Consider the following 57,671-nt stretch of genomic DNA (forward strand, 5'->3'; position numbering starts at 1 on the left):
CGGGCGTCAACGTGTCGGACATCCAGGACCGGCAGTATTTCCACAGCATCGACTTCCGTGACCCGGACGGGCACCTGCTGGAGATCGCCACCGCTCACCCCGGATTCGCCATCGATGAGCCGCTGGAGTCGCTCGGCCAGGCGCTGAAGCTTCCGCCGTGGCTCGAGCATCGCCGCGACGAGCTGGAACGCAGGCTCCGCCCGATCGACGGGGACAACGAGTGAGCCGCCGTCAGATCCGCGCGGCGGTGATGATCGCCGGCGTCGTCCTCGCGATCATCCTGCTGGTAGTGATCGCCGCCAGCGCTTCCGGATCGACGCGCATCATTGTCCTCGCCCTGCTGGCCCCGTTGCTGACACTCACGTCGGTGGCAGTCTGGCGCAGCCTCAACAGCTGATCTCCGTCTCGTGACAGCCTGACACAGCCGTGATATGCTCTCTGTACGTACACGGTGAATGTTCAGGCAGGGGCGCCCAATGGCACAGGCACGACGAGCGACGCGGACGATGTATGGCTACACAGTAGACGAGGTGTCGCGGTTCCTGCAATACGATCCGGCAGCAATACGCTACTGGCTGCGGACCGGCCACCTGGCCGGCGCATTCGACCCGTCGATCGACGACTGGCGGGTAACCGCCAACGACCTGGTGATCTTCCTGCGGCAGTCCAGCGAGCCGATGCCGACCGGCGTCGTCGTCTGGCACGACGCACCGGCTGTGCCATCCCCCGCGCCCGTCAGCGAAGCAGCGCTCGTGATGTCGGGAGCCGACTGAGCACTACGGGCCGGGAGTCGCCCCCGATTCCCAGGCGAGCGCGTCGAGGATACCGCCAACGACTTCTCTCGCCGAGAACGACCGGTCGTAGTACGTCGCCGAGCCATCATCGCCCAGAATGAAGCGCTCAACACCCCACCAGACCGGTCCGGATGCCGTTTGCACGAGCGGCTCAAACGCCACGTCCGCTCGGTTGCTCCGAGTCGCGACAAGCCCGAGCAGGATTCGTTCGCCCACAGCCAGCAACTCGGACGGAGCGTGCACGACGGAGGAGTCGTCGACCGTCCCACCCTCGACAACGACGACGAGCCGCGTCGTGTCGACGGGGAACGCAGTTGCCCCACGGTCATCTCGCGGAATGAGGGGTCCCGTCATCTTGCGCAGGTAATCCGGCACGTCGAGCTCAAGTACAAACGGGGTGATGATGGTATATCGCTCAGGAACGTCAACGAGCAGGTCGGCCGGGCGGCTACCATCTGGTGTTGTCCAGCGCGCCGGCTGCTCCTCGACGACACGACCGATGACGAAGAGGTCGTACCCCTGAACCAGCAGATCCGGACGGAACGTCGGATCATATCATAGTGAGAACGAATCCATCAGGGTACGCGTCATCCGTCGCCGCCGGTTCAACGTGAGCGGTTGGAGACGATTCAACAGGCGTGGCGACCTCCGGGGATGCATCCGCCGCGCTCCCGGTCGGTACGACATCCGGCGCGCCACATGCGATCACCAGAAGACACACGACGACGATGAAGAGTTGGCGCGCGGGCTGTCGTGTTGCCATCGGCACAGCTCCTGTTCGATCAGGTGCGGGAACATCTTACGTCTATACAAGGGGGTGGTGTCAATACTTTCTCGTCCGATCACTCATGGTATCGAATGCAACACCATCGAGTTGCGCGATGCGAAACCATCGCACTCACTTCGTTCCCGAGTCGTTCTGAGACGATCGAGTGCAGTGATACTGTCACCCTTGGGGGCGCTACTGCCTCTGTCATTCTGAGCGGAGCGAAGAATCCGTCCCTCTCCGGCGGCAGCGAACCAGCGCGGGGAAACGGATCCTTCGGCTGCGGCCTCAGGATGACAGAGAGTCGGGAGGCTGCCGACCCGACATACTCACTGCGTTCGTCTACTGAGCTGATCGAGTGCGACGGGCAAGGCGTCGCCAAGATGACCGTGGTTGCTGACCATGGCAGCTGCAACGACACCCAGTGGACCAGGAATGAGAAGGAGAGAATGAGGCTGCGGTCACATCTGCACAGAGGATCGTCCCCCACCCATCATCCTTCATCCCGCTTGCCACCGAACGCCCCGGCCGCCTGGCGCAGTGCGGCGACGAACGCCTCGGAGACCGGCGCGAGCGACTCGTCGCGGGCGGCGCGGGCCAGCGCCAGATGGCGCTCGAAGCGTGGCGCGTCGGTGAGCTGGAGCTCGGCGAGGTAGCCCTCCAGCAGATCGTCGGCGACCAGGTCTTCGGTCAGGAAGGCGACGCCGCCGCGCCGTCGTAGCAGCCGGCGGGCGGTCGCGAACGGCGCTTCGATCACCGCGCCTGCGCCGTGCGGCGTCGCCCGGACCGCCTCGACGAACGTCGCGTCCCAGCGAATCAGCACGAACGGGTTGCCGCCGGCGATCGCCTCGGCGAACGACACCGACCCACCGCGGGCCAGCGGGTGGGCCGGCGAGGCGACAGGAACCAGCCGCTCGTGAAGCTCGACCAGCGCAATCAGCCCGGCCGGCGGCGGCGCCCAGCCAACGATGCCCAGCGTCAGTACGCCGTCGCGCAGCAGCTCGGCGATCTCGTCACTCTCGCCGGCCCGGACCTCGATCCCGACCGCCGGGTGCTCGTCGCGGAAGGCAGCGAGCGCGCGGGCCACGAACCCGCCGGCCAGCGAGTCGAGCAACCCGATCGCCAGCGCGCCCTGCTCGCCGGCTGCCGTCGCCCGCGCCGCCGCGACCCCCTCGTCCAGCACCTCCAGCGCCCGGCGGGCGTACGGCAGGAAGGCACGGCCCATCTCGCTCAGCGCGATCGTCCGCCCCATCCGGACGAACAGCTCGCCGCCGACCTCCGCCTCCAGCACCCGGATCCGCGCGCTGATCGTCCCCTGGGCGATCCCCATCTCCGCCGCCGCCCGGCTGAAGCTCCCCACCCGCGCGATCCGCTCGAACGCCAGCAGCTGGTCGCGATCCACGGCCATCACCCCCGATCGATCGAAATTGTCGATCGAGAGCATAAATCAGATCGACCTGAATGAGGACAGACATCGCAGGGGCGAACACAAGGCTCGCCCCTACAAGTCGATGAACGTCGCCTTGCGTCCCTCGAAGCGCGTGATCGCAGTGAACCCGGCGGCGTCGAGCAGCTCGCGGGCGTCGTCGAAGCGGTAGCCGATATGCTCCGGGCGGTGGGCGTCGGAGCCGACGGTGACGATCTCGCCGCCCAGCTCGCGATACCACTGCAACACCGGCAGATCGGGCGACGGCTTACCGACCGGCCGGCGGGCCGTGCCGGTGTTGATCTCGATCCCGATCCCCCGCTCGATCGCCGCGCGAAGGACGGCGCGTAGCGGCTCCTCGTAATCGTTGCTGTCGTAGCCGTTCTCGATGCTGAATCCGGCCCGCTTCGGCACGTCGATATGACCGATCACGTCGAACCCGCCGGCATCGACGACCTCCAGCAGCTCGGCGTAGTACGTCTCGTAGGCGGCTTTCGGCGTCCAGCCCTCGAAGTAGCCTGGCGTCAGCGTCAACCGGCTGGTCACCCAGTGGAGCGAGCCGATGACGAAGTCGTATGGTTGCGCGGAGAGAAGCTGCGCCGCCTCGACGCCAAACCGGTGGATCTCGCCGATCTCGACACCCGCCCGGATCGTCAGGCGATCGCCGTATCGCTCGCGGTTGGCGGCCAGCTCGGCAAAGTAGGCATCCGGGCGGTAGAAGCCCGAGCAGCTGTCCAGAGGCTCCCAGTCGGAATGATCGGTGACGCAGATCTCGCGCAGCCCCAGCGCGATCGCCGCCTCGCACTGCGCCGCCATCGTCGCCTGCGAGTCGCAGGAGAACGCCGTGTGCAGATGGTAGTCGTTCGGAACTCGACTCATCGTCCCCTCATCCTCAGTCCCAGACTATACGGCGGCCCAGCCTCCGTCGGCAGCGATGATCGCGCCGTTGATCTGGCGCGACTCGTCCGACGCGAGGAAGAGCGCGACATTGGCGATGTCCTCCGGCGCGAGGAAGGCCGGCAGGAGCGCGTGGAACTCGCCCGCCCGGGCCATGCCGACCATGTCGAGCCGGTCCTGCGGCATCGTCTCGGCGATGTTCGTCGCCGTCGCGCCGGGGCAGATCGCGTTGCAGCGGATGCCGCGCTTCGCGTACATCCAGGCCGTGTTGCGCGTCAGCCCGATCAGCGCGTGCTTGGAGGTGGTGTAGGCCGCGCCGCCCGCGCCGCCATGGAGGCCGGCGATCGAGGCGATGTTGATGATCGAGCCGCCGCCGTGCTCCAGCATGTGCGTGACCGCGCGACGGCTGGCGAACATCGGGCCATCAACGTTGATGCCGATCACCCGCCGCCAGATCTCGTCGGTGACCTCGCCGACGCCCTGCATGTAGTCGGATATGCCGGCGTTGTTGACCAGCACATCCAGCCGGCCATACGCCGCGATGGCCCGCTCGACCAGCTCGTCCGCCGTCGCCGGGTCGGCGATGTCCCCCTGCACGCCGATGGCCGCGCCGCCGTCGGCGGTCAGCGTCTTCACCGCCGCATCCAGCCGCTCGCCGTTCCAGTCGGCCGCCACGACGCTGGCTCCCTCGGCGACAAACCGCGTCGCCATCGCCAGCCCGATCCCCGACGCCGCCCCGGTGATGATCGCTACCTTGCCGCTCAGTCGCATGATCGTTCCTTTCTCATCCCTTTTGCCTCATCCCCCATCCCTCATCTCCATCCCCGCCGCGAACAGCGTGTTGAACAGCAGCCGGTAAGCGCCGCGCGCCTGGGCGCGGAACTGCGGGCGGAAGCCGAAGAGGATGACACGGCCCTTGTCGACTGGCACATCCAGCAGCGCCGCCTTGCCACGCAGGTGCTCGCCGCCGAGCATCCAGCCAGAGAGTAGCTGGTTCTGCAGCGGGTAGCGTCCGACGACAGTCGCCCCGCCGTTCGGGGAGACGACATCGAAGGCCGGCGAGCTGACAAACAGCACCGCAGCCTCCCGCTCATACCCCCAGGCAATCGGATGAGTCGGGTCGAGCAGCAGCCGTAGCAGCGAGCCGGGATTATAGAACGTCTCCGGCCGCACACCCTCCAGAACATTCGTCACAGGTAGATAGAGCTGCTTGATCGCCACCTCGCAGGCAGCATCGAGCGCGACGAGTGTGCCGCCACCTTCGACGAAGCGACGCAGATTGGTCATGCCCAGTTCGCCAATCCCGCCGGAGTACTGCTTCGGGTATTCGGATGCCGGGTTGCCCTCCAGAATGTCGCGCGCCGACTGCTGGGGCAGGACGATGGCGTCGAACCGCGCGCCGAGGCTGCCCTGACGCAGGTCGCGGTCGCGGATTGTCTCGAACCGCTGGTCGTAGCGCTCGAAGATGAAGCGCGTCCAGCCCTCGTCGATCCCATTCGGCCGCCACGAGCGATAGAGCCCCACCCGTGGCGTGGTCAGCCGCGCGATCGCGTCGCCCAGATCATTCCGCCCGGCCGCGTTTGCGACGACGTGCGTCGCCCGCGCGACCTGCTCGACCGTCGCACGCGCCAGACCCTCGACGACGAACGTGCCGATCGGGAGGCTCCCGCCCTGAGCTGCGACGCGAGAGACACGCCCGCCGGCCGCCAGCAGCTGGTTGACCGCCCGCACGCTGGCGTTCACTCGCGGGTCGAGCGTGTAGAGTTCGCCGCTCCCGTCGACCCCGCCTTCCGGCATGGCAATCCGTTCGACCGGCGTCAGCTCTGCTTCGAACGGGTGCTCCACCTGGATCGTCTCGACCCCCATCTGGATCGGCAACGAGTGGGCGGTGATGTCGTAGGGCGGCTTCGGCGGGCCGCCCGGATAGAGGCGCAGATCGGGGTAGTGTTGCGTCTGCAGCATCGTCGTGGCGAAGCGGCCGGCCGGCTGGCCGGCCAGGACGACGTGCGAGCCGGCCGGGAACTCGACGCCATCTGCCACGATCGGCTCGACTGCCTGCTGAATCTCGACCGCGCCAGTGCGCAGCACATCCAGCAGCTCGGCGGCGGTGACCGGGTCGGGCTGGCCGGCGGGGACGACGAATGCGTACGGCGCGCTGGCCTCGACAGCGTGGCGCTGGATCGCGAGGAAATTGCGCACCCAGCGGTCGCGCCAGACGGCGGCGGTGTTGAGCGCGGCCCAGGTGGCGATCGTGTTGTAGTCGACGATGTCGCGCAACGTCCAGTCGCCGCCAGTCCACGGCAGCGGGTGGTTCCATGTCGCGACTTTCGGATCGAATCCCCGCCGCTCGGGCAGCTGGGCTTCGGTGAGCACGATCGGTGTCGCGATTCGCACGCTGGCCGCCTCCGACAGGATGCGGACCCCGCCGTGGTAGTGCTGGTAGGCGCGCGAGGGGGAATAGGCGTCGAAGATGATGTTGGTCGCCACGCCGGCCTTGCCGGCCGCCGTCAGATCGGCAGCCATCGCCTGGCCCATCAACGCCACCTCGGAGCGGAGGATCGGGTCGACATTCGGGTCGTAGGGGTCGATGAACGGCGGCAGCACGTAGCGCGCGCCATCCGGCATCATCTGATGCTGGTCGAAGACGATGTGTGGGTGCCAGACGTTATGGATCTGCTCGATTGCCAGCCGCGTCTCGGCCTGGGTAAACATGAACCAGTCGCGGTTATTATCGTGACCCGTATAGGTATGGTAGAGCGTCGGCGGCTGGGAACCCTCGTGAGGAGTGCCGAGCGTCTGCTCGTACCAGTCGGCGACCAGCTCCATCCCGTCGGGATTGAGCGAGGGAACCAGCAGCAGGATCACCTCGTCGAGGATGCGCTGGACCTCGGGGTCGTCGCGCGTGGCGAGATCGTAGACAAGCTCCGGCGTCATCTGGACAGCGCCGACCTCGGTTGCATGGATCGAGCATGTCAGCAGCAGGACGGAGCGGCCTTCGATGACGAGTGACTCAGCCTCATCATCGGCCAGCCCACGCGGGTCGAACAGCTGCTGCTGGATCGCGCGATAGCGATCGAGTCGGGCGAGGTTGTCGGGAGCGGAGATTGTCAGCAGCACGAACGGCTGGCCCTCGGTTGCGATTCCGAGCTGCTCGTATCGCACGCGGTCGCTGGCGGCGGCAACCTCCTGAAAATAGGCCAACATGTCCGGCCAGCGCACCAGCTTCCGGTCGCTGCCCATCCGAAAGCCAAATCGTGCCTGAGGCTGCTGGATCATGGTCGTGTCCTTCCTCGTTGCGTCATTGCCGGCGATCGTACCCGATGACAGGCCGGCGTGGCGTCTTTACAATCCAACCCGATCGACCAGATGGCAGGGGTATCGAGTGGTTTCGAGCGCACGGAAACCAGCGCGCGGATATAGACGGGTAACGCGGGAGCTCCACCTGGCGCCCGTGCTGGTCGCGCTCGTGTTGCTGGTGGCCGGCTGCCGGATTGGATCGCCGCCGACTCCGACACCACCGATCAGCGCCAGCCCGACGGAGACGCTCACCCCGGCTGGCGATGTCCTGCGGATCAATGGTGTGCCGGTGCGGCGAATCGTGATTCCATCGGCGAGCATCGGCCCGATCTTCGCGCTCGCCGCCGACACGCTCTATCGCATGGAGAAGGGAACGTGGACGCCGATCGGCAACGATCGCCTCGGTCGTCACTACCTCGTCGACCCCGAAGATCTCGAGCGCGTCTTCCGTGGCCGGCACCGTGTCTGCGGCGGCAGCCCGCCCGAGCCGGACGTCCCGATGGAGGAATCGAAGGACGGCGGCCTGCACTGGCGGCAGCTGACACTGGGAACGAATATCGAGCCGATGCTGTTTGACCCGAACGACCACGAGGTGATCTACGGCGCGGACTGCAACAGTCTGGTCATCTCGACGAATGCGGGGAACACCTGGAGCCGGATCGACCCGCTGCCAGGCTACTCTATCGTCGATGTCCGGCTGATCGGCACGATGTTGCTGGTGCTGGGCATCAATCCGGTCGGAACGTCCGCGCTGTCCGCGGTAGATGTCACCGACCCACACACGCCAGAGGCCGGCGGAATACTACTGACCGCCAACGGCAAGGCGCGGATGGACGCCACTCGTGAGCTGATCGTCGTCGCAGGGGCAGGATCGATCCACACGTCCTCCGATGGCGGGCAGACCTGGTCCGAGACAGAGGCGCTGGTCGAGGTCGACCCCGTCCAGACTCCCCCGGCCGGCGCGACTGCGGCCGGGAATCCACTGGGGAATGTGCTGTCTCTCCGGATCGGGCCATCGAAGATCAAGCGACTCTACGCTGGCACGGCGGCCGGCCTGATCGTCTCGCAGGACGACGGGCTCACCTGGGTGCGCTACGACGGGGTCTCCGCCACCGCGATCGTCACCGAGATCCAGTTCGGCCTGGCTAACGCCGACCTCTACGTCACAACCGACCCGGGGGTGATCATGGTCCCGGCGCCGTAGTGGCGGTGATGGCGGTGAGGGTGGCGGTGAGATCACGACGACGCCGACCCATCGCACATGCTACACTGGTGCGATCGATCAATGAATGAGCGACTCCGGGCGGTTGGCAGTCAGATGGGGTGATCCAGGCCAACGTCCGTTTGTCGTACGACCGACGCAACAGGCAGCTGGTCATGCAAGTGCCTCGCCGGGGCCAATATTGGCAATTGCATGAAGCCCCGGGAGGCGAGGGAACGCTACGTGGGACGATTCATTATTGGGCGGCTACTTGCCGTTATTCCGACCCTCCTACTAGTGTACACACTCACTTTTGTTGTCATGCACGCGACACCAGGTGGGCCGTGGGATAATTCAGAGAAGCCGCTTCCGAAAGCAGTTGTGGAAGCCATTCGGGCAAAATATAACCTGGATAAGCCGCTATGGAAGCAATATCTGTATTATTTATGGGATGTACTGCACGGTGACTTCGGTCCTTCGTTCACGAATTCATCACAGTCCGCGTCGGATATCGTTCGGAACTTCCTGCCTGTATCAATTGCAGCTGGGCCTTGTAGCGATGCTGATCGGGATTCCGTTAGGTATTGGCCTGGGCCTGCTCGCGGCGCTCAAACAGAACACTGCCGCGGATTACACGGCTATGTTCGTGGCAGTCATCGGGATCTCAACACCGAGTTATGTCACCGCAACATTGCTCATCGTCGTGCTTTCGCTGAAGTTGCATCTCGTTCCGACGAGCGGATGGGGCGGCATCTTCAGTTCCCACATCGTCATCCCGGCTCTGGCGCTGTCGTTCGCGCCTGCCGCGTCACTTGCCCGATATACGCGCTCGGCGACGCTGGAGATCATGCGCCAGGATTACATCCGGACCGCCCGCGCTAAGGGACTCCACGGACGCTCGATTGTCTTACGTCACGTGCTGAAGAACGCGCTTATCCCTATCGTGACAGTCGGTGGGTTGATCTTCGCCGGCATTATCACAGGTTCATTTTTCGTCGAGACCGTCGTCGGTGTGCCGGGTATTGGTCGCTATTTCGTCACTGCCGCAACCGCTCGGGACTACCCGGTTCTCATGGCGATCACGCTGCTCTTTGCCGTCATCATCATCATGATGAATCTGCTTGTCGATGTCGCCTACGCCTTCCTGGATCCACGAATCCGATTCTGAGGCAATGCGTTCACATTGGTGAAGGGGAAGCTGTGACTACGCCGGTTGCAACAGACAACAAGGCTAACGATCGGGATCACTCCCTCGCCGGAGCCTCATTTACGAACAGCCGCCAGCGCAGCCTCACACGCGATGCCATGATTCGGCTGCGTCGCAATAAGGCGGCGGTTACCGGGCTTGCCATTATCATTATCGTTCTGCTTCTCGCGATTTTGGCCCCACTGCTCGCCCCTTATAACCCTAACAAACAGGACCTTCTCCAGACGTACGCAACACCCAGTCGGAGCCACCTGCTAGGAACAGACATCCTCGGCCGTGACATTCTCAGCCGCTTGCTGTTCGGTGCTCGTGTTTCAATGAGCGTCGCACTTGTCACAACGACCCTTGCGGTCCTGATTGGCCTACCGATCGGGCTTGCATCGGGGTTCATCGGAGGAAAGACCGACTTCATCATCATGCGGATCGTCGATGCCTTCTACGCGTTTCCTGACTTGCTCTTCATCATTATCATCTCGACATATCTGAACGCGGCCCTTCCCCATGCGACCAGTGGGTTTCTCCTCGTACTGAAGCACGTCAACGACTTCGCAGGTGGCCTGGCCGGCGTGTTCATCGCATTGGCTCTCTTTGGCTGGCTGGGATTGAGTCGGGTCGTTCGTGGTCAGGTTCTGTCGATCCGCAACCGGGAATATGTGACATCGGCTGAATCTATTGGCGCCGGGAAGCTTCGGATCATGTTTCTCCATATCCTCCCGAACTCGTTAGCGCCGATCATCATTCTAGTTGCTCTTCTGTTGCCACAGTTCATCATCGCTGAGGCTGGACTCAGCTTCATTGGGCTTGGGGTTCAGCCGCCAAACGCAAGCTGGGGAATCATGATTTCTGAGGGTGTCCCGGCCCTGCGCGCCCATCCGCACGTGATGCTGGTTCCGGGCATTACACTTTCCATCACGCTGCTAGCTTTCAACTTCTTCGGGGACGGGCTCCGCGACGCACTTGACCCATCGATGCATTGATACGGGAAGTGTGGCCGACGTGCCGTCTTTGTCATTGTCCGCCGTCGTAAGCGAGAGGAGCAGTGAGCGGACGACCTCGTAGAGCATAGAGGATGATCCCGGGGATCTGTTCACATTGTCTTTCACGAAGGAGGGGACCCGTGGGCACGGAATCAACTGTCTCGGAACTACTGGACGGCAAGAAAAAGCTCTCGCGCCGCAATGTGCTGCGGCTAGCAACGTTCGCCGCGGGCTCGGCCGTCGTTGGCACATTGCTGGCGGCGTGCGGCGGCAGCAGCAGCAACGATAAGGCAACCCAACCGGCTACCAGCGCCACGGCGCCTGCTTCTTCAACAGGTGCTGCGAGCGGCGGGGCCACTGCTCCTGCTGCGGCCACTACGGCAGGCGGCGCCAGCACACCGGCTGCGACCGTCGCACCACCACCGAGCGCTGGAAGTGGGCCTGATCCGGCCAAGATGGCCGCCGACCAGGTGATCCGCATCGCCAATCTCGAACCACAGAAGGTGGATCCGAACCTGACGGCGTCCGGCAACGAAGTCCAGGTGGTCATGCTTCTGTTCGATGGCCTGCTCGCGTTCGACCGCGACGCGAATGCGCTTCCGCTCTGTGCGGAAAAGTGGGAGATCTCAGCCGACGGGCTGGACTACACCTTCAAAATGCGATCGGGTGTGACATGGTCCGACGGCAGTAAGGTCACCGCGAAGGATTTCGAGTACTCGTTCAAGCGACTGGTTGATCCGGTGCTGGCATCGGAATACGCCCAGTCTGCGTTTCCCATCACGGGCGCTGAGGACTTCTTTAGCGGCAAGAGCACCGACGCCTCGACGATCGGTGTGTCGGCGGTCGACGAATCCACGCTTACGCTCAAGATGACAGGCCCAGCCGCGTATTTCCTTGCCGTCCTGGCTACGTGGAACTTCATGCCGATTCCGAAGGCCGCAGTCGACAAGTTCGCCGAGAAATGGGTCGAGGCCGGAAATATTGTCACAAACGGGATGTACACGATGACATCCTGGAAGCACGACCAGAGCATCGTGCTCGATATCAACAAGGACTACTGGGGTGAGAAGCCGTACCTGACGAGGGTTGAATACGTCATCACCCCCGATCCGTCCGCGACGAGCGTGGCGGCCTTCGAGAACAACGAGCTGGACGTGACCTACCCGGTGCCGGCCGGTGATGTGGACCGCATCCGTGGCGACGCGAAGCTGGGTCCACAATTCATCAAGTTCCTCGCGTCTGGGTCAACCTTCATCCTGTACGACTGTGCCAACAAGAACTCGCCGGCGAGCAACCCGGACGTCCGCAATGCCATGTATCTGGCGATCGACCGCGAGAAGTTGGTCAGCGCAGGACTGAAGAATCTCTATGACCCAGCACCGCTGATGACGCCCCCGGGCATCAAGGGTCGCAACGAAGCCGCCATCCCGAAGGGCGGACCGGACGAGGCACGAAAGCTCCTCGAAAAGGCCGGCTATCCCGGAGGCAAAGGCTTCCCCAGCATGACACTGACCTGGCCGGTAAATCCGAATTACGACCTGGCAGCCCAGATCATCCAGCAGATGTGGAAGGACGAGCTGGGGATCGATGTCACACTTCAGCGGATGGAGGCAAAGGCACACCGTGCGTTCTTCGGATCGCTGAGCGACGAAAATATCCACTACGATTTCTATATCTGGGGCTGGGGCTCTGACTACGAAGACCCGTATAACTGGTTCAATCTCCTCTGGGAGTCGAGTCAGGACTTCTATCGCACGCGCTGGAAGAACGATCAGTACGACAAGCTCGTGCAAGATGCTGCCGTCGAGCTCGACACCGACAAGCGCACCAAGCTCTATGAGCAGTCTGAAGTCATCCTGATGCAGGACATGCCAGTTGTCCCGCTCCATTACGCCGCGAACAACTTCCTGGTGCGTTCGACGGTGAAGGACATGGTATGGCGGCGCGTGGCCAACGAGCGCTTCCTGCACAAGGTTTGGATCTCCAAGGAATAAGCGATCAGAAGCTCGGTCCCCCAAGCCTGGCTTGGGGGACCGAGCCTCTGAGGAGGAGGGGTGATGACAGAGCGCATCGACCGCGTGCGCGGGTTGCTTGCCGAGCGCGGCTATGACGGGCTGATCGTCAGTAAGCCAGCCAACATCCGGTATCTTACCGGCGCAACCGGCACGGCAGCCGAACTGCTGGTAACCGCGAACGACCTGTTGTTGCTGAACAGCTTCGTGGATATCACCGAGAACGGTGAGACCGCGCCGGACGTGCCACAAGCAACCCGGACGAACTCAGCCGCGGACATGGCCACGGCGGTACATTCACGCGGACTCCAGCGGGTAGGGATCGAGACGCACCATCTGTCCCACGACACCTACATCACCTATCAGCAGTCGCTGGATGGGGTCGAGTTGTGTTCATCCGGAGGGATGGTCGAGGATCTGCGGGCCGTCAAGGATGAGGGCGAGATCGATCTGATCCAGCAGGGTATGCAGGTAAACGATCTCGGCGTTCAGTATGTCAGGGACCATGCTCGGGAAGGAATGACCGAGTTCGAGCTTGGTGTCGGGCTCGAGACTGCCATGCGTGAGGCGGGCGCCGACGGACTGGGCTTTCTCATTGTGCAGTTTGGCGAGAACGCCGCCAAGCCACACCATCGCTTCAGCCAGCGTGCGCTGAGGCAGGGCGACTTCATCCTCATCGACATCGGCGCTCTCCACCAGGGATATGGCTCTGACACAACGAGAACGCTCGTATTCGGTGAGCCGACCGAGCGCCAGCGCGCCGTCTATGAAGCGGTGCATCGCGCTCAGGCAGCAGCCCTTTCCGCTGTCCGTGCAGGAGTAACTGGCGAGAGTGTGCATCAGGCCTCGGCGGACGTGATCCGAGAGGCGGGGTACGCGGCCTACTACGGCCACGGTGTTGGCCACGCGATCAACGAGGGGCCACGCCTCGCGCCATCATCGACCGACATCCTTCGTCCGGGACACGTCGTCACGATCGAGCCGGGCATCTACATCGCCGAGTGGGGAGGGGTCCGCGTCGAAGACACGGTCGTTGTGACTGAGGGCGGATATCGAAATCTGGCGCGGTTCCCGAAGGACCTTACGATCATCTCAGCGCGATAATCCTCACACAGACCCGCTCACGTCGATTCCGTAGCAGGATCGGGGTGGGCGGGCTAGCGTGACGTGCGTAAGCAGCGCAGAGTGGATAGTGGTCTGAGATTGACGTCGGTCGCTGGGTCCCGACTGACACGACGATCCCCATCGGGGCCCAGCGACTGATGGGCGTCGCCTTGCGAACTTAGGAAGGTGGTACATCATGATTTCAGGTCGCGTTGAACGCGTAGCCAAGGAGCTTGCCCGCCGGGAGCTCGACGCCATTATCGTGACGGAGCCAACCAGCCGGTACTACCTGACGGGCTGGAAGATGGACGATACGCAGGTCGGGGAGTTGGCATACTGGGTGCTGGCCGGTCCCGATAGCCTGACGATCCTGACCGGGCAGAATAACCTGTCCGAGGCGATCGAGGCAGCGCCAGGATCGAAGATCATCGGGATCGCACCTCAGGACCGTGGCAAGAACGCATCGATGATCGCGGCGCTCATTCAGGAGGCCGGCTACAAGCGCGTCGGTATCGACGATGTGCATCTGGGCGCCAACTACTATCTCCAACTCACCGAGTCGCTTCCTCCTCACATCGAACTGACGCCAGCCGCAGATCTCATCCGCACGGTTCGAGCGGTGAAAGAGCCGGGCGAGATTGAGCTACTGCGCGAAGCGATCCGGCTGACGGACGAGGCTTACATGGCGCTGCGCGAGTGGATTACCGCGGGGACGACCGAGAAGCAGGTGGCGTGGTTCCTGGAGCGACACATGCGTGATCGCGGCGCCGACGGCATCGGCTTCGGGACGATCGTCGCGGCTGGGCCGGCCGGCGCGGTGCCACACCATGAGCCGACCGACCGGCCGATTGAGGCGGGAGAACCGGTGGTTCTCGACTTCGGAGGAACCTACGAAGGCTACACGGCCGATCTCACACGGACATTCTGTATTGGTGAGCCACGCGATCAGCAACTCATCGACATCCACACGGCGGTGCTCGCGTCACTCACCAGAGGGATGGCGGCCCTGCGCGCCGGGGATCGCTGCGACGGACCTACGGCAGTGGCCACCCATGAGGTGGAAAGTCGGGGGTTTACCGTGAGCCATCCGGGCGGGCACGGGATCGGACTTCAGATCCACGAGCTTCCCAGTGGCCCGATGGTCCTCCGGGAGAACATGGTGATGACATTCGAGCCGGCAGTCTATATTGACGGCTGGGGCGGGGTTCGGATCGAGGACAACGTCCTGATCACGGCAGATGGTCCAGTCGTTCTCACAATGAGCCCGCATGACCTCGTCATCTGAGGACTTGTACGGCAATTGAGCAAGAAAGGCTGGCTGGAGATCCGGATGAATGCCACCAAGCACACGATTGAGGCTCGCGATCTCTATCATCTCGAAATTGCCCATACGGTCGCAGTCTCACCAGATGGACAATGGGCAGCGTTCACCGTGTTGCGGCCGGACGAAGCAACTAACCGTAATCAGTACGATCTCCTGATCGTCCCAGTTGACGGCACGGGCAGCCCTCAACCGCTGGTGCAGGGTGGTTCGCACGATCCGGCGCCATCCTGGTCGCTGTGCAGCCAGCATCTCGCCTACCTTGCCGATCACGAGGGCGTGATACAGGTCTGGACCATCGAGCGAGCGAGCGGAAAGACGCGACGCGTCACTCATAGCACCGTCAATGTCAGCAATCCGCTCTGGTCACCGGATAGCGCTCACATTGCCTGGGTTGCCAGCGTCCCGTCCGTTGCTGCGCCTGCCGGCCCGACGGGTGGCAGCGACCTCGGCGGCCAGCCACGGGTGATCCTCCGTGCGCGCTACAAGTTCGACGGCATGGGCTGGTTTGGCCAGTCACGCAGCCAGCTGTTTGTCTCCACACTCGACATGCCGGAAGCCAACGCGCGACAACTGACGTACGAACCGGCTGGAATCTCTCAGCCGATCTGGGCGGCAGAACGAGGCACGTCGATCGGAGGGCCAGCATGGTCGCCGAATGGGTCGCAGCTCGCGTACACCACCAGCACGAATGAAGACGAAGAGCTGGACAGCCGGTGCGATGTCTGGACGGTCGATATCGCTACCGGTGATCGAACCAGGATCACTCCAAATGACGGCCTGTACGGATGTCCCGCCTGGTCTCCGGATGGCACGCGACTGGCGGTCGTCGGCGCACGACTGCCGAAGCGTGGAGGCTCGAACTCTCTCATATGGACCGTGCCGGCCGGCGGCGGTGAGTTGACCCTAGCGAGCCAGGCAGATATCTGCGCCGGCGCGCTTCTGTTGGCCGACGCGGGCGCGCCGACACGCGTACAGCCACAATGGATCGGCGACTGGATCTACTTCAGCGCCGGATTCGAGGGAACTGTCCAGATCTTCCGCACGCCTTCGGCCGGTGGCCAGCCGGAGATGGTAACGACCCAGCAACACGCGCTCGGGAGTTGGTCGATCGATCGAGGCGGCACAACGCTCGTGTACGCCGCGACGACAGCCTCCAGCCCCGGCCAGGTGTTCTGCCAACGGCTGGATACTCTCGAGGCGCCTCATCCATTAACGGCACTCAACTACGAGATACTGTCGACTGTGGCGCTTGCCGAGCCTGAGTCATTCTGGACAACATCAACTGATGGATCCGAAACCCGAGTTCAGGGCTGGATACTGAAGCCCCCTGACTTTGATGAGACGAAGACATATCCGCTCATCCTCCAGGTCCACGGTGGGCCACACTGCGCCTATGGCGCAAGCTGGTATCTTGAGTTTCAGTATCTCGTGGCGCACGGATACGTCATTGTCTTCTCCAACCCACGCGGGTCCAGCAACTACGGTGAGGAGTTTGCGACCAGCATCTACCTTGACTGGGGCGTCAAACCGATGGCCGACGTGCTCGCCGCGCTGGACTACGCCATTGATCATGTTGCCATCGATCCAGAGCGGATTTATGTGGCCGGCGGGTCATATGGCGGATATCTGGTCAACTGGATCGTGACTCATACCGATCGTTTCCGAGCGGCAGTGACGGGACGCTGCGTCTCCGACCTTCAGACGCTGGCGCTCGCCAGCGACAACGGGACTCTCTGGATGGCGGAGTACTTCGGCGGGATGCCCTGGGAGATGCCGGAGGTATATGAATCTGGCTCGCCAATCCGCCACATCGCCAACGCTGTGACTCCGCTCCTCATCGAGCATCAGGAGCAGGACATGCGCTGCACGATGGATCAGGCCGAGCAGATGTACAACGCGCTTCGGTTCCTGGGCGTCGAGACGGAGATGGTGATCTATCCCGGGGAATCCCACGGGATGAGCCGGGGCGGCCGGCCGAGTCACCGCGTTGATCGACTGGAACGCATCCTCGACTGGTTCGAGCGACACGGGGGATCTGGTTGATCGTGATCCCTATGCCCCACATACCGCGTCCCTCGGTTACAATGCAGACGACGCACGGCTCGGTGGTCGCGGGACGACAGGCGGAAGACAGGGGTGGGAGTCGATGGCCTATCGCTTCATGCTGGACGTGCCAGAGGCGGCACATGACGACGCCAAGACGGCGATCGAGAGTGTGCGCAACGCACAGATCCTGATCGACCGGCATCCGCGCCCACACACGCCCGACCCGGTCGTGACCGAGGCGGATGTCTTCGACAGCCGCGCCGAGCTCACCGTCGTCGCCCACACACTCGATGTCATCGACGCGCTCTACCACTGGATGGGCGAGCGGGAGATCAACACCGACGTGTACGTCGATGCCCACAAGGGCGGCAAGCTGCACCTGCCCGACTACACCGCCCCGGAGCTACGCGCGATCATTCAGGGCGACCAGTACTGGTTCGCCAATACGATGCCGAAGATCCACTATCCACCGGATGTCCTGATGGAGGGAGGGGCGCTCGTGTCTGAAGTCCCGTATGGCGGCCGCGCCGCGAGCTCTGCGATCGTGCCGGCCGAGACTCAGGTCGCGCTAGGCGGAATCGATCACGTCGCCGTCCGCGTCCGCGACATGGCCAAGGCCGAGGCGTGGTATCGCGACTTCTTCGGGATGGACATCATCTACCGCGCTCGCCGCGCGCACGACCGCTGGCAGCATCTGCCGGCCGACTATAGCTGGGACGCAGGCGTCCACAGCGGCATCGAGCCAGAGATCGTCCGACTGGAGAATGGCCCGATCGCGATTGTGCTGATCAACGCCGGCATGGGCGCAGTGATGCACGAAAACCGCGTCGCCCACCTCAGCCTGAACGCGCCAATCGAGACCGTCAACGCCGTCCGCGGACGAGCGCTCTTCGCATCCTTCACGGTTATCGAAGATACGGCGCGCTCGTTTGGCTTCGTCGATCCGTTCGGGATTACCTGGCAGTTGATCGCAAGCAGCAGCTGAGACAAACGATCTACGGGGCGGCCAGGCTGGCCGCCCCGCCCACGTCCGACTCGTAGCGAAGGCGAGATATGCTAGACGATTACCGCGAACTGATCGACCTCCTGGCACGAGCGCCGCAGCAGCTTGCAGCGGCAGCGAAGACGGCGGGCGAGCCGGCCAGCGGAGTCTGCGGCCGTCTTGTCATGTCAGAACGGCTCTATCTCGGCTGGCTCAACGAACTTTTCCAACGCACCGATCCGCTGCTACGTTCGCCAAACCTCGCCCACCTCGCCGAGCAGGAACGCCTCCAGCAACAGCCCGCAGCCGACAGTCTGGCCACATTCAGCGACTCGCGTGGCGACACAATCTCGCTGCTGATGGGCCTCTCGCTGCGCGACTGGGAGCGCACCGGTATCCTCGAGGAAGAGGGGCGTGAGGTGACACTGTCCGGGCTGGTCGAGGCATTGGTTGACCTCGACGCCGATCATCTGGCAGAGCTGCAACAACTGGCCGGCTAGCCGGCGCATCGAGATTGCTCACAACGGACCGCGGGACGGGGGAGCAGGACCAGATGGGGGGGCGGAGGCCGCGCCGACGTGCAGGACGCGCGGCCACCGCAAGAGGAGTGAGTGAGACCGGCCAACCGGGAGTGGGGCCCGGAAGGCCAGGGAAGCAGAGGCACCGTCGGGTCGAAAGGCCCGCGGCCGGCGGCAGCGTCGGTGGGGTACTCCGCTGACCGGTGGGACCCGCTATCGCGGGTCCTTTCCTTTTCCGCGCGAACAGCAGGCCGCCGCGACGATGATCTCCAGAATAGCACGCATGTTCTAGTCCGTCAACTCGCTGGCGCGGATTGTTGGCGCGTTCGTACGCTGATCCCGGGATTCCGGCGACTAGCGCACCCGATCCGCTCCGGCGCGTTACTATGCCCGGGTTCGATGCGGAGAGGGGCAGGGGAATGAACAAGGTCGTTCGGGTCGGAGTAATCGGAACCGGGTTTGGAGCGCACCACATCGAGGTGTTGCGGCAGTTGCCGGATGTCGAGGTCGTCGGGGTAGCGTCGGCCCAGCCGGCGCGAGCGGAGGCAGTGGCCGAGCGCTACGGCGTCCCGCTGGCAACCGGCGACTACCGCGAGCTGCTGCCGCGCGTGGATGCCGTCGTGATCGCGACCCCGCCGGCGCTGCATGCTCCGATGGCCATCGACGCCGCCAGCGCTGGCGTGCATATCTTCTGTGAGAAGCCAACGGCAGCGTCGCTGGCCGAGGCGCGGTCGATATACGCAGCGGTCGAGCAGGCCGGCGTTGTCGGCATGGTCAACTTCCACCAACGCTTCATGGCCCACTGGCGGCGTGCTCACGATCTCGTCACCGAGGGGGCGATCGGCAGGCTGGCGGTGGCCGATATGCGGGTGACGATGAATCCGGTCGAGTACCTCGCCTCACCGTTGTGGAGCGACTCGAAGGCCGGCTGGTTCGCCGATGCTGCTCAGTCGGGCGGGCTACTGGCCAGCTCGGTCGGGCCACACCTTGTCGACATGATGCGCTGGATCGGCGGGCCGGTCTCCGAGGTTGCGGCGCGGACAATCACGTCGAGAACCGAGATCCCGCTGACCGGTGGCGGGACACGTGGCGATGTCGATGCCGATGACGGATTCATCATCCTCGGCCGCTACGAGAGCGGGGCGCTGCTGACCATCCGTGGCGAGCCGGTGACCTACGGTGGCAACGAGTGGGACATGGCGCTCCACGGCGACGAGGGCTCACTGATCGTCGCCGGGAGCGAGCTGAGGCTGGGACGGTCCGGCGACCCGAGCCCGCTGGTCATCGACCAGCCGGCCGCCGTCAACCCCCGGCTGGCCATCGCCGGACGATTCATCGACGCTGCGCGGGCCGGCGGTCCGTCGCCCGAGCCGGACCTCGCCGATGGCGTCGCCGCCCAGGGGTTGCTCGACGCTGCCCTTCACGCCGCGCGATCCAACCAATGGGTTCGGGTCGAGGCTCGCTAGCGCAGCCGTTCGCAGTGGATACGCACCGCGCCGGCGATCAGGGTGAATCGGTCGCCATCCGCGATGAACTGGCGCGGCAGCCGCTTGCCAACGTTGGCCGGGTCGGCGTGCATCGCCGGGATGTGGAAGACGGTGTCACCCTCGACTTCGTAGTTGCCACAGTACTGGACACCGCCGGCCGAGCCGTCGGGCGCGGTGAAGGAGAACGCCTCGGCGAACCAGCCGCCAGCGTCGTAGAGCAGAAATCCGTGCGGCCCTTCGTTGCGCAGCAGCGCGCCATCCGCCCCCGGCCGCTCGATCGCCACCATGTTCCAGATTCCGACGATGCCGTTGTCTGCCATGTGTTGCCCTCCTCCGCCGCGATATGTCGATGGGGAAGTATCGCAGGCAACGAGGGGATGAGGGTGGTTCGCATACGCTCGTTGGCGCGGTCAAGCGTGGGGGTGAGGTCGCGCTGTCCGCGACGCTGCTCGATAATGAGGGTATCGATCGCCGGACGCGCGCCAACCCAGGTGTGCCTCGACCCGGGCGTGCTCACCGGCCAGCGCATCGAGCTCGGTCGGGATCAACAGGCCTGGCCAGACAGCCAGCGGTCGATCGGCACTCAATAGCCCACCCGAAACTATGGCGCTTGCGCGCCGGAAGGAGCAACCGGATGCTGGAGGACGATTACGCGCCAGCGACCCGCAGCCTCGTCCCATCATGGCTGGCGCTGGCCGCGCTGGCGGCAGTGGTGGGGTACTTCGTGATCCGGCGACGCCGAGGGTAAACGCGACTGCGGGGCCCCGGCTTTCCCGGGACCCCGCGCGCTCTTCGGCGATACAGGCTGGAGTGAGAGGAAACTGTAGATTCCGCCTAGGGAAAGCCGTGTGGCGCTGACAGCGACGGTAACTGCCTTGCGCATTCGCGAACCCGCCAGGCTCGCGTTACGATCGAGGTCGATCGATTACGGGGTGTCTAGAGGCCCCAGCCTATCGTCCAGTCGGTCTTACTTCACCCTTCGCAAGGTGTATGCCGCTATACTCAGTGCGGCCCGCCTGAGGGCGGGGCGGTGGGCATAACAGCGAATGATCTGATAGTAACGACCTGCCCTGACGCCCCCATGACGAGAAGATGAAGATCCGGTGACATTCTTGATCTCGCATATGCCGATGGAGTGATATGGGCGAGCGGGTCCTGGTCGTCGACGATGATTCCAAGATTCTCGCGATGATGCGCCGCGGGCTCATCTTCGCCGGTTACGAGGTCGACCTCGCCGAGACCGGCGAGCAGGCGCTCGACAAGACTCTCGGCGAGCTGCCCGACCTCGTCATCATCGACGTCATGCTGCCGGGCATCGACGGGCTGGAGGTCTGCAGACGGCTCCGCGCCGCCGAGCCGCGCCTGCCGATCCTGTTGCTGACAGCGCGCGACCGTGTCCCCGACCGGGTCGCCGGCCTCGACGCCGGGGCCGACGACTACCTGGTCAAGCCGTTCGCCTTCGACGAGCTGCTGGCGCGCATCCGCGCGTTGCTGCGGCGGGCCGGCGACGAGCACCAGGACGCGCTTGTCTTCGCCGACCTGCGCCTCAACTCGACCACCCACGAGGTTCTCCGCGGCGAGCGCTCGATCGACCTGACGCTGACCGAGTATCAGCTCCTCGAATACTTCATGCGTCATCCACGCCAGGTCCTCTCCCGCGATCGCATTCATGATGCCGTCTGGGGCGACAGCTTCTTTCCGGAGTCGAACGTCATCGACGTCCATATCAAGCGGCTGCGCGAGAAGCTGGAGTCGGACAGTGAGTCGCGGCTGATCCAGACAATCCGTGGCGTCGGCTACAGCCTTCGCCAGCCGAGCGACTGAGGCCGGCGGTGTCGCTGCGCGTCCGGCTGGCGCTGATCTACACCGTTGCCTTCCTGGTTGCGCTGGCGATCATCGGGAGCGCGATCTATCTCATCCTGCGTCAGGCGCTGGCGGCGGAGGTAGATAACGAGCTGATCGAGCGTGCCGCTCAGATCGATCGCGCGATGGTGATCCGTGGCGGCAACGAGCTGGACGCCCAGCATCTGCTCGACGAGATCTTCGTCCTGTCACCCCCTTCGCCCGACCAGGAGCTGCGCGCCGCGAGTATCCACATTCATATCCTCGGCGAGGATAGCCACTCGCTGGCCAGCTCATCGCTGACGGCCGAGACGGTGCCAGTCGACCGCGAGGCGGTCGCCGCCGCGGTCGCGGGTGACACAGTCCTTCGCACGTCGCGGGTCGGCCGGGTGCAGATTCGCTCGCTCTACAGCCCGCTGCGGATCAACGGAAAGATCGTGGCGGTCGCTCAGCTCTCCGAATCGCTCAGCCCGATGACGCGGACGATCGCCGAGTTCCGGACACTACTGCTGGCCGGCGGGCTGCTTGCCCTGCTGGGCGGGCTGGCCGGCACCTTGTCGCTATCTCGCCAGGCACTTCAGCCGGTGGCCGATCTGACCGACCGCGTCGCCCGGATCGCAGAGACAGGCGAGTTCGCGGAGCGCGTTCCGGAGGCGAAGTCTCCTGACGAGATCGGCCGGCTGGCGCTGACCTTCAACACGCTGCTCGACCGGATCAGCCTGATGCTCGATCGCCAGCGGACGCTTGTGGCCGACACGTCTCACGAGCTGCGCAATCCGCTGATGGTCGTCCGCGGCAATCTGGAGCTGCTGGCGGTCGGCCTCCCGCCGGAGGAGCAACGCGAGGCTGCACGCGACGCCATTGATGAGGTCGATCGAATGACGCGCCTCGTCGGCGACCTGCTGTTTCTGGCCGACGCCGACGCCGAGCGGGCGATCGAGCATCATGACGTGCCGCTGGAAGCGCTGGTCGCCAGCGTCATCGCCGACGCGCGCCGGCTGGCCAACAACCCCGACAGTCCCCGCGAGCTGGTGTTGACCGCGAACGACGCGCTGACTGTCCGCGGCGACGCTGAGCGACTGCGACAGCTGATCTGGAATCTGGTCGAGAACGCGCTGCGCTACACGCCGGCCGGCGGGACGGTGACCGTCAGCCTGCGCCGTCGCGGCCCGGTCGCCGAGCTGACCGTCGCCGACACCGGCATCGGCATCCCGCCGGAGCATCTGCCGCACCTCTTCGAGCGCTTCTACCGCGTAGACACCGGCCGCTCGCGCGCCGTCGGCGGCACCGGGCTGGGCCTGTCGATCGTGCGCCAGATCACCGAAGCGCACGGCGGCCAGGTCCGCGTCCGCTCGACGCCGGGCGTCGGCTTCGACGTTCACGGTGGCGCTGCCGGTGACGGAGGGATGAGGGTTGAGGCAAACGGGATGAGTGACGAAAGAGGGATGACAATGGCTGATTGGCCGGCGACGGCAGCAGAAATGGGGTTGATGGAGGGGTATCCGGCGCCGCCGGAGAAGCAGGTGACGCGCGAGAACCTGATGTCGGGGCCGTATAACCGCTGGGGCTTTCAGCACATGCGCGAGCTGATGGCGACGGCGGCGGTGTATCGCGGCGATGGGCCGGTGCGCGAGCTGCCGCAACGGCCGCGCGACCTGAGCGGGCTCACTTTCGCGGCGGTCGACGGGACCGAGCAGACGGTCGATGACATGCTGGCGCTCAGCTACGCCGACGCGCTGGTCGTGCTGCACGACGGGACGCTGGTCTACGAGCGATACCTGAACGGGATGGGGCCGGCCAGCCAGCATCAGATGATGTCGGTGACCAAGTCGCTGGTCGGGACGCTGGCGCTGCAACTGGCCCACGAGGGGCTGATCGACGAGTCTCGACCGGTGATTGACTATATCCCCGAGCTGGCCGGCAGTGCCTGGGAGGATGCCAGCGTCCGCCATGCGCTCGACATGACGACCGGCATCCGCTTCAGCGAGGTCTACGACTTCGAGGACGGCGATGTTGCCCGCTATGGGATCGCCGCCGGGTTCAGGAATCCGCCAGAGGGGTATCAGGGGCCGCGCACGGTGCCGGAGCTGTTCCCACAGTTTCCGAAGGCCGGCGAGCACGGCGAGGCGTTTCACTACGTCACGCCAAACACCGATGTCGTCGGCTGGATCATCGCCCGCGCCACCGGGAAGCCGTTTTCGCAGGTCTTCGGCGAGCGGGTCTGGTCGCGGCTGGGGACGGAACGAGACGCCTACATCATCCGCGACAGCATCGGGATGGAGATGGCGGGGGCCGGATTCAACGCAACCGCCCGCGACCTGGCGCGTTTCGGCCAGATGCTGCTGGACGGCGGGATCTGCGACGGGCAGCAGATCATCGCGCCGGAGGTGGTCGCGACCATCCGGGGCGGCGGCGACCGCGAGGTGTTTGCCCGTGGCGTCGAGGAATGGGGACCAGTCTGGGAAGGCTGGTCGTATCGCGCCTTCTGGTGGAACACGCACAACGCGCACGGCGCATTCACCGGCATCGGGATCAACGGCCAGTGGCTGTACGTCGACCCCGCCGCCCGTGTCGTCATCGTCCAGCAGTCGAGCTACCCAACCGCCGACCTGCCCGAGGTCGACGGCATCACCGTGCCCGGCTTCCACGCCATCGCACAGAATGTGACGGGGGGATGAGGGGGAGCGGAGGGGGCGGGACGTGCATCTGTTCCCACGACAGTAGCCAGTTACCGCAGTTGAGACCGTCGTGTAAACAGGCGTTGACAGTGGTTACGATCAGTACGATAATTTTGGTTGGATCTCCCATCGCTGTATCTATCTAACGGACACGCCGTGACCATGGTTGAACGGTTCAATCAGCCAATGAACTCCCTCAGATCGACTGGTGGCCAAACAGTTGTTTGGGCGGTGGTTAGTGGTGTAATCCTTGCGATCGTGGTTGGTGTCTGGCATCGGCTGATCTCCTCAGCATTGGTATTACCTCTCATCCTCGTCACTATCGTTTTTGTCACTGGAGTCATCGTTGGCTACTGGTTCAGGAAGCAACACAAGACACCTTCGGTGTCGTCTACCAACTACCTCACAAAGATGCTAGAAGCTGATGGTCGTTTGTTCATTGCGCTCGGGGGCCTAATATCGAATCATCATGGTTCGCACGCGTTCGATAATGCCCTCAAAGCCTGCGTATCCGCCTGCTGTGGCCTTCTTGCTGACGGTGCTCGTGGCATCATTTACCGGCCCGTCGATGGCTGTTTAGAACCTACGGCGGATCACCTTATGACCCCAAATGAACTAAAGCGAAAGTTTGCAGCAACACGAGATTATGTCACGAGCGACGTACCGTGGGGTATTGCTAGCGCTGTCTATCAGGGGAATCAACACAGAGTTGTCCCCTTCCGCGAGTATCAAGGGAAGTGGATACCGCTGGATCCGGAATACCATGTCTTCCCAGAAGACGCTACCGGGCTACCGTACCGCTCATTCATTGCTATTCCGCTGCGGGTCACGCCAGCATCTGATTGTCTCGGCGTTCTCTGCCTCGATAGTATGCGGCCAGACGCTTTCGACGACGCTGATCTGCAACAGTACCTTGTTAACCTCGGGCTTCGCATGGCAATCCCTATGCTCCTATATAATCACTCGGCGACGGCGTCGGACCCCGGTTAGTCGATTGGAGGCTATGCTATATTGACACGGTTTTAATAAGCTTCGTTATCGACACGGATCTATTCTATCCGTGTCCTTGATGCCCAGAGGAAGGGGCTATCATGTCCACGATCGAGGCCGGGGAAACGCGCGAGCAGAAAGTCATTGATGCCTTCGACGACTATCTCACCGGCAAGATCACACTTGAAGAATACGAAGCCCTCGAAAGCTTGTATCGTACCGACTATCTAGCTGTCGCCCGGGCCTTGGCGGGGCTTGGAGCCAGCCATCGGTCACGGATCTCAAATCCCGAATGCTCATCCAGCACCAACACATCGCGCGAGTGTGAGCGATAGCCCGTAACGACTAGCTGCCGAGGTGCTCGCGGAGGAAGGCGCAGGCGACGGTGAACTCGGCGTGGGCGCCGGGACCGGCAGAGCGAGCGCGCAGGAAGCCGTGGATCATCCCGCGCGCCTCGCGGTAGGTGACCGGCGTGCCGGCCAGCGCAAGGCGTGCGGCGAAAAAGCGGCTGTCGTCGCGGATGGGGTCGATGCCGGCCGCATGGACGAGCGCGGGCGGCAGGTTGGTGAAGTCGAGCGCGCGGACGGGCCGCGCGTAGGGATCGGCGCTATCGGGATCGTCCGGAAGGTAGAGCCGGTCGAACCGGTGCATGCTCGCGCTGGTCAGCCCCGGCCCATCGGCGAACTCGACGTACGACCCGGCGTCCTGCTCGAGCCCGAACCAGCCGTAGAGCAGCGCCTGAGCCGCGATCGGCGGGCCGCCACGGTCGCGCGAGGCGAGCGCCAACGCCGCGCCGAGCATGCCACCGGCGCTATCGCCCACAACAGCGATGCGGCCGGCGTCGATGCCGACCTCGTCCGGATTCGCCGCCAGCCAGGTCAAGACGCCGTAGCAGTCATCGAACGCCGCCGGGTAGGGGTGCTCGGGCGTCAGGCGGTAGTCGATGCTGACGACTGCCGCGCCGGTCTCCTGGGCGTAGCCCCAGGCGTTGCCGTCGGAGGTGTCGAGGTCGCCCAGCATGAAGCCGCCGCCGTGCATATAGAGGACGCACGGTCGCGCGCCGCTCCGGCCAGCGGGCTGGTAGACGCGCACGGGGACGCCGCCGTGGCCGGCGGGGATCGTCGCGTCGAAGACATGCATATCGGCGGGGCGAGGCTGGGGGAGGATGCTCGCGTAGACGCGCCACCAGCGGCGGGCGTCCTCGGGCGTCTCGCCTTGCGGGCCAACGAGGGCATCTGCCTGCTCGCGCGCGTCGAGCAGCGGCTGCATGTCCGGATGGATGGTCTGCGTCGCCACGTGTCCCCTCCCGATGAAGGCGCCTGCGCGCCCAACTCCGATAGACGGCGACAGTAGCATAGCGCGGAGTGGCCACCGGCATTGTGTGCTGAGTAACGGAACGAGCGGATACAGAAGACTGCAATATCGCGTCTCACCTCCCGCGTCTCGACAGTCCCGATCCCTTCACGCCTCCTTCATGCGTCTGTCATGCTGTGGGCGCATGATAGATCTAGCCGGCATCTGGATACTGGCTGGATCTGAATTTGTACCCATGGAGGGCCTCCGGCCATGACGACCGGAAACACGATCAAGACTGTTGGGCTGCTGACTACCCTGACAATGCTGCTGGTGCTGATCGGCCAGTATGTCGGCGGCGCTGGCGGCGCGGCGGTTTTCCTGCTGATCGCGCTGGTGATGAACATGGGCGCCTGGTGGTTCTCCGACAAGCTGGCGCTGCGCATGGCCGGCGCGCGCGAGGTCAGCCCGGAGGAAGCGCCCGAGCTGCACAGCATGATCGAGCATCTGGCGATGCTGGCCCGCCTGCCGAAGCCACGCGTCTACATCATCGAGAACGAGAGCCCGAACGCCTTCGCGACGGGGCGCAATCCCGAACACGCGGCTGTCGCGGTCACGACCGGTATCCAGCACCTGCTGAACAAGGACGAGCTGGCCGGCGTGCTCGCTCACGAGCTGGCCCACATCCGCAACCGTGACACCCTCATCAGCGCCGTCGTTGCGACGGTGGCCGGCGCGATCACCTGGATCGCCAGCATGCTGAAGTGGGGCGCCATCTTCGGCGGCTTCGGTCGCAATAGCGAAGAGGGCGGCAATGTCGTCGGCATGCTGGCGCTAGCAATCCTGGCCCCGATCGCGGCGATGATCATTCAGCTGGCCATCTCGCGCTCGCGCGAGTTCTCGGCCGACGCGACCGGCGCGCGGATCCTCGGCGACCCGCTGCCGCTGGCCAGCGCGCTGGAGAAGCTGCAATACGGCGTTCAGCGCCGGCCGATGGCGAAGGCCAGCCCGGCGACCCAGCACTTGTATATCGTCAATCCGGTGGCGGGGGTAAACGTCAGCAAGCTATTCAGCACGCACCCGCCGACGGAAGAGCGCGTGGCCCGGCTCCAGCAGATGGCACTCCAGCCCAGCCAGTCCGGCCTGATCCGCTAATTCCACCCCCTACCCCCTTTTCCCGGCCCCCCGTCCGACCAGGGCGGGGGGTCTGGTTCTATCGCCAGGCAGTGCGTCGCGGCCACACCATCGCGAGCGGAGGTGATATCGATGTGGAGAATCGCCGGTCTGCTGATCGTCGTCGCTACAACGCTTGCGCTGCCCGGGCAGGCGAAAGCGATCTGCCGTATTCACACGCCCGACGTAGCCTATGACAACGCCGGCGTCATCTTCAGCGGCCGCGTCATCTCGACCGACGATCTGAGCAAGCCGCCACCGTGGAACACGACGATGTCAGTTGACCGCGTCTGGAAGGGCGAAGTGCTCGCTCCCGCGCAGGTGACGGTCTCATCGGGGATCTACCCGGTCCGTTTCCAGTCGGGCATCGACTACCTCGTCTACGGCGTCCGTGTGGATGAGACCCCGCGCATCTACACCGACGCCTGCACGGGGACTGCGCCGCTCGACGAGTCGGCGGACATGCTCGCGCACCTCGACCGGACCGTCCCGAAGCGGCAGCCGTGGGTTGCGGTCGGGATTGCGCTGCTGCTGATCGGCGGGATCACGGTCGTCATCCGTGGCCGCCCGCGAGCGATCCGTGTCGGCCCGCCGGGGTCGTGAGTCCAGCAGCCAGCCTCGTTCTCCGTCATCCCGAATCGTCCGTCAGCGCGTATCTGTCCGGGCCGGCAGCCACGCCCGTGTCCTGTCATCCTGAGTGGGCTGTCAATGTCAGACTGTCCGATCGGTAGCGTGCCGTTTATCCTGTCATCTTGAGCCTCAGCGAAAGATCTCCCACCCGTTCGATGCCAGCCAACGCAGGAGAGATTCTTCGCGTGCGCGCTCAAGATGACAGGCCACGGGCGTGGCTGCCGCGCCCACGTATGTGCCACTTTGGCGTTGACAGTCCACTGAGCGGGTTGTCAACGTCAGACTGTCCGATCGGCAGCCTGCCCCTCCCTCTGGCATCTTGAGGTCGCAACCGAACGATCTCCCCCAGGCATGTGACAGTCCAACGCAGGAGAGATCTTTCGCTGCGGCTCAAGATGACAGGCCACGGGGGTGGCTGCCGCGCCCACGTATGTGCCACTTTGGCGTTGACAGCCCACTCAACATGACAGGGGGAAGGGGCAGTCTGCCGATCCCAGCCGAAGACGAAGGACGGCAGGACACGAGGCGTCGCTGCCGCAGCGCCCCGCCCGTCAGCGCTCCTCGGGAGGGCGGACGGACTTGAACATCGCCAGCAGCAGCAGGTCGTAGGTGGCCTTGAGCGAGCCGGCGATAACCAGTGGCCAGCCGAACGGCGAGATCGAAAGCAGCCAGCCGGAGATTAGCGGGCTGGCGGATGAAGCCAGGCTGCGCGGCACTGCCGTCACGCTGGCGGCTGCCGGCCGTTCGGCCGGCGTCACGACCGCCATGACGTAGGAGTTACGCGTCGGCACATCCATCTGCGACAGCAGGCTGCGGGCCAGGAGTAGCGCGATCGCCAGGCCGAGGCTGGGCATGAACGGCACGAGGATGAGGAAGATATTGGCCGGCAGATGGCTGAAGACCATCGTGTTCACCAGCCCTATCCGCCGCGAGAGCCAGGCGGCGACCGGATAGGACACCGCCGAGAACAGCCCCGTCCAGAAAAAGATCGTTGCGGTCGTCGCGATCGACAGATCGAAGCGTTGGAACAGCCAGAGCGCCAGCAGCGACTGCACAACGAAGCCGCTGCCGAAGGTGTCGAGGCTGAAGAGCGCGGCCAGGGTATAGACGATGCGCTTCGACTCGCGCAGCGGGACCGGCGGCTGATCGGCCGGCGGCTCGATCGCCGGGGAGAGATGGCGGTAGAACGCCATTGCCACGAGCGCGATGACGGCGTAGACGAGAAACATCCCCTCCAGCGCCTGACGGAGCGAGAGCGATGATTCACGCGCGATCAGCGCCGGAGTTCCGGCCGCAAGCGCACCGACCGCGCCAGCCAGCGAGGCGACCAGTCCGTAGCGGGCGAAGAGGGATGTGCGCTCGCGGTCGTCGACAGTCTGCGGCAGAAGCGTCTGCTCCAGCGGCAGGAAGACGCTGACATCGCCAGCCGAGGGGTTGAGCGTGCCGAGGAAGGCGACCAGCACAAGCGGCCAGAAGGAGTGCACCGTTGCGAAGGCAACGCCGGTGGCGGCCATCAGCATCGCCGCGCCGAGTAGCAGGCTGCGCCGGCGCAAGCGGTAGGCGACGAGCCCGATCAGCAGCGTCAGCGCCGCCGAGCCAAGCAGCGTCGCGGTCGAGATCGCGCCGACCCGAAATTCTGAGAACCCCAGCGTCAGCAGGTAGACCGGCAACAAGACGCTGATGAAGCCATCGGCGAACGCCCGCACGCCGCGCGCCAACACCAGCAGTGTCGCGTCGGACGTCGCTGATGCCGGGACAAGTCCGATGGACCGCCGCTCCAGCCGCCCTGCCACCCAGCCCCTTTCCCATCGTCCCAGTCCAGTTGGTACTGTTCCGGCATGATACAAGACCGGGAAGGGAGGAGCGAAGCGATGCGGATACGAGCATATCGATGGCCCTGGCTGGTGGCGCTCGCTGCGCTGCTGGCGATTGTCGCGCTGCCGGCCGCGACATTGGCAGCCGACTTCGGCCAGCCGGTTCCCGGGCAGCGCGTCTACGACCGGGCCGGGGCGCTGACGGCAGACGAGGTTGCGCGGATCGAGGAGCGGGCCGCCGCAGTCGAAGCCGCTGGCTCGCCGGTCGTCGTCTTCCTGCAGGCGCGCGATGCGGACTACGACAAGACCGTCGCCGACGGCCGCGATCTGATGGAAGCGTGGGACATCCAGTCCGCGCCGGACGCTCGCAACGGCATCGTCATCTTCTTCAACCTCAAGCCGGGCGACCTGCAGCATGGCGACTACGCCGTGATCGCCGGCAGGTCGCTGGTTGATGGCAATCTGCCGCGGTATGAGCTGAACCGGATCGCCGACGATATGCAGCCGGTGCTGAAAGGCGGCGACATCACCGGGGCGACCATCCTGGCGCTGGATGCGATCGAACACAACCTCTCATTCGGCCCGCCCCCGCCGCCGCCGCCCAGCGCTGCCAGGGAGTTCGCCGACGCTGTCGCCGGAGGTCCGCTAAGCATCCTGAACATCATCGGCATCGTTGCCAGCGCCGTGGCTGGCTGGTTCCTCGCGCATCGTATCCCGACGCGGCGGCTGTCGAACGCGCCGGTCGAGCCGGCAACGACACCGCCAACCGACCTGTCGCCAGCGCTGGCCGGCTCGCTGGTGGCAGGTTCGGTCTCCGACACCGCAATAGGCGCAACGCTGCTCGATCTGACCGCCCGCGGCGGACTGGCGATCGAGCCGGTGGGCAAGAAGAAGATTCAGATCCGGCTCGTCGACGAGTCGGTCATCCAGCCGGGCTACGAGCGGATGATCTGGGATGCGCTGGCCAGCCAGGCAGACCCGGCCGGCACGATCGGAACCAAGCAGCTCGGCAAAGTACGCAAGTCGTGGGGCGGCATCCGCAAGGCAATCCGCGCCGAGCTGATCGCCCGCGGCTGGTTCGCCTCGGACACCAGCGCGCAGCGCCAGCCGTTCTGGATCACCGGAACGATCCTCTATACCCTGACGCTCATTGCCGTCGTGCTTGCTATCGTCGCCGAGAGCCCCTGGGTGTTGATCGGCTTCGTCCCGCTTGGGATGATCGGGACACTCGCGCTCGTCCTCTCGGCAATCATCCCGAATACGACGCTGGAGGGGGACAAGGTGGCTGCGCCGTGGCGCGGCTACCAACGTTACCTGCGTTTGGCCGGAAAGAACCCACAGGTGGATATCGACCTCGACACTGCCGTGCCCTACGCGCTGGCGCTCAGCGCCGGGCAGTCGTTCAGCAAGCGGCTGGAGCATGCCAGCGCGGCCGGCTATCTCCCCGCATGGATGGGGGGACCAGCGGCCAGCGGCGCATACTCCAATGGCTTTTTTCCCTACTGGGTCGCCTTCAACAGCAGCGTCGCGCCGTCAGGTGGCGGGGCCGGGGCGACCGGGGCGTCGGCTGGCAGCGGCGCGGCCGGCGGCAGCTTCTAACCGTCGAGACGCGGGGAGGGGATTGCGGAGATGCCGGCCGCATAGATGAAGAAACACCGCTGCTCGCCGCGTCCTGTGTCCCTCATGAACACAATGTTGACACCTGCAACGAAAGCCTCCATACTGCGCCACAGACCCTGGAGGTCGGAGCGAACCGCGCGCCCGCGCTAAATTAGGAGGCTCCGCGGGAACTGCCATCCTCATCAACCGGGACACACCCAGATCCCGCCAACCTAGAAAGCGATGTGCGTCATGCCCGTGATCGAACGATATGCGCGCCACTGGTCCCGTCGTCCCAGATGGGTCGCGGCCTCCCTCATCGGCACTGCGCTCCTGACACTCGCAATCGCCCAACTGGCGATCCTCTCCGCGGCCGCCGACGCACCGGCGACAGCGGCGTTCCAGCGCACCTGGGCACGCACCGACCAGCCCGTTACCAGCGGTCAGGCCAACCGCACATGGATGTGGGGACCGAGCGCCAACACCGGCCCGCTCCAGGAACCCTACGCCGACGCCCCCGGTGGCGTCCGCACCGTCCAGTACTTCGATAAGTCCCGCATGGAGGACAACTCCTGGCGCGCCACTGCCCCGTGGGATGTCACCAACGGCCTCCTCGTCGTCGAGATGGTCACCGGGCAGATGCAGGTCGGCGATACCCAGTTCCAGCCCCTCGCCCCCGCCGTCGTTAACATCGCTGGCGACCCGGGCGAGCATCCCACCTACGCCGACATCAACACGTTCAACCTCCAGTCTCAGCCGGCCACTCCAGTCGGCACGGTCCTCACAACCTGGATGGACGCCACCGGCATCCTCCCCAGTGGCCCGACACCACCTTCCGCCGTCACCGCCGCCGAGCGACTGACCGTCACCGGCATCGACCACACGGTGGCCTCGGTGTTCTGGACGTTCATGAACTCCTCCGGCACGGTCTTCGAGAACGGGCAGTACGTGCAGGGGCCGCTGTTCGAGAACCCGTACTACGCCACGGGGTATCCGATCACCGAGGCGTACTGGTCGACGGTGAAGATCGGCGGGACGCCGCAGACAGTGCTCTGGCAGTGCTTCCAGCGGCGCTGCCTGACCTACAACCCGGCGAATGGCCCGGGCTGGCAGGTCGAGGCCGGCAACGTCGGCCAGCACTACTACCAGTGGCGCACCGCGTCGACCCCCATCGAGCCAACGCCAACGAGCACGACAGTTCCGGGGCAGCCGACGATGACACCGACGCCAACCAATACGGTGGCGCCGGGTCAGCCGACGAACACTGTCGCCCCAGCGACCAAGACCACAGTGCCAGCAACCAAGACTACGGCGCCAGCGACGAGCACCACAGTACCCGCGACAAGCACCACCGTGCCAGCGACGAGCACCACCGTCCCAGCCACAAGCACGACACCGCCACAGCAGAGCTATCTCAGTGTCAAGGTCGTTGATAAGGACGGCAAGAGCCAACTTCCTGCTGGCGTAGTCGTCACATCCAACACGCTCACCGCCTACCAGCAGGCTGGGGGTGACGTCGCAGGCCAGGCTTGTAACGGCACGCAAGTGGGAACGTTCACACTGAACACGACAACCTTCACAGCGTCGAAGGTGATGCCACCCGGCAACTACTGTGTCGAGCTGTCGGCCCAGGGGTACCTCGACTTCGGCGGAACGAGATACTCTGGCAGCCTGTTCTCCAGCGGCCTCGGGACAGTGACGCTGGGAAATCCAGCCGGCAACACGAATGTCACGATCAAGGTCACGATGGACAACGTCAAGGTCAATTAGTTCCCACCCCGTCCATCCAGGCGGATCACCAACGGCCCCCGCGTTGCGGGGGCCGTCCTCGTCCCTCGTCCCCCGTCCCCCGTCCCCCGTCCCCCGTCCCCCGTCCCCCGTAGAGTATCGTTATCAGTCGGGATGACGCGGCGCGAGGAGGCGGGCGAGATGCAACTGGCAGAGCGGATGAGCCGACTGGGGACGGAGAGCGCGTTCGACGTGCTGATGCGCGCGCGAGCGCTCGAGGCACAGGGTCGCGACATCGTCCACCTGGAGATCGGCGAGCCGGATTTCGACACGCCGGAGCACGTCGTCCAGGCCGGCATCGATGCCCTCCAGCGCGGTGACACGCACTACACGCCGGCGGCCGGCACGCCAGCGCTGCGGCAGGCGATCGCCGGCTACGTCGGGCAAACGCGCGGCGTGCCGGTCGTGCCAGAGCAGGTCGTGGTTACCCCCGGCGGCAAGCCGGTGATGTTCTTCGTCATCATGGCGCTGGCCGGGCCGGGCGACGAGGTCATCTGCCCCGACCCCGGCTTCCCGATTTACGCCTCGGCGGTTGCGTTCGCCGGGGCGACGCCAGTGCCGCTGACGCTACGCGAGGAGGACGGCTTCGCTGTCGACCCCGACGCACTGCGGACGCTGGTGAACGAGCGGACGAAGCTGATCATCCTCAACTCGCCGCACAACCCGACCGGCGGGGTCATCCCGAGCGCGGCGCTGGACGAGATCGCCCGGCTGGCAGTCGAGCGCGGCGTGCCGGTTCTGTCCGACGAGATCTACTCGCGAATGGTCTACGACGGCGCGTTCGAGAGCATCACCTCGCGCCCCGGCATGGCCGAGCAGACAGTCATCCTCGACGGATTCTCGAAGACCTACGCGATGACCGGCTGGCGGCTAGGCTACGGCGTGATGCCGGCCGCGCTGGCCGAGCAGGTGACGCGACTGGCGGTAAACACCCACTCCTGCGTGCCGGGATTCACCCAGGTGGCCGGGGTGGCGGCGCTGACTGGCAGCCAGGCGGCGGTGGACGCGATGGTGGCGGAGTTCCGCCAGCGACGCGATGTCGTCGTCGCCGGGCTGAACGCGATCCCCGGCGTCACCTGCCAGGTCCCGGCCGGCGCGTTCTACGCCTTCCCGAACGTCTCGCGGCTGGGCGATTCGGCGGCGATCGCCGATCGGCTACTCGACGAAGGTGGCGTCGCGGTGCTCGATGGCGGCGCGTTTGGCGCAGCGGGACGTGGCTACCTGCGGCTGTCCTACGCCAGCTCGCTCGACCGACTCGAGACGGCGCTGGCGCGGATGCGCCAGGTGCTCGCCCCGGAGTACAGATGACGACAGGCAGTTCTGTGGCAGCGCGCCGCATGCCGTCCGGAGCTACGAACGGAGACACCCGATGACGGTCAGAGCCTATGCGAGACTGGGCGTCGTGCTGGCCGGAATCGTCGGGCTGGGTATCGAGCTGGCCGCCGAACGGCTGCTGGCGCCGGCATTCGGGACGACGAATGACCTGTGGTCGATCGTGATCGGGCTGACCTTCGCCTTCCTGTCGCTCGGCTACGCCATCGGCGGCCGGCTGGCCGACCGCCACCCGACCCACCGGATCATCGCTCTCTGTCTGCTCGCGACCGGCGTCTGGACGGTTCTGCTGGCGCTGGCCGGCCGATCGGTAGTCGACCAGATCCAGCAGTGGACGTTCAACGCCGGCGGCCTACGCGCAGGTCTGTTCCTCTCGGTGTTGCTGCTGATCACCGTGCCTCCATTCCTGCTGGGGATCGTCACCCCGACAGCGATCCGGCTCGTTGTGCCGCGCGTCGGGCAGGCCGGCTCGTCGGCCGGCACGATCTACGCGCTCGGCACGATCGGATCGCTGGTCGGCACGTTCGTGCCGGTCATCGTGCTGATGCCGCGCATCGGCGTCCGGCTGACGTTCCTGTCGATGGCGGCGGTGGCGTTGCTGGGCGGCGCGATCGGGCTTACCCGACTCGTCCGCCCGCTCGGGCGCAGCACGCCTGCCCCGGTGGCCGCTGATTCACACAACGACCATCGACTGGAAGTCGCGCAGCAGGAGCTCTAGGCCGGGTTGTCCTCGGCAACGACGCCATCCACCTGCTCGAACCAGTGCAACAATGTCGCGATGCCGTTGGCGTGCTCGCCCTCGTGGTAGATGAGGATCAGCACCCGCTCCAGTAGTGTCTTCGGACCTCCACGCCGGCGGCGCATCAGCATCGCGTCGTCCTCGACCTGCCCAAGCTGCTCAAGAAAGCGATTGATCGTGATGCTAAACGCGCGGTGAATGCGGTCTGGCGTGAAGCTCGCGTCCAGCGCGACCGGGTCGGATTCGGGCTCAAACAGCCGATCCCACTCCTCGTCCATCCGACGGCCAGCGCCAAACGCGGCGTCTGTCTGAACATCCAGCTCGCGCGCCAGGTGGCTCATATGCCAGCCGATCGTGCGGTCGGTCCACTCAACGCGACGAAAGAGCCACTCATCAGGCGCCCGGGCGATCAGGTCGCGTGTCCGGCGGCGCATCTCGCGAATCTGATTTTCCAGTAGCTCGAGTGTCTCGCGTTCTTCAGCCATCCCCGTCCCTCTTTCGACACCGTCGGACGACGAACGTCCGGCTCACCTATGCCGGCCCACAGATCTATCAGACGCACGCGCGCTGTTGTGATAGCCATACGATAATCAGCGAAGGCCATCTCGCGCAACCGGCGCAAGCAACTTCGATCGGAGAGATTCGCATGGATGATCTGGTTCGCGCTCGATTTGCAGTCGTTACCGATCTGCACATCGGATCGACGACAGCGAATCGCTGGCATAACCGCTTCCTGACCGACCACCCGGAGCAGACCGCGGAGACTGTCGTCGCGGCGATCAACCGCGATGCCCCCGACTTCGTCATCGTCCTCGGCGACGTGTCCGATAACGCTCGTGAGGAGGAGCTCCGGCTGGCCCGCGCGGCGCTCGATCGGCTGGAGGCGCCCTGGGTCGTCTGCCGTGGCAACCACGACGTAACCGCTCAAGGGGACCGCGCGCCGTTCGACCGAGCCTTCGCCGGCCACGCACCCGTCGGGCTGGCCGACCGTGCGCAACTTCCATTGCCGGGCGGGCTGGCACTGGCCGTGCTGGACGCCGGGTGGGGGCAGGTCGACGGCCGCTGGTGGGTCAACGTTCCGCTAGAGCAAATCGAGGCCGTGCGGGCGGGAGTCGTCGCGACGCGGCCGGCGCTGCTCGTTGTCGCCGGCCACTTCCCCTTCGTCGACCAGGCCCCGTTCATCCGGTCGATGGCCGCCGACGGCCGTAACGCCGGGACACAGACCGACGGCGAGCGAACCATCGCGGCACTGGCCGGCCCCGGCTACCGGACGCTGCTGCTGACCGGCCACCAGCACTTCCACCACATCGTCGCCTCCAGCACGGACGAGCCGGCCTGGCTGCACGTCACGACCGCCTCACTGGCCGAGTACCCCGCCGAATACCGGATGATCACCATCGACGGCCATCGCGTCACCATCGAGACGCGCCCAGCCGCGCCCGACCTCGTCGCCGCCAACCCGCCCGAGGTGGACTGGGTGCGCGGACGCGAAGCGGACCGCGAACGCGTGTGGGGTGGTTGATAGACGAGGCGGTATCGAGTGTCATTCCGGGTGCTGTGTCTAGCATGAAGTGCCAGGTCGGCAGTCACCAGTACGCCTGTCATGTTGAGTGGATTGTCAACGTCAAAGTGGCACATATGTTGGCGCGGCAGCCACCCGATGCCTCTGTCATCCTGAGCGCGCACGCGAAGGATCTCTCCTGCGTTCGACTGCCTGCGGTGTGGGGGAGATTCTTCGGCTGCAGCCTCAGAATGACAGGCTGGCGGGGCCGGCAGCCACCCGGCGCCTCTGTCATCCTGAGCGCGCACGCGAAGGATCTCTCCCGCGTTCGACTGCCTGCGGTGTGGGGGAGATTCTTCGGCTGCAGCCTCAGAATGACAGGCTGGCGGGGCCGGCAGCCACCCGATGCCTCTGTCATCCTGAGCGCGCACGCGAAGGATCTTTCCCGCGTTCGACTGCCTGCGGTGTGGGGGAGATTCTTCGGCTGCGGCCTCAGAATGACACACTGGCGGGGCCGGCAGCCACCCGATGCCTCTGTCATCCTGAGCGCGCACGCGAAGGATCTCTCCCGCGTTCGACTGCCTGCGGTGTGGGGGAGATTCTTCGGCTGCGGCCTCAGAATGACAGCACAAGAGATCGGCTGCCGATCCGACAATCTGACATTGACAGCCTACTTAGCGTAACGAAGATGTCGACCTACTGACCGGCCCGTCCCTCCAGGTGCTCGATGTAGCGATTGGCGGAGCGGCGGACGGCGCCGAGGGCGTCCTCGCGGACAAAGCCGCCGAACGCGCCGTAGATGCGATCGAACGGACGGCGCTCGACGGCAGCGACGATGCGGCGGATGGTGGCCGGGTCGAGCGGGATATCGTTCGGGTAGCTGTACATGAAGCTGACCCAGCGCGGATCGGCGATGACCTGGATGGTGTCGCCGGTGAAGAGCGCGCCGCGCCCATCGGCCCCGGCCGGCCAGTGCAGAACGCTGGCGCCGGGGAAGTGCCCGCCGCAACGGATCATCGTCACATCTGGCAGGAGCTCTGTTTCCTCGCCCTCCCAGAAGCGGATCGCCGGGTCGGGCCGCATCACCCACTCGCGGTCGGCAGCGTGGATCCAGACCGGCGCGTCGCCAAACGCCCTGCTCCACTCCACCTGCGTTGTGTAGTAGTGGGGGTGCGAGAGCGCGATGCCGGCCAGACCGCCGCGACGCTCGACCTCAGCGATCGTCTCGTCGTCGATCAGGGCAATGCAGTCCCAGAGGATGTTGCCGGCCGGCGTCTCGATCAGGTGCGCGCGCTGGCCGATGCCGACTTTCGGCTCGGGCAGGATCGCCGTCACGCCCGGTTCGAGGGAGATGAAGCGGTTGCGATGGTCTCGCTGAATCCGCTCCAGCGTCGTCCACTGCTGGCCATTGGGGTTGACGTACTGGCGGTCGTCCAGACAGATCGGACAGCCGGCCGGCGGCTGCTCGGCCTCCGGATACTGGGTTCCACAGGTTACACAGATGTACTGCTCCATCGCCGACCTGCCCCTCGCAATCAGATCCATACGCGGATGCGGACGCGTAACCCAGTATAGGGGCGACAACGGGGTGTAATGCCCGTCGCATACGCGTAAGATCGGCGCACGCTCGACATCACTTGACGTTGGCGATTTCTTCGTGAAAGCCAGAGAATCGTTATGTCTAGACCCGTGTCTCCCCCGATGCGTGTCCTGCCGGTCGTCCTGATTGTCGTTTCAACGCTGCTGGCCGGGGTCGGAAGCCTCGCCACGCCACGAACTGCCGCGGCGGCCGGGCCGACGGTCGTCTACTTCCCGGTCACTGGCCACCATGTCGCCGACTCGTTCCTTTCGACGTGGCGCAGGCTTGGCGGGCTGGCGACGTTCGGCTATCCGCTGACTGAGGCGATGACCGACCCCGACACTGGCCTGACGGTGCAGTACTTCGAGCGCGAGCGCTTCGAGTACCACCCCGAGAATGCTGGAACCGAGTGGGAGGTGCAGTTCGCGCTGCTCGGCTCCTGGTTGGCCGAGGGCAGGACCGAGCCGGCCTTCGTCCCGATCCATGCCAATCCACCGCCGGCCGACTCGCCCTCCCGTAGCTACTTCGCGCCGACCGGCCACTATCTCGCCTACGGATTCAAGTCCTATTGGGAGAAGCAGGGCGGGCTGCGGATCTTTGGCTATCCGATCTCGGAAGAGCTCTCCGAAGTGAACGTCGATACCGGCCAGACGTATACGGTCCAGTACTTCGAACGCGCCCGCTTCGAGTACCACCCGGAGTACGCCGGGACACGCTCCGAGGTTCTGCTGGGCCGACTTGGAGCGCAGCGCGCGGCCAGGCTGGGGCTCGACACCGCGCCTGCCCCACGCAAGGAGGGCGTGCCCGACTACGATGAGTCACTCTGGGCGCCACCACCGCCGCGATCGTTCGATATCTCGGTGTTGATGTATCACCAGGTTGGCGACTCCGCCAGCCGCTACACGATCCCGCTCTGGCGCTTCGAGCAGCAGCTCGACTGGCTACGAGATAACGGCTATCACACGGTCACGATCTCCGAGGTCTACGACGCGGTCGCCGGTATCCGGACTCTGCCATCGAAGCCGGTCGCGATCACGTTCGACGATGGCTACGCAGCGCAATGGGGGGCCGCACAGGCGATGAACGCGCGCGGGATGCGCGGCACGTTCTTCATCCTCAGCGGCGCGTCGCCACTGGCCGACTGGCAGATCAGGGCGATGGCCGACGCCGGCCACGAGATCGGCAGCCACTCGATCTCCCACCCGGACCTGACGACACTCTCCGATGCCCGACTGCGGAGCGAGCTGGTCGATTCCCGCGCCCGGCTGCAGGCAGTTTCGGGCCAGCCAGTCGATATCTTCGCCTACCCGTACGGCGCGTGGAACAGTCGCGTCGCCAGCGCCGTCGAGGCGGCCGGCTATCGCGCGGCCGTCCACGCCTGGGGCGGCACCTGGTGGTCACCGGATAAATGGTGGATCGAGCCGAGGATCGAGATAGCCGGCACGCTGTCGCTGGGAGAGTTCGCGGGGTACGTGCGGTAGAGTCGCGATCTCTTCGCCAGGAGAACCCGACGCGACAGGCGCTGCCCCGGCGCGTCGGGTGTCTACGTTATGTCCGACTGGCCTCACGTTGTGGCGCCCTATGTTGCGCACCCCTGCTCGCCCGGCAGCAGTGGACGGAGGAGCAACGAGTATTCCTCGCCGCCGCTATTCCACTGCGTGAGCTGATTCGCTGTGTGAAGTTGCGTCATCAGGGTCGCAAGGTCGTCGCCCTGGACGATCGTGCAACGCATGGTCGCGGAGGTGTTGAACGGCTGACCGATCTCGGCCAGTGGAGTCGCAAGCGGCCAGTCGAGGTGCTGAACCGCGATGCCCTCCGGCGTCGCGACACTGCCGCCACCGCTAACGGGCTGCGAGACGACCTGCAGCCGGGTCACCTCATATGGATGCTGTGCGCCACTGAATGCTGTCGCTGGCAACCATTCGTGCAGATTCGCGAGCTTGTTCTGGAGCTCAACGAGCTTCTGGCGAGCGACGTCGGCCGCCGGCGTGCCGGTCGATTGCGTGGCCTCGCCCAGCGCATAGGCTTTGACCGTCGTTGTCTTCCCGCCGGCGTTGAGCGTGAAGGCCGTCGTCGTTGCGTCCGCGACATGCGGGTTGCCGTAGTCAGCGTCACCGTTCATCAGGCCGGCGAGCTTCGCAGCCTGCAGGATGCCTTGAACCCCGTACTCGGTCAGACACGTCTCCAGGAGATTGGGCAAGACCGGCCCGGGGAAGATGTCGGTATGCAGACCCTCGACAATGGCGCACCCGTTGCCGGCCAGGGTAACGAGCGGCAGCCGCGTAAGCAGCGCCGCTGGCGCGACAAAGCCGCCCTCCTGGGCGATACGCAGGATGTACTCGTCGGCGCCGGTCGGGTGCGCGATCGCCTCCGGTGTCGGGCTTGCTGTGGTCGTTGGCGTCGCGGTCGGGCTGGTCCCGCTTGCGCCACATGCGCTGATCAGCAGTGCTAGCGCTGCTACGAACGTCAGAAGCAATACAGAACGTTGGCGGCCAGTTCGTGCGCGCATCAGTTTGACTCTCTCCGGGGTCGCCAGTCGACCCCGCGACCGCGGACTACGTCGTCCGCCGAATATCTATCTAGTACTACGACGGCCGCAGAGATTCGATTGTTCCCGCGGCTCATCAGCGAGCGACCGCTGTCAGGGCGGGACTGGCGCATTCGTCCCAGATGCGGACAATGATCGCGGCTGGATTGGTACAGAACGAGGAGCGTGATGATATGACGACCGACGGGCTGGAGACGATCGTCCGCGCCGAGCAGGAGCGCTGGACTGCGCCGGGAGTCGCCTGGGGCGTGCTCCGCGACGGCGAGGAGCGGACCGGCGCGCTCGGCGTCGCCAAGCTGACGACCGGCGAGCCGATGCGGACCGATTCGCTTTGCCGGATCGCGTCGATCTCGAAGGTGTTCACCGCGACGCTAGCGACAATCCTGGCCGACGAGGGCACGCTCGACCTCGACGCGCCGGTGAGCCAGTATCTGCCGGGGGTGCGGATCTCCGCAGCGCGGGCATCGAGGATCGCATCACGCCGCGCCACCTGCTTTCGCACGGAACCGGGATGCTCGGCGACTATTTCGTCGACCAGGGGCTAGGAGAGGACGCGCTGGCAAGGGCGATCGGCGAGTTTCACACGCTGCGGCAGTATGCCGAGCCGGACGAGCTCTGGTTCTACTGCAACTCCGGCTTCCACCTGGCCGGCCGGGTGATCGAGGTCGTGGCCGGCAAGCCGTTCGATGCCATCATGCGCGAGCGCGTATTCGAGCCACTAGGGCTGGAGCGGGCCTGCTTCTTCTCCCACGAAGCGATCGTCCACCCTCACGCGATCGGACACAACCAGGTGGCCCCCGGCGCCGACGAGCACGTCCCGGCCGGGCAGTACTATCCGCGCAACCGCCTGCCGGCCGGCGGGATCTACGCGAACATCCCCGACCTGCTGCGCTTCGCCCGCTTCCACCTCGGCGATGGAACATCCAATGGCCAGCGCGTGATGAACGCCGAGGCGCTCCGTGCGATGCGCGAGCCGCAGCGCCAGGCAGCGAACTGGGCCGACCAGTGGGGCATCGGCTGGGATCTGCGCGAGATCGACGGGGTCCAGGTGATCGGTCACGGCGGCAGCATCAACGGCTTCAAGTCGCTGCTGACCGTCGTGCCGGAGCGGCAGTCGGCGCTGGTCCTGCTGACGAACAGTGGTCGCGGCGATGTCGTCAACCGCGCGGTCGAGCGCTGGTGGATCGAGCGCGAGCTGGGGCTGCGGCTGCCGGAGCGGCCGCGAGTTGCACTCGCCGACGATGCGCTGGCCCAGCTCGCCGGCCGCTATCATGGACCGGACACAACGGTCGATCTCGTGCCAGACGGCGGCAACTTGCGGCTGGAGATGACCGCGCCCGGTCCGAACGGCGGCGACCCGGTCGCCTGGCCGGCCGAGACACTGGCCCCGATCGGTGGCCGGGACTTCCTCGTCACCACCGGCCCGGGCGCGGGCGAACGGGTCGACATCGTCCCGGATCGCGACGATCGGCCACGCTATCTACGGATGCATGGCAGGCTGTACGACCGGCAAGCATGACGGTGGGACGAGGGCGGAGGATATGAGCGCGTCGCGTGCTATGGTGACGCACAACAGATACGGCAGACGAGGTGTCGAGGGGCTCATCCTGTGTGTCCCACATCCAGTGTTCAGATACGAAAGGAGCAACCGATGGTCCTGATGGATATGGAGGCCGAGGATCGCGTCCGGCAGAATGATCGGGCGCACGTCTTCCACTCGTGGTCGGCCCAGGGGCAGATCAACCCGCTGCCGGTGGCCGGCGGCGAGGGATGCGAGTTCTACGATTTCGAGGGCAAGCGCTACCTCGACTTCGCCAGCCAGCTCGTCTACACAAACCTCGGCCACCAGCACCCGAAGATCGTCGCGGCGATCAAGGAGCAGGCCGACCGGCTCTGCGTCATCCAGCCGAGCTTCGCGAACGAGCCGGCCAGCGAGCTGGCGGCGCTGCTGGCCGAGCTGGCTCCCGGTGATCTGAACATGGCCTTCTTCACCAACGGCGGGGCCGAGGCGAACGAGAACGCGATCCGGATCGCCCGGATGGCGACCGGCCGGCACAAGATCATGGCCGCCTGGCGCTCGTACCACGGCGCGACCCACGGCGCGATCGCGCTGACCGGCGACCCACGTCGCTGGGCGTCCGAGCCGGCTATCAGCGGCGTCGTCCACTTCATGGGCCCGTACACCTACCGCTCGTCGTTCCACTCCGAGAGCGAGGAGCAGGAGCGCGACCGGGCGCTGGCGCACCTGGAAGAGGTGCTGCAGTACGAGGGACCGCAGACGGTGGCCGGGATCATCCTGGAGGTGATCGTCGGCACGAACGGCATCCTCGTCCCGCCCGATGGCTACCTGCAGGGGGTCCGCGAGATCTGCGATCGCCACGGCATCGTCATGATCCTCGACGAGGTCATGACCGGCTTCGGCCGGACGGGCTACTGGTTCGGCTCGGAGGGTTTCGGTGTCGAGCCGGACCTCATCAGCTGCGCCAAGGGGATCACCTCGGGCTACGTGCCGCTCGGCGCGGTGGTGATCTCGCAGAAGATCGCCGATCAGTTCAAGGACAAGGTCTACTACGGCGGTCTGACCTACTCCGGCCACCCGCTGGCCTGCGCGGCCGGCGTCGGCGCGATCACCGCCATGAAGGAGGAGAAGGTCGTCGAGAACGCGAAGATGATCGGCGACGACGTGATCGGGCCGGCGTTGCGCGAGATGCAGAAGCGACACAAGAGCATCGGCGACGTCCGCGGCCGCGGCTGCTTCTGGGGCGTCGAGCTGGTCAAGAACCGCGAGACGCGCGAGATGCTAGTCCCGTTCAACGCCTCCGGCGCGCAGATGGGCCCGGTCGCCGCGATGGCCAGCGCCGCGATGAACCAGGGCGTCGCGCTGATGGTCCACTGGAACGTGGTCATCCTCGCCCCGCCGCTGATCATCACGCCGGCCGAGGCGAAGCGCGGCCTGTCGGTCCTCGATGAGGTGCTGGAGATCGCAGACAAGGCGGCGGATTAGGAAGAGGGCCCTCACCTGTGCCCAGTGGGCTCCCACCCCTCTCCCAAGGTTGGGAGAGGGGTGTCGTGGATCGGCAGTAGTGGCTGCCGATCATGCGCCGTCGTTGGGCACCGGGTAGCGCAGTGTGCCGTCGGGGAGGAGCTGAGCGCCGGGGGTGATCGTCGCTGGGGTGACCTGGCCCGGCCCAAGGATGTGTTCGACGGGGATGCCGCGGGCCAGCAGGTAGTCGGTGATGATGCGGCGATGGCAGCGCCACCAGACGGCCTCGGCGCACATGATCGCGCAGCGGTTGGCGCTGGCGAGCGCGAGCAGCTCTTCGAGGCCGGCCCGGAACTCGGCAGTCTCGGCATAGTCCGCGTAGTTGCGGAACGACGCGACGCGCCAGAACGTGTTCGTCGACGGCGGCGCGCCCTTCGGGTGATGCCGCCGTCCGCCGAGCGCGCGAATGTGCTGGTAGCCGATGCCCTTGGCGGTGAGCGCCTCTGGGAGGGTGTCGATGTTGAACTGGGGCATGGAGCGCGAGCGCGGAAACGCGCGCACGTCGACCAGCAGATCGACATCCACCTGCCGGAGCAGCGCGACGAGCTCGTCGACCGTCCGGTTCGAGTGCCCGATCGTGTAGACCGTCTGGGTCACGACTTCAGCTTCGTCAGCGCCGAACCCTTGTGCATCGCGATGTGGTCGGTGTTGTCGCTCCTGATCTCGTACTGCGGCTCGTCCTCGCTGGCGTGGACGGTGTAGCCCTTGAACTCGATCTCTGACGTGACGACGCGGGTGATCGTGCCACGCACCCGGCCGGCCTCCGAGTTCCACGAGACGTGGTCGCCGACCTTGTACTGCTTCTCCGCCATGAGTCTCCTGCCTCCTGACCGCTTCGTGCCACCGACGATATGGCACGTTGCGCGCCAAGGGCAACGACGGGCGCGATCATGTGGCGTCGGCGTGACGACACCTCAGGATACCTAGTACAGCAGCCGTGTATGCCTCGCTTGCCTGTAACGGTTTTGTAACGACGCCAACAGCGTTGACGCGACTATGACACGTTCCGCGTGCAAGACTCGCACCACCAGCCAACATAAAAAAGCAACAGAGAGGAGGCAACTCCCGTCGTAACCGTCTCGACCTACGCTGATCTGGCAAGGAGGTGTCTCATGTCACGAACCGCCAGCGCGAGCCGAGCTATCGGTCTGTTAGTGGTTCTTGTAGCAGTATCCATCCCACTCAGCATCGCGACCAACGTCTCCGCATCGGGACGGGAGCCTGGTGCGTCGCTGACGCTGACGCCAGACTCCGGCAGTTGCGACACGGCGGTGATGGCTACAGGAGGCGGGTTTATCACGGGGACAACGGTCACGATCTTCGCTGGCCCGACGCCGGGTGATGAATTCGGCGTTGTTGCTCGGGCTTTGGTCGCCGCCGACGGTCGTTTCTCCGCCCCAGTATCCACAGAGATGTTCCTGCCAGGCTGCCGTGGCGGGGCAATGCCCACTACGAGCGGCCAGCGCTACATGGTCGGAGCTATGACCGGGAAGGGGCCGAAGGAGGGCGACGACTGGCGCGAGCCGGCCGCGCAGGCGATCTTCACGCGCACGTTCTCCTCTGCTGACTACTTCCGGCTGATCTGGCAACGGACGGACCTCGCAGTCGCCAACGGTGCGAGCGACGAGACGTGGACGTGGGGTCCGACGCCACTGACGAAAGTGTTCCAGGAGCGCTACGACGACAGCCCTGGCGATAAGCGCAACGTCCAGTACTTCGACAAGAGCCGGATGGAGATCAACAACCCGGCCGGCGATACGGACTCGATCTGGTACGTAACCAACGGCCTGCTGGTCGTCGAGATGGTCGAGGGCTGGTATCAGACCGGCGACGATACGTTCGACAAGTCCCCCGATCCGGCCGAGGTCAACATCGCTGGCGACCCGACCGGCGCCGACGGCATCGGGCCAACGTACGCCGACATCAACACCTTCGGTCTGCGCGCCAAGCCGGCCGCGGTGGTTGGGACCGCGATCACCAGCCGCATCAACGGCGTGGGCACGATCACGGCCGATAAGGCATTGGCGACGCACGGCGTCACCGGCGCACACCGCGTCACCATGCCGGGTATCGACCACACAGTGGCGTCCGTCTTCTGGAACCGGATGGTTGCGATCGGGGCGGACTACGACAACAACGCGTATTATGTGACGGGCCTACCGATCACCGAGGCGTACTGGTCGGCGGTGGCGGTCGATGGCACGACGCACGACGTCCTCTGGCAGTGCTTCGAGCGCCGTTGCCTGACCTTCACGCCGGACAACGACGCCCAGTGGCAGGTCGAGATGGGCAACGTCGGCCAACACTACCACCGCTGGCGCTACGGCGATTAGGAACGGTCGCTTGACCATAGCTTCTCACAGGGCACGATGGTTGGCCGTCGCCCTGCCAACTATCGCGCCCTTTCTATTGCGTGACACAGCATCATGGCTTCGTCGCCAGTGCGTCCTGCAGCGAACGATCTCTCGGCGATGCAACATAGCCGCGCGGGGGAGATTCTTCGGCTGCGGCCTTCGAATGAAAGAAGAAGGTGGCTGCTGGGGGATGCACTACACTGTCCGCGCTTGCGGGTGTGTCATCCGAAGGTCTGCATAGCGTCGTCCCGTAATCGACGGGAATGGGAATAGGAGAGTGAGGGCCGAGGTGAGGATCGCGATCGGGGAGTTCGCCCACGAGACGAACACGTTCCGGGCCGGCACGACGCCGGTCGAGGCGTTTCAGAATAGGCACTGGCTGACGGGCGACGAGATCGTAGCCGGCCATCGCGGGGTGCGCGATAGCCTGGGCGGGATGCTCGACGCGGCCGAGCGGCTGGGGGTCGAGGTCGTGCCGACCTTCGCGACGAGCACCGAGCCATCGGCGACGATCGCGCGGGCGGCCTACGATGAGATCCGCGACCGGCTGCTGGCCGGCATCCGCGCGGCCGGCGAGATCGACGCGCTCTGTCTGGCGTTGCATGGGGCCGGCGTGGCCGAGGGGATCGACGACCTGGAGGGCACGCTGCTGGGCGAGGTTCGCGCGGTCGTCGGGCCAGACCTGCCGGTCGTCGTCACGCTTGACCTGCACGGGAACCAGACGCCGGCGATGGTCGAGCATGCCAGCGTCCTGCTGAACTGCCACCTCTACCCGCACACCGACATGTATGAGCGCGGGATCGAGGCTGTCGAGCTGGCGCAGCAGATCGTCGAGGGGTCGCTGAAGCCGACGATGCACATGATCACGCTGCCGATGACGATCCCGCCATCGACGACGATGCTGGGGGTTGCCAAAGACATCAACGAGCTGTGCTGGGAATGGGAGTCCGGTCCCGGAATCGTGGATGTCTCATTCGTCCACGGCTTCCCGCACACCGACATCCCGAACATCAACGTGACCGTCGTCGCGACGACGAACGACGACCCGGCGCTGGCCGCGCGGGCAGCGACGGCGGTCGCGCGGTCGATCTGGGAGCGGCGCGGCGAGTTCCTCGTCACGCTGCCGGGGGCCGAGGAGGCGGTCCGGCAGGCAATGGCCGGCGACCGACAACCGGTCGTGATCGCCGAGGTCTCCGACAATCCCGGCGGTGGCGCTCCGGGCGACGGCACACAGCTGCTGCGAGCGCTCCTGGCGGCCAACCCGGAACGCGCGGCCTTCGGCTTCATCGCCGATCCTGAGGTCGCGCAGCAGGCGCACGAGGCTGGGGTTGGCGCGACAATCGACATCCGGCTCGGTGGCAAGAGCGACGACCTGCACGGCGCGCCGATCGAGGCGCGCGCCTATGTGAAGTGTCTGACCGACGGCCGGTTCGTCTATACGACACCGATGGGCGCCGGTAGTCAGGTCGACCTTGGGCCAATGGCGCGGCTGGTGATCGGCAACGTCGACGTGCTCGTCTCGACCATCCGGACGCAGACACTCGACGCCGAGGTGTTCCTGCTGCACGGCATCGACGCGCGGCGCTACGACATCGTCGCGCTTAAGTCGCAGCAGCACTTCCGGGCCGGCTTCGTCGACATCGCTGGCGAGATCATCCGCTGCGACACAGGTGGATCGACGACGTCGAATCTCGACGCGCTCCCGTTCCAGCGCGTTGCTCGCCCGATCTGGCCGCTCGACCGCGATGTCGTCTGGGGGTGACGACCGGACAGGAACGACCCCCTTGCTCGATCCTGGGCAGGGGGGTTGGCGGCAGGAGGCGTCCTGCTATCGATCGGGTATCCGCTACGCGTGTGGAGTGCGATCCACTTCCTGCCAGTTCGCCGCCCGCTCCATCTGGGTGACCTTGCGGACGTGGATTGCGTGCTTACCGCCCCGTGTGACCTGTAACGATGGCTGGAGCTCGTAGTAGACGTAGTCGCCCGCCACGACCGGATCGTCGTAGGGACGAACCGCAAAGCTGACATCCGCCGAGCCATCGTCGGGCAGGATGAAGCCGATATTCGCGTCCGGATCGTAGAACGTCACCTTGCCCGATTTCCGCGCGAGCTCTTCCAAGCGACTATCCATCGACCTGCCACCCCTGTTCCTGCACAACGAGCGATCGGCGCATCGATCTGACATAGCATACCCGAACAGGGGCCAGCCTCAGGCCGGTTCCAGCCAATCGATCGCGACCTTCGCAGCGCCGTGGACGCTCGTTACCCGTAGCAGGCTGTCGCCGGCATTGCTGAAGCGATGGGGTATCCCAGCCGGAACGAGGACAATCTCGCCGGGTCCGGCCTCGACCGTCTCGCCGCCAATGACGAACGTGCCACGTCCCTCGGCAATGACGAAGACCTCCTCATAGTCGTGGCGGTGCAAGCGTGGGCCATCGCCCGGCTGGATCTCGCCGAGCATCAGCGAGATCGTCTCCAGCCCGTGCTCGTCGGCATTCATAAAGCGGGCAACGACGCCGGGGCTGCCGACCTGTCGCGGCTCGAGGCTGTCGCGCGTAATCTGATAGTGCATCGCGGGCTCCATCCAGTAATCAGAAAGCGACACATCTTCGCAATCATACAGGGTCGAGCGACGGAGAAATCGGTCAGTGTTCGACTGGCCGGCGTGGTCCGGTTACTCCTGCGGCGTCCAGGACGTGATCGATCACGCGCTGCAGCTCGTCGCGCTCGGTTTGTGCGAGTGGCTCGAGGAAATGGGCAAGCATCTCGCGACGGCGTAGACGCCACTGTTCGACCTGCGCCTTGCCCGTCTCCGTGAGGCTGACGCGAACGATCCGCTCGTCGTCGGCGCAGCGCTCACGAAGGACCAGACCATCGCGTTCCAGCCGCTTGCAGGCGGTCGTTGTCGAGCTCTGCGAGATGCCCAGGGCGGTCGCGAGCTCGCCGATGCTCGATCGGCCGCGCAGATTCAGCTGGCGCAGCAGCCAGTATTGCTGGGCGGTGATTTCCCCCTGCTCGACGGGATTCGATAGCAGATGCAGCTCGCGCCAGAACATCAGCAGGCTTTCGGTTAGCCGGTCAGTTGGCATGCTCTGGCTCTCCTTCTCGCCGATAGTATATTGACAGTGAATGGTACTCGGGCGCACACTAGTTCGGCATTATTTCGCATCGCCTGGTTTGGAGCACGACGGAATGGGACGAGCGACACAAGAGGCAGGATCGACATCGGCGGAGGGCAGCGCCAGTGAGGAGTCGGTCAGTCCACGCTCGATCCTCATCTTCGCCATTGTCTCGCTCGCGCTGCTGATGTCCAGTATCGACTCCACAATCGTCGCCGTCGCCCTGCCGAACATGATGAAGGGGCTGAACACAAACCTGATCTGGATCTCCTGGGTCATCACTGGCTACAGCCTGACCCAGACGGTGATGATGCCAATGGCCGGCAAGCTGAGCGATGATTTCGGGCGCAAGCGGCTGTTCCTCGGTTGTGTCGTTCTGTTTACCGCCAGCTCGCTGCTCTGTGCGATCGCGCCGACCGTCCAGCTGCTGATCCTGTTTCGTGTGCTGCAGGCAGTCGGGGGCGGGGCGTTTCTGCCCTCGGCGGCCGGCATCGTCAGCGACGTCTTCAGCCCCAGACATCGCGGCACGGCGATCGGGCTGTTCACCAGCGTCTTCCCGCTGGGCGGCATTATCGGGCCGAACGTCGGGGGCTGGATGATCGACAACTTCGGCTGGCGCTCGATCTTCTCGGTGAACGTGCCAATCGGCGTCGTTCTGTTTGCCACCGGCATCGTCTTCCTGCCGGCCGGCGGGCGGATCACTGGCCGGCGCAGCATCGACCTCATCGGCGCGGGCGCATTCGCCACCGGCGTGGTAGCCCTGATGTACGGCATGAGCGTCTGGGGCACCAACGTCAGCTTCGAGTGGCAAGTTGCGGCGTGGATGGTGGCTGGCATCGTCGCGCTGGTTCTGTTCGTCCGTCACGAAGCGCGAACCAAAGATCCGATGATCGACCTGCGGCTGCTGAAGCAGCGCGCCTTCGTCGCCGCGAACCTCTACAACTTTCTCTATGGCGGACTGGTGTTCGGCTTCTTCAGCTTCATCCCACTCTACGCAACCCTCGAATACGGTATGACGGCCAGCCAGGCCGGATTCATCCTGACCCCGCGAGCAATCGCGATGATCAGCCTGTCAGCGATCTCGTCATTCCTGCTCATCCGCTTCGGCTATCGCATCCCGATGATCCTCGGCATCACCCTGATCAGTATCGGTCTGTTCGTGACCGGCCGAGGGATTCACGACCCGACGATCTTCGGCTACCACGTCAGCAACCTGGTGTTCCTCTCGATCACGATCGCGATCACCGGTCTGGGCGTCGGCATCGGCGGTCCTGCCGCGAACAACGCCGCCCTCGATCTGATGCCCGACGCGGTTGCGCGGATCACGGGCTTGCGTGGCATGTTCCGCTCCAGTGGTGGCGTCCTTGGCACAGCCGCGATCGTTCTTGCCCTGGCTCACTTCGATGACCAGGGTCGCGGGCTGGAGGTGATCTTCACCGCGCTATCGTTCCTGATCCTGTTGATCATCCCGGTTGTCTTCCTGATCCCCGACACCGCGCGGAATCGTCGCAAGGCTCATGGGAGGGCGGAGAGTCAGGCCGGCCAGGTTCAGGTGCAGATGGCAAACGATGACTGACAAGCTCAGTGGATATATATCCTCATTGTTGTATGAGGTTATAGTCGTTATCAGTAGGGGTTGTGGATTGTGTGGATAACTGCCGGGAGCCGCACCGGGACGGCTGAAACAGGCGGGACAGCCCGTCGGAGAACTCGTCCACATCTCCCCAGCCGGCGGCAGTGACTGATCTGTCACCGGCCGGCCATCCGCAGAGCCGGCCCGTTTGTCCACCATTGCCCCCGGCAACTATCAACGCCAACCCCCTGTACGTACACAGCGATTGACGGTATTGTCCACAGTCATCCACATTCCGGCATCAGGTTATCCACATCGGGCAGTGTCTGGGGATCGTGGAACGGGGGGAGTTGACTGGCAGTCAGTCGGGGGGACGGGCGTTGCCGGGCAACATCAGGCGGGGCTAGCTGACCCAGCCGGATTGTCGCCAGCGAGGTGAAGCGCGGCGTTGATGCTGATGATCAATATGTCGATATCGAATGGCTTCTCGATAATGCCGTCGGACAGAAGGTCCGCGATCGTCTCGAGGAGGATGAAGCCGGCCGACATCGCGATCACCGGGATGGCGGATGTCCGCGGGTCGGCTTTCAGCTCGCGCACGGCGTCAATCCCATTCATCACCGGCATCATCAGATCCATCAGGATCAGCGATGGCGGGTTATCGTGGACCATGCGGAGCGCCTCCTGGCCGTTCGAAGCGGTCTGTGGCGCGAACCCCTCGTCCTCCAGTAGCGCCTCTAGGGCGGACCGGATCGTTGGGTCATCATCGACAATCAAGATATGCGACGCGATAGTAGTGTCACTTTTCACGTAACGGAACGACTACTGTCTCATCTGCTCCATCACATGGAACAGCGACATCCGGCCCCCACCACGGGACATCGCAGGGTGGATCGCAAGAAGCAGGCCAGCCGTCGTTCGACACACGCATTCGCCGAACGTGTACGATCGGGGGAACGTTGATTGTTCGACCTGTCGTTGTTGGGGGGTAGGTGACAACACTGAACGGGATCGGGGCTCCGCTGCTGGCCGCGAGCGCGCCGGGATGGCTCGTATCGGCGGTGATCGTTGTCATCGCGATCATCCTGGCGATTACGACCGTGGTGCTGATGCTGATTCGCCCGCGAACAGTCGAGGCCGGCGACGATGGCGTCGTCCGGCGGACGGTCGATCCGATGCTGATACTGTCGGCGCTGGTCGTCGTTGCGCTGGCAATCGCTGCCTGGCTGTTGCGCTGACGCGATACTGGCGCTGGTGGCACGCAACATGCTCTACAAGATAGCGACGACGGTGCCCCCACGCCGGCGTCCGGGATCCGAATGGATCTTGACGCACACATCCTCCTACCCCATCACCCCTCCCGAGGCGGCCCTCTTCAAGGGCCGTCTCACCTTTCTATGACCCTGGATCAGCCGTTCGGAATTCCGGCTCATCGACCCGGTAGTCCCGGATGCGCGGGCTGGCTGCTGCGACGCCGGCCGCGATAAGGATGCACGCGACCCCGCCGGCAATCACGGCTGGCTGCGTGCCGAACAGCTTCGCCGTCAGTCCTGCCTCGAAGTTGCCCAGCTCCGGACCGCCGCCAGCGAAGACGGTGTGCACCGCCGCTATGCGCCCGCGAAGCGGATCCGGCGTCGCCAGCTGGCGGATCGTGTGGCGGAAGGTCATGCTGACCGTGTCGGCTGCCCCCGAAGCCGCCAGGGCCAGCAACGCGACCCGGAAGCTGGGCGCCGCGCCGAAGATAGCCACTGCCACCCCGTAGCAGGCGACCGAGAGGATCACCATTCGTCCCGGGCGTCGGGAGACTGGCAGCGCGGAAAGCACCAGCCCGCCGACCACTGCCCCCGCCGCTGGCGCGGCGTAGAGCAACCCGAGCCCATCGGCCCCAACCTTCAGAATCTCGCTGGCGAAGATCGGCAGCAGCACGAGCGACGCGCCGAACAGCGTCGCAAGGAAATCGAGCACCATCAGCGAGAGGATAACCGGGTTCTCGCGGACGAAGCGCAGCCCCTCCAGCACCGCGTCGATGCCTCCCTGCGCGCCGAGCGGCACACCAGGCCGCTCGCGCATGGCCAGCAGCGCCAGAATGACCGCGCCGAACGAGACAGCGTCGATCGCGTAGGTCGTCGTCAGGCCAAAGCTGGCGATCGCCAGCCCGCCGAGCGCCGGGCCGGCCACCGCCGCGATGTTGCTGGATACGATATTCAGCGTAATTGCCTGGGCCAACCGGTGGCGTGGGACCAGATTCGGGATCAGCGCCTGGCGGGCCGGGTCATCGAAAACATCGACCGTCGCCGTCAGCACGGTTACCACGTAGATGAGGCCGACCGACGCGCGGCCGGCCCCGGTGGCGATCGCGAGACCCAGCGAGAAGAGCGCCAGGAGCGCCTGGGTGATCAGCAGCAGCCGGCGTCGATCGCGGGCATCGGCGAACGTCCCGCCAATGAGCGCGAAGGTGATCGTCGGGAACGCCCGCAGCAGGCCAAGGATGCCAAGGTTCAGTGGCGAGCCGGTCAGCAGATAGATCTGCCAGCCGAGGGCGACGATCTGCATCTGGGTGCCGACCGTCGAGACGAACTGGCCGGCCCAAAGCAGCCGGAAATCACGATGCTTCAGCGCCGCGGTTGCCCGCTCGCGCTCGGCCGGCCGAGCGCCGTCATCGTCTGAACGCACGATCAAACACCCCCGAGTCCGCCGTCACAGCCTGCGGTGACCCTCGCTCAACGGCGTTCCGGAATGTCGCGGTGAACAGCTGGGCCCGAATTGAATACCGACGCTTGTATCACGGACGCAGGATCTGGCGCAATAGACGCGCGCGACCGCCGGCCAGCGATGACCCGACGCATGGACGCGGCCCTCATCTTGCAGTGCAGGAGGCGTGGCCGGTGACGCCCTGGACCTGTCACAGATTGACATGTGGCGACTAAAACACTATGATTCTCGTGATGCTTGGCATATGAGCCATGCGAAACAGGGCTATATGGGCCGACTGGCCCGCCGAGTCATCCGAATACGGGAGATGGAGAACACGATGAGCATCCAGCGTTGGGATCCCTGGCGAGATATCGTCTCGCTCCGCGAGGCCATGAACAGCCTGCTCGAAGAGTCGTTCGTGCGGCCGCGTGCCGGCATGGTGGCGATCACCGGCGGAATGGCCCTCGACCTGTCGGAGACAGATGAGGCCTATACGATCAAGACGACCGTGCCGGGCGTGAAGCCGGAGAACGTCGATATTTCGATCCTCGGCGACACGCTCCGGATCGTGGCCGAGGTCAAGGCCGACGAGGAGCGCGACGGCGAGAAGTGGCTGGTCCGCGAGCGACGCTTCGGCCATTTCGAGCGCACGGTGGCGCTGCCGAGCAACGTCAAGGCCGACGAGGCGCAGGCTGACTTCGACAACGGCGTCCTGACGATTATCCTGCCGAAGGCGGAGGCAGCCCGCCCGCATCAGATCCAGGTGCGCCCGGGTGCCTCGGCCAAGGGAGAGCAGCCGCAGGAGATCACGGTCGAGAGCGAATAGCTCGAGGGAGACAGTCTCACGCAGCGGGGGGCGGCAATCGCTGCCGCACCGTCGCCGCGTGTGTTGCCGACCTGATAGGCTAGGCGGGTTCGGCTCTGTGGCCTCTCGACAGGAGCAAGACGGTTCGTGATCCCTGGCGGCATGCATCTGTTCGATAGTCTGACTCCGGTTCTCAGCCTCACGATGGGCGACATACTCGTCACTGTTCGCGAGATCACCAGCGGAGACATCGGTGGCTGGCTGCTCGGGCTATTGAGCGACACTGTTCGCTCGATCCTCCGGATCGTCATGATCGTCGTCATTTCCCTTGTTCTGATCCGCCTGCTGCGTGTGACCATCCGGCGGATTGTTACCGGTCTGCTCTCGGCCCAGACCGAGCCGACGCCGGCGCAGCACCAGCGCGCCGATACGCTGGGCCGGGTCACCGAGTCGACCGGACGGGTGATAGTCATCATCATCGCGACGATGATGGTCCTGTCGAACCTGGGCTTCGATCTGGCCCCGCTGATCGCCAGCGCCGGCCTGGCCGGCATCGCCATCGGCCTCGGCGCGCAGAGCCTCGTCCGCGACATGCTCAACGGCTTCTTCATCCTGTTCGAGGACCAGTACGGCGTTGGCGACTTCATCACCGTCGGCGCGCATAGCGGGACGGTCGAAGCGATCGACCTGCGCCGAACGGTGCTGCGGGCGATCGACGGGTCGCAAATCGTGGTCCCCAACGGCGAAATCCGCGTGCTGGAGAATCAATCCAAGGGCTGGTCGCGCGCCGTCCTTGCCGTCCAGGCAGCCCCGAACGCCGACGATGCGCAGGTTATCGCGACGCTGAACGAAGTGCTGGCCGAGGTTCAGAACGATCCGAAGCTGAACGAGCGCATTCTGGAGCCGCCGCTCCTGTTGGGGATCACCGCGGTCACCGCGATCGGTGTGACATACAGCATCCTGGTCAAGACCGAGCCGCTCCAGCAGTGGGCGGTCGAGCGCGAGTTGCGCGCGCGCATCCGCGAGGCGTTCCGCGTCCACGACATCCCCGTGCCGCTCGTCACGACGACCCTCCCCGCCGCAGAAGGCTGAGTGGGGACATCCAATAGAATGATCGACACGACGAGGGCTTGCGGTAGCTGCTGACGTGCTACGTACCGGGAGATCTGCATCTGGCGCGTTCAGATTGTCGATCTCTCCCGTTTCCGTGTCATCCTCTTCGTCGTCGAGATCGGCCTTGACTTGGTTGTCAGGGTTGTGCTGTGGTTGACGTGGCAGGCTGGCACGCGATTGATACGCGCTGCTCGTCCGTTGACGCGAGCTTGATATGCGGCTGGGCATACGCTCCTTCTGTGCCGAAGCCACGGCGGACGTGTGTGCCACCGGGGCGGTACGGTAAGGAGGTGGTCAAGATGACAGGTCGCGTCATCTCGCGGGACGAGCGGGCGAACTACGTTATCGCCATCCTGATCGCCGCGGCGCCGGTCATCGCGACAATGTTCCTCTGGGATCTGTTTCAGGGGGTTATCGTCGTTACGGCGTTCGCCGTCGGCTACACTCTGCGCCCGCGGCACACGTGGGTCGTTGGCGCGGGGGTCTACATCATCCTCCTGGCGACGGTGCTCGCCTTCTGGGCGATCGGTTTCGACCTGCCGAAGGCGACCGAGGAGCAGACGCTCGGCAACGTTATTTTCAGCGCAGTGATGTTCTTTCCCTATCTGGGAGTGGTCGTCGTCTTGCCGGCCTGGCTCGGCCGGCGCTTCGCTGAGCGTCGATACATTACCCACGCCTGACTCCGCCGTTGCGCACTCGTCGGGTACACTGACGCCCATCCGATGAGACTCAGCAGCGGAAGGGGCACCACCCTCGTGCCGACAACGATTACCGGCCTGACGGCGCATGATGTCCGATTCCCGACCTCCAGAGCGCTGGACGGCTCGGACGCGATGAACCCGGACCCGGACTACTCGGCTGCCTACTGCATCCTCCACACCGACGGCGCCCACGAGGGGCACGGCCTGACCTTCACGATCGGACGCGGCAACGAGCTCTGCGTCGCGGCGATCGAGGCGTTGCGACCGCTGGTCGTCGGACGGACGCTGGAGTCGTTCGCCGCCGATATGGGCGCGTTCTGGTCGCACATGGTCGGCGATAGCCAGCTGCGCTGGGTCGGGCCGGAGAAGGGCGTCATCCACCTGGCGACCGGCGCGGTGGTCAACGCCGTCTGGGACCTCTGGGCCAAGGACGAGGGCAAGCCGCTCTGGAAGCTGGTTGCCGACATGACGCCGGAGGAGCTCGTCGCCTGCGTCCCCTTCCGCTACATCACCGACGCGATCACGCCCGGCGAGGCGCTCGACCTGCTGCGCAGGGCGGCCCCCGGCAAGGAAGACCGCAAGGCGGAGCTGCGCCAGACCGGCTACCCGGCCTACACGACGTCGGCCGGCTGGCTGGGCTACCCCGACGACAAGATCCGCGCGCTCTGCCAGGAAGCGATCGCCGACGGCTGGAATTACGTCAAGCTGAAGGTGGGGCGCGACCT

At 65.1% G+C, this 57,671-nt stretch carries 54 protein-coding genes (2 of these 54 only partly in view); 36 read left to right on the plus strand and 18 right to left on the minus strand.

Annotated elements, in window-relative coordinates; translation table 11 throughout:
• The 3 genes from V9F06_01540 to V9F06_01550 all read left to right on the plus strand — a co-directional run.
• On the plus strand, positions 1-224 hold the 3' end of the coding sequence (locus V9F06_01540) for a VOC family protein (protein MEI2616305.1). It extends 763 nt beyond the left edge of the window; only the last 224 of its 987 coding nucleotides appear in the window; the start codon falls outside the window, past its left edge; its stop codon occupies positions 222-224.
• On the plus strand, positions 221-397 hold the full coding sequence (locus V9F06_01545) for a hypothetical protein (GenBank protein ID MEI2616306.1): 177 nt from the start codon (positions 221-223) through the stop codon (positions 395-397). The genes V9F06_01540 and V9F06_01545 overlap by 4 nt, the downstream gene beginning before the upstream one ends.
• A 79-nt stretch (positions 398-476) precedes the next feature.
• A complete protein-coding gene (locus V9F06_01550; GenBank protein MEI2616307.1) occupies positions 477-773 on the plus strand; it encodes a helix-turn-helix domain-containing protein in 297 nt (98 codons plus the stop codon).
• A 3-nt stretch (positions 774-776) separates the two neighbouring features.
• Here V9F06_01550 and V9F06_01555 read toward each other — a convergent pair whose 3' ends face one another.
• The 5 genes from V9F06_01555 to V9F06_01575 all read right to left on the minus strand — a co-directional run bounded on the left by V9F06_01555 (position 777) and on the right by V9F06_01575 (position 7,159).
• Positions 777-1,148, minus strand: a complete 372-nt coding sequence (locus tag V9F06_01555) for a hypothetical protein (protein ID MEI2616308.1) — start codon at positions 1,146-1,148, stop codon at positions 777-779.
• A gap of 905 nt (positions 1,149-2,053) precedes the next feature.
• Positions 2,054-2,968 carry a LysR family transcriptional regulator gene (locus V9F06_01560; protein ID MEI2616309.1) on the minus strand — a complete coding sequence of 305 codons (915 nt, stop codon included), beginning with the start codon at positions 2,966-2,968 and terminating at the stop codon, positions 2,054-2,056.
• Between the two features lie 93 nt (positions 2,969-3,061).
• Positions 3,062-3,865: a histidinol-phosphatase gene (locus V9F06_01565; GenBank protein ID MEI2616310.1), complete on the minus strand. Its 804-nt coding sequence runs from the start codon at positions 3,863-3,865 to the stop codon at positions 3,062-3,064.
• A 24-nt stretch (positions 3,866-3,889) separates the two neighbouring features.
• Complete coding sequence (locus V9F06_01570) at positions 3,890-4,654, minus strand: glucose 1-dehydrogenase (GenBank protein ID MEI2616311.1); 765 nt, start codon at positions 4,652-4,654, stop codon at positions 3,890-3,892.
• A gap of 27 nt (positions 4,655-4,681) precedes the next feature.
• The gene (locus V9F06_01575; GenBank protein MEI2616312.1) at positions 4,682-7,159 is read right to left on the minus strand and encodes a M14 metallopeptidase family protein; all 2,478 of its coding nucleotides are present in this window, start codon (positions 7,157-7,159) and stop codon (positions 4,682-4,684) included.
• A 106-nt stretch (positions 7,160-7,265) separates the two neighbouring features.
• Between V9F06_01575 and V9F06_01580 the strand changes: the two genes are divergently transcribed.
• From V9F06_01580 to V9F06_01625, 10 genes are all read left to right on the plus strand, one after another.
• The gene (locus V9F06_01580) at positions 7,266-8,384 is read left to right on the plus strand and encodes a hypothetical protein (protein MEI2616313.1); all 1,119 of its coding nucleotides are present in this window, start codon (positions 7,266-7,268) and stop codon (positions 8,382-8,384) included.
• Positions 8,385-8,940: 556 nt separating this feature from the next.
• On the plus strand, positions 8,941-9,549 hold the full coding sequence (locus tag V9F06_01585; GenBank protein ID MEI2616314.1) for an ABC transporter permease: 609 nt from the start codon (positions 8,941-8,943) through the stop codon (positions 9,547-9,549).
• A gap of 32 nt (positions 9,550-9,581) precedes the next feature.
• The gene (locus tag V9F06_01590) at positions 9,582-10,565 is read left to right on the plus strand and encodes an ABC transporter permease (GenBank protein MEI2616315.1); all 984 of its coding nucleotides are present in this window, start codon (positions 9,582-9,584) and stop codon (positions 10,563-10,565) included.
• A 140-nt stretch (positions 10,566-10,705) separates the two neighbouring features.
• Complete coding sequence (locus tag V9F06_01595; protein ID MEI2616316.1) at positions 10,706-12,559, plus strand: peptide ABC transporter substrate-binding protein; 1,854 nt, start codon at positions 10,706-10,708, stop codon at positions 12,557-12,559.
• Positions 12,560-12,622: 63 nt separating this feature from the next.
• Positions 12,623-13,681, plus strand: coding sequence for a Xaa-Pro peptidase family protein (locus tag V9F06_01600; protein MEI2616317.1), 1,059 nt, complete (start codon positions 12,623-12,625; stop codon positions 13,679-13,681).
• 196 nt (positions 13,682-13,877) lie between these two features.
• Positions 13,878-14,966 (plus strand): Xaa-Pro peptidase family protein, encoded by a 1,089-nt coding sequence (locus tag V9F06_01605; GenBank protein MEI2616318.1) that lies wholly within the window; start codon positions 13,878-13,880, stop codon positions 14,964-14,966.
• A 45-nt stretch (positions 14,967-15,011) separates the two neighbouring features.
• Positions 15,012-17,048, plus strand: coding sequence for a S9 family peptidase (locus tag V9F06_01610; protein ID MEI2616319.1), 2,037 nt, complete (start codon positions 15,012-15,014; stop codon positions 17,046-17,048).
• Between the two features lie 103 nt (positions 17,049-17,151).
• Positions 17,152-18,036 (plus strand): VOC family protein, encoded by an 885-nt coding sequence (locus tag V9F06_01615; protein MEI2616320.1) that lies wholly within the window; start codon positions 17,152-17,154, stop codon positions 18,034-18,036.
• A 68-nt stretch (positions 18,037-18,104) separates the two neighbouring features.
• Positions 18,105-18,533, plus strand: a complete 429-nt coding sequence (locus V9F06_01620) for a hypothetical protein (GenBank protein MEI2616321.1) — start codon at positions 18,105-18,107, stop codon at positions 18,531-18,533.
• A gap of 437 nt (positions 18,534-18,970) precedes the next feature.
• The gene (locus V9F06_01625) at positions 18,971-20,017 is read left to right on the plus strand and encodes a Gfo/Idh/MocA family oxidoreductase (GenBank protein ID MEI2616322.1); all 1,047 of its coding nucleotides are present in this window, start codon (positions 18,971-18,973) and stop codon (positions 20,015-20,017) included.
• Here V9F06_01625 and V9F06_01630 read toward each other — a convergent pair.
• A complete protein-coding gene (locus V9F06_01630) occupies positions 20,014-20,358 on the minus strand; it encodes a hypothetical protein (protein ID MEI2616323.1) in 345 nt (114 codons plus the stop codon). The genes V9F06_01625 and V9F06_01630 overlap by 4 nt on opposite strands.
• A gap of 820 nt (positions 20,359-21,178) precedes the next feature.
• On the opposite strand from V9F06_01630, the gene V9F06_01635 reads away from it, so the two are divergent.
• From V9F06_01635 to V9F06_01650, 4 genes are all read left to right on the plus strand, one after another.
• Positions 21,179-21,862, plus strand: coding sequence for a response regulator transcription factor (locus V9F06_01635; protein MEI2616324.1), 684 nt, complete (start codon positions 21,179-21,181; stop codon positions 21,860-21,862).
• A gap of 8 nt (positions 21,863-21,870) precedes the next feature.
• The gene (locus V9F06_01640) at positions 21,871-24,558 is read left to right on the plus strand and encodes a serine hydrolase (GenBank protein ID MEI2616325.1); all 2,688 of its coding nucleotides are present in this window, start codon (positions 21,871-21,873) and stop codon (positions 24,556-24,558) included.
• A 156-nt stretch (positions 24,559-24,714) separates the two neighbouring features.
• Positions 24,715-25,548 (plus strand): GAF domain-containing protein, encoded by an 834-nt coding sequence (locus tag V9F06_01645; GenBank protein ID MEI2616326.1) that lies wholly within the window; start codon positions 24,715-24,717, stop codon positions 25,546-25,548.
• Between the two features lie 101 nt (positions 25,549-25,649).
• Positions 25,650-25,883, plus strand: a complete 234-nt coding sequence (locus V9F06_01650) for a hypothetical protein (protein MEI2616327.1) — start codon at positions 25,650-25,652, stop codon at positions 25,881-25,883.
• 10 nt (positions 25,884-25,893) lie between these two features.
• Here the strand turns inward: V9F06_01650 and V9F06_01655 are convergent, their stop codons facing one another.
• Positions 25,894-26,844, minus strand: coding sequence for an alpha/beta hydrolase (locus tag V9F06_01655; GenBank protein ID MEI2616328.1), 951 nt, complete (start codon positions 26,842-26,844; stop codon positions 25,894-25,896).
• Positions 26,845-27,114: 270 nt separating this feature from the next.
• Between V9F06_01655 and V9F06_01660 the strand changes: the two genes are divergently transcribed.
• Positions 27,115-27,996 (plus strand): zinc metalloprotease HtpX, encoded by an 882-nt coding sequence (locus tag V9F06_01660; protein MEI2616329.1) that lies wholly within the window; start codon positions 27,115-27,117, stop codon positions 27,994-27,996.
• Positions 27,997-28,107: 111 nt separating this feature from the next.
• Positions 28,108-28,617 carry a hypothetical protein gene (locus tag V9F06_01665; GenBank protein MEI2616330.1) on the plus strand — a complete coding sequence of 170 codons (510 nt, stop codon included), beginning with the start codon at positions 28,108-28,110 and terminating at the stop codon, positions 28,615-28,617.
• 578 nt (positions 28,618-29,195) lie between these two features.
• On the opposite strand, the gene V9F06_01670 is transcribed toward V9F06_01665, so the two are convergent.
• On the minus strand, positions 29,196-30,437 hold the full coding sequence (locus V9F06_01670; GenBank protein ID MEI2616331.1) for an MFS transporter: 1,242 nt from the start codon (positions 30,435-30,437) through the stop codon (positions 29,196-29,198).
• A gap of 78 nt (positions 30,438-30,515) precedes the next feature.
• On the opposite strand from V9F06_01670, the gene V9F06_01675 reads away from it, so the two are divergent.
• The 4 genes from V9F06_01675 to V9F06_01690 all read left to right on the plus strand — a co-directional run bounded on the left by V9F06_01675 (position 30,516) and on the right by V9F06_01690 (position 35,895).
• Positions 30,516-32,057, plus strand: a complete 1,542-nt coding sequence (locus V9F06_01675; GenBank protein MEI2616332.1) for a TPM domain-containing protein — start codon at positions 30,516-30,518, stop codon at positions 32,055-32,057.
• A gap of 252 nt (positions 32,058-32,309) precedes the next feature.
• Positions 32,310-33,827, plus strand: a complete 1,518-nt coding sequence (locus tag V9F06_01680; protein MEI2616333.1) for a hypothetical protein — start codon at positions 32,310-32,312, stop codon at positions 33,825-33,827.
• Positions 33,828-33,986: 159 nt separating this feature from the next.
• Entirely contained in the window at positions 33,987-35,153 is a 1,167-nt protein-coding gene (locus V9F06_01685) for a pyridoxal phosphate-dependent aminotransferase (protein MEI2616334.1), read from the plus strand.
• Positions 35,154-35,214: 61 nt separating this feature from the next.
• Positions 35,215-35,895 (plus strand): fused MFS/spermidine synthase, encoded by a 681-nt coding sequence (locus tag V9F06_01690; GenBank protein ID MEI2616335.1) that lies wholly within the window; start codon positions 35,215-35,217, stop codon positions 35,893-35,895.
• Here the strand turns inward: V9F06_01690 and V9F06_01695 are convergent.
• Positions 35,892-36,401 carry a DinB family protein gene (locus tag V9F06_01695; GenBank protein MEI2616336.1) on the minus strand — a complete coding sequence of 170 codons (510 nt, stop codon included), beginning with the start codon at positions 36,399-36,401 and terminating at the stop codon, positions 35,892-35,894. The genes V9F06_01690 and V9F06_01695 overlap by 4 nt on opposite strands.
• A 161-nt stretch (positions 36,402-36,562) precedes the next feature.
• On the opposite strand from V9F06_01695, the gene V9F06_01700 reads away from it, so the two are divergent.
• A complete protein-coding gene (locus V9F06_01700) occupies positions 36,563-37,438 on the plus strand; it encodes a metallophosphoesterase (protein ID MEI2616337.1) in 876 nt (291 codons plus the stop codon).
• A gap of 675 nt (positions 37,439-38,113) precedes the next feature.
• On the opposite strand, the gene V9F06_01705 is transcribed toward V9F06_01700, so the two are convergent.
• Positions 38,114-38,932, minus strand: coding sequence for a hypothetical protein (locus tag V9F06_01705; protein ID MEI2616338.1), 819 nt, complete (start codon positions 38,930-38,932; stop codon positions 38,114-38,116).
• A gap of 162 nt (positions 38,933-39,094) precedes the next feature.
• Between V9F06_01705 and V9F06_01710 the strand changes: the two genes are divergently transcribed.
• Entirely contained in the window at positions 39,095-40,477 is a 1,383-nt protein-coding gene (locus V9F06_01710) for a polysaccharide deacetylase family protein (GenBank protein ID MEI2616339.1), read from the plus strand.
• A 98-nt stretch (positions 40,478-40,575) separates the two neighbouring features.
• Here V9F06_01710 and V9F06_01715 read toward each other — a convergent pair whose 3' ends face one another.
• Entirely contained in the window at positions 40,576-41,505 is a 930-nt protein-coding gene (locus tag V9F06_01715) for a hypothetical protein (protein MEI2616340.1), read from the minus strand.
• A 212-nt stretch (positions 41,506-41,717) separates the two neighbouring features.
• Here V9F06_01715 and V9F06_01720 point away from each other — a divergent pair, with 212 nt between their 5' ends.
• The 3 genes from V9F06_01720 (at position 41,718) to V9F06_01730 (ending at position 44,548) form a co-directional block, all read left to right on the plus strand.
• Positions 41,718-42,089 (plus strand): serine hydrolase domain-containing protein, encoded by a 372-nt coding sequence (locus V9F06_01720; protein ID MEI2616341.1) that lies wholly within the window; start codon positions 41,718-41,720, stop codon positions 42,087-42,089.
• A complete protein-coding gene (locus V9F06_01725) occupies positions 42,056-43,063 on the plus strand; it encodes a serine hydrolase (GenBank protein MEI2616342.1) in 1,008 nt (335 codons plus the stop codon). The genes V9F06_01720 and V9F06_01725 overlap by 34 nt, the downstream gene beginning before the upstream one ends.
• Before the next feature lie 132 nt (positions 43,064-43,195).
• Positions 43,196-44,548: an aspartate aminotransferase family protein gene (locus V9F06_01730; protein MEI2616343.1), complete on the plus strand. Its 1,353-nt coding sequence runs from the start codon at positions 43,196-43,198 to the stop codon at positions 44,546-44,548.
• A 90-nt stretch (positions 44,549-44,638) separates the two neighbouring features.
• Here V9F06_01730 and V9F06_01735 read toward each other — a convergent pair whose 3' ends face one another.
• On the minus strand, positions 44,639-45,184 hold the full coding sequence (locus V9F06_01735; protein MEI2616344.1) for a DUF488 domain-containing protein: 546 nt from the start codon (positions 45,182-45,184) through the stop codon (positions 44,639-44,641).
• Positions 45,181-45,399 carry a DUF2945 domain-containing protein gene (locus tag V9F06_01740; GenBank protein ID MEI2616345.1) on the minus strand — a complete coding sequence of 73 codons (219 nt, stop codon included), beginning with the start codon at positions 45,397-45,399 and terminating at the stop codon, positions 45,181-45,183. Before V9F06_01740 ends, V9F06_01735 begins: the two co-directional genes overlap by 4 nt.
• Positions 45,400-45,699: 300 nt before the next feature.
• On the opposite strand from V9F06_01740, the gene V9F06_01745 reads away from it, so the two are divergent.
• Together V9F06_01745 and V9F06_01750 are read left to right on the plus strand one after the other, a co-directional pair.
• A complete protein-coding gene (locus V9F06_01745) occupies positions 45,700-46,920 on the plus strand; it encodes a hypothetical protein (GenBank protein MEI2616346.1) in 1,221 nt (406 codons plus the stop codon).
• Between the two features lie 310 nt (positions 46,921-47,230).
• On the plus strand, positions 47,231-48,703 hold the full coding sequence (locus V9F06_01750; protein MEI2616347.1) for a M81 family metallopeptidase: 1,473 nt from the start codon (positions 47,231-47,233) through the stop codon (positions 48,701-48,703).
• 84 nt (positions 48,704-48,787) lie between these two features.
• Here the strand turns inward: V9F06_01750 and V9F06_01755 are convergent, their stop codons facing one another.
• The 3 genes from V9F06_01755 to V9F06_01765 all read right to left on the minus strand — a co-directional run bounded on the left by V9F06_01755 (position 48,788) and on the right by V9F06_01765 (position 50,030).
• Positions 48,788-49,072 (minus strand): hypothetical protein, encoded by a 285-nt coding sequence (locus V9F06_01755; GenBank protein MEI2616348.1) that lies wholly within the window; start codon positions 49,070-49,072, stop codon positions 48,788-48,790.
• Positions 49,073-49,150: 78 nt separating this feature from the next.
• The gene (locus tag V9F06_01760; GenBank protein ID MEI2616349.1) at positions 49,151-49,513 is read right to left on the minus strand and encodes a cupin domain-containing protein; all 363 of its coding nucleotides are present in this window, start codon (positions 49,511-49,513) and stop codon (positions 49,151-49,153) included.
• Positions 49,514-49,586: 73 nt separating this feature from the next.
• Complete coding sequence (locus V9F06_01765) at positions 49,587-50,030, minus strand: MarR family transcriptional regulator (protein MEI2616350.1); 444 nt, start codon at positions 50,028-50,030, stop codon at positions 49,587-49,589.
• Between the two features lie 103 nt (positions 50,031-50,133).
• On the opposite strand from V9F06_01765, the gene V9F06_01770 reads away from it, so the two are divergent.
• A complete protein-coding gene (locus tag V9F06_01770; protein MEI2616351.1) occupies positions 50,134-51,636 on the plus strand; it encodes a DHA2 family efflux MFS transporter permease subunit in 1,503 nt (500 codons plus the stop codon).
• Between the two features lie 390 nt (positions 51,637-52,026).
• Here the strand turns inward: V9F06_01770 and V9F06_01775 are convergent, their stop codons facing one another.
• Positions 52,027-52,443: a response regulator gene (locus tag V9F06_01775; GenBank protein ID MEI2616352.1), complete on the minus strand. Its 417-nt coding sequence runs from the start codon at positions 52,441-52,443 to the stop codon at positions 52,027-52,029.
• 182 nt (positions 52,444-52,625) lie between these two features.
• On the opposite strand from V9F06_01775, the gene V9F06_01780 reads away from it, so the two are divergent.
• Entirely contained in the window at positions 52,626-52,871 is a 246-nt protein-coding gene (locus V9F06_01780; protein ID MEI2616353.1) for a hypothetical protein, read from the plus strand.
• Positions 52,872-53,028: 157 nt separating this feature from the next.
• Here the strand turns inward: V9F06_01780 and V9F06_01785 are convergent, their stop codons facing one another.
• Positions 53,029-54,306, minus strand: coding sequence for an MFS transporter (locus V9F06_01785; protein MEI2616354.1), 1,278 nt, complete (start codon positions 54,304-54,306; stop codon positions 53,029-53,031).
• A 358-nt stretch (positions 54,307-54,664) separates the two neighbouring features.
• On the opposite strand from V9F06_01785, the gene V9F06_01790 reads away from it, so the two are divergent.
• The 4 genes from V9F06_01790 to V9F06_01805 all read left to right on the plus strand — a co-directional run.
• Entirely contained in the window at positions 54,665-55,153 is a 489-nt protein-coding gene (locus V9F06_01790; protein ID MEI2616355.1) for an Hsp20/alpha crystallin family protein, read from the plus strand.
• A gap of 126 nt (positions 55,154-55,279) precedes the next feature.
• Positions 55,280-56,224, plus strand: a complete 945-nt coding sequence (locus V9F06_01795; protein ID MEI2616356.1) for a mechanosensitive ion channel family protein — start codon at positions 55,280-55,282, stop codon at positions 56,222-56,224.
• 320 nt (positions 56,225-56,544) lie between these two features.
• Positions 56,545-56,925 carry a hypothetical protein gene (locus tag V9F06_01800; protein ID MEI2616357.1) on the plus strand — a complete coding sequence of 127 codons (381 nt, stop codon included), beginning with the start codon at positions 56,545-56,547 and terminating at the stop codon, positions 56,923-56,925.
• Between the two features lie 75 nt (positions 56,926-57,000).
• Positions 57,001-57,671, plus strand: partial view of an L-fuconate dehydratase gene (locus tag V9F06_01805; protein MEI2616358.1) — the 5' portion only. The gene runs 631 nt beyond the window's last position; 671 of the gene's 1,302 nt are visible here — the first part of the coding sequence; its start codon is at positions 57,001-57,003; its stop codon lies off the right edge, out of view.

Source organism: Thermomicrobiales bacterium (genome assembly GCA_037045155.1).
Taxonomy (GTDB): Bacteria; Chloroflexota; Chloroflexia; order Thermomicrobiales; family CFX8; genus JAMLIA01.

Coding starts and splice junctions, on each gene's coding strand:
- V9F06_01565 (MEI2616310.1), bottom strand. CDS start 3,865: ATGAGTCGAGTTCCGAACGACTACCATCTGCACACGGCGTTCTCCTGC.
- V9F06_01605 (MEI2616318.1), top strand. CDS start 13,878: ATGATTTCAGGTCGCGTTGAACGCGTAGCCAAGGAGCTTGCCCGCCGG.
- V9F06_01765 (MEI2616350.1), bottom strand. CDS start 50,030: ATGCCAACTGACCGGCTAACCGAAAGCCTGCTGATGTTCTGGCGCGAG.
- V9F06_01610 (MEI2616319.1), top strand. CDS start 15,012: ATGAATGCCACCAAGCACACGATTGAGGCTCGCGATCTCTATCATCTC.
- V9F06_01725 (MEI2616342.1), top strand. CDS start 42,056: ATGCTCGGCGACTATTTCGTCGACCAGGGGCTAGGAGAGGACGCGCTG.
- V9F06_01555 (MEI2616308.1), bottom strand. CDS start 1,148: ATGACGGGACCCCTCATTCCGCGAGATGACCGTGGGGCAACTGCGTTC.
- V9F06_01715 (MEI2616340.1), bottom strand. CDS start 41,505: ATGCGCGCACGAACTGGCCGCCAACGTTCTGTATTGCTTCTGACGTTC.
- V9F06_01615 (MEI2616320.1), top strand. CDS start 17,152: ATGGCCTATCGCTTCATGCTGGACGTGCCAGAGGCGGCACATGACGAC.
- V9F06_01560 (MEI2616309.1), bottom strand. CDS start 2,968: ATGGCCGTGGATCGCGACCAGCTGCTGGCGTTCGAGCGGATCGCGCGG.
- V9F06_01705 (MEI2616338.1), bottom strand. CDS start 38,932: ATGGAGCAGTACATCTGTGTAACCTGTGGAACCCAGTATCCGGAGGCC.
- V9F06_01745 (MEI2616346.1), top strand. CDS start 45,700: ATGTCACGAACCGCCAGCGCGAGCCGAGCTATCGGTCTGTTAGTGGTT.
- V9F06_01570 (MEI2616311.1), bottom strand. CDS start 4,654: ATGCGACTGAGCGGCAAGGTAGCGATCATCACCGGGGCGGCGTCGGGG.
- V9F06_01660 (MEI2616329.1), top strand. CDS start 27,115: ATGACGACCGGAAACACGATCAAGACTGTTGGGCTGCTGACTACCCTG.
- V9F06_01685 (MEI2616334.1), top strand. CDS start 33,987: ATGCAACTGGCAGAGCGGATGAGCCGACTGGGGACGGAGAGCGCGTTC.
- V9F06_01675 (MEI2616332.1), top strand. CDS start 30,516: ATGCGGATACGAGCATATCGATGGCCCTGGCTGGTGGCGCTCGCTGCG.
- V9F06_01630 (MEI2616323.1), bottom strand. CDS start 20,358: ATGGCAGACAACGGCATCGTCGGAATCTGGAACATGGTGGCGATCGAG.
- V9F06_01695 (MEI2616336.1), bottom strand. CDS start 36,401: ATGGCTGAAGAACGCGAGACACTCGAGCTACTGGAAAATCAGATTCGC.
- V9F06_01585 (MEI2616314.1), top strand. CDS start 8,941: ATGCTGATCGGGATTCCGTTAGGTATTGGCCTGGGCCTGCTCGCGGCG.
- V9F06_01740 (MEI2616345.1), bottom strand. CDS start 45,399: ATGGCGGAGAAGCAGTACAAGGTCGGCGACCACGTCTCGTGGAACTCG.
- V9F06_01770 (MEI2616351.1), top strand. CDS start 50,134: ATGGGACGAGCGACACAAGAGGCAGGATCGACATCGGCGGAGGGCAGC.
- V9F06_01600 (MEI2616317.1), top strand. CDS start 12,623: ATGACAGAGCGCATCGACCGCGTGCGCGGGTTGCTTGCCGAGCGCGGC.
- V9F06_01755 (MEI2616348.1), bottom strand. CDS start 49,072: ATGGATAGTCGCTTGGAAGAGCTCGCGCGGAAATCGGGCAAGGTGACG.
- V9F06_01730 (MEI2616343.1), top strand. CDS start 43,196: ATGGTCCTGATGGATATGGAGGCCGAGGATCGCGTCCGGCAGAATGAT.
- V9F06_01650 (MEI2616327.1), top strand. CDS start 25,650: ATGTCCACGATCGAGGCCGGGGAAACGCGCGAGCAGAAAGTCATTGAT.
- V9F06_01690 (MEI2616335.1), top strand. CDS start 35,215: ATGACGGTCAGAGCCTATGCGAGACTGGGCGTCGTGCTGGCCGGAATC.
- V9F06_01575 (MEI2616312.1), bottom strand. CDS start 7,159: ATGATCCAGCAGCCTCAGGCACGATTTGGCTTTCGGATGGGCAGCGAC.
- V9F06_01665 (MEI2616330.1), top strand. CDS start 28,108: ATGTGGAGAATCGCCGGTCTGCTGATCGTCGTCGCTACAACGCTTGCG.
- V9F06_01620 (MEI2616321.1), top strand. CDS start 18,105: ATGCTAGACGATTACCGCGAACTGATCGACCTCCTGGCACGAGCGCCG.
- V9F06_01800 (MEI2616357.1), top strand. CDS start 56,545: ATGACAGGTCGCGTCATCTCGCGGGACGAGCGGGCGAACTACGTTATC.
- V9F06_01680 (MEI2616333.1), top strand. CDS start 32,310: ATGCCCGTGATCGAACGATATGCGCGCCACTGGTCCCGTCGTCCCAGA.
- V9F06_01710 (MEI2616339.1), top strand. CDS start 39,095: ATGTCTAGACCCGTGTCTCCCCCGATGCGTGTCCTGCCGGTCGTCCTG.
- V9F06_01550 (MEI2616307.1), top strand. CDS start 477: ATGGCACAGGCACGACGAGCGACGCGGACGATGTATGGCTACACAGTA.
- V9F06_01635 (MEI2616324.1), top strand. CDS start 21,179: ATGGGCGAGCGGGTCCTGGTCGTCGACGATGATTCCAAGATTCTCGCG.
- V9F06_01625 (MEI2616322.1), top strand. CDS start 18,971: ATGAACAAGGTCGTTCGGGTCGGAGTAATCGGAACCGGGTTTGGAGCG.
- V9F06_01760 (MEI2616349.1), bottom strand. CDS start 49,513: ATGCACTATCAGATTACGCGCGACAGCCTCGAGCCGCGACAGGTCGGC.
- V9F06_01790 (MEI2616355.1), top strand. CDS start 54,665: ATGAGCATCCAGCGTTGGGATCCCTGGCGAGATATCGTCTCGCTCCGC.
- V9F06_01700 (MEI2616337.1), top strand. CDS start 36,563: ATGGATGATCTGGTTCGCGCTCGATTTGCAGTCGTTACCGATCTGCAC.
- V9F06_01720 (MEI2616341.1), top strand. CDS start 41,718: ATGACGACCGACGGGCTGGAGACGATCGTCCGCGCCGAGCAGGAGCGC.